Below are 44,649 nucleotides of genomic sequence, written 5' to 3'. Positions count from 1 at the left end.
AACATCACCACCACACCTCAAACCCCTACCTGTTTGGGGTTCAATTTTCATATGTCTTGTCCTCTCCCCTGGGGGGGGCGGCCGCGGCCGCCGCGCCCCCCACCCCCGTCGGCGCGAGGTCAGCGCTGGCGCGCCGCCAGGAACTCCTCGAAGTCCAGGTACCCCTGGTGACGGGTGTCCATCGAGTGGACCAGCGCCTCGGCCATCGCGAGCGTGACACCGTGGTCGCCCATCTCGTTGGCAGCCAGCGCGTATTCGGCCGGGGTGATCTTGCCGTCACCGTTCTTGTCGAAGCGGTCGAACATCGCCTTGATGTCCTCGATGGTCTCCATCGGGTCCTCCTGGTACTGCGGGTGGTGCACGTTTTCGGACGGCCGTACCCTACCCGCCGTGGTGTGCGCCACGGCGTCCGGGAGTGGACGGGCGCGGGGGTCGGTGTCGTAGTCTGCGGATCTGATGCGGGCCCGGGCACCTCCCGGGCGGTCGTTCGTCCAGGGAGGGAACATGCTCGATCTCGCCACCAGGCTGGTGCTGAAACCCGTTTCGCGCGGGATCTGGCGCCCGGTCATCGAGGGTGTCGAGAACGTGCCGCGCAAGGGCGGGGTGATCCTGGCCAGCAACCACCTGTCCTTCATCGACAGCGTGGTGATCCCGCTGACCGCCCCGCGCCGCGTCCACTTCCTCGCCAAGGCCGAGTACTTCACCGGCACGGGCCTCAAGGGCCGCCTGTCCAAGGGCTTCTTCGAGTCGATCGGTGCGGTGCCCGTCGAACGCGGCACCTACCGTTCCGCCCAGGCCTCGCTGGAGTCGGCGCTGGAGATCCTCGAGGCGGGCAAGGCCTTCGGCATCTACCCGGAGGGCACCCGGTCGCTGGACGGCCGCCTCTACCGGGGCAAGACGGGCGTCGCCTGGCTGGCCCTGACGGCGGGCGTGCCGGTGGTTCCGGTGGCCCTGGAGGGCCCGGAGCAGATCCTGCCGGTGGGCAAGCGGGTGCCGCGGATCAAGAAGGTGACGGTCCGCTTCGGCGAGCCGCTGCACTTCGACGAGCTGCACGGGCAGGCCCGCTCGCTGAAGGCCCGCCGGCACGTGACCGACGAGGTGATGGCGGCGATCCAGCGGCTCTCCGGCCAGGAGGTCGTGGAGAGCTACAACGAGGTGCCGAAGGCGGCTTGACCGCCCCGCTCATCCTGGTCCGCCGCGCGTGCCGGGCCGTACGGGTCCGCCCCCGCGTGCACGGCCACGCGTGCACGGTCACGCGGGCCCGGCCGTACGGAGCCGCCCGGGCCGGGAGGTACGGGTCCGCCCCCACCTGCCCGGTCACGCGTGCCCGAGGGCCGCGTCCGACAGGGCGGCCGCCGCCGGAGCCTCCCGGCGCAGCAGCGCCGCGTACCGGCCGTCCAGCTCCACCAGCTCCTCGTGGGTGCCGAGTTCGACCACTTCGCCGCGGTCCAGCACCGCGATCTGGTCCGCGGAGCGCACCGTGGAGAGCCGGTGCGCGATGGTGATGGTGGTGCGGCCGGCGGCCAGCGTGTCGACGGCCTGCTGGACGGCGCGCTCGGTGCGGTTGTCCAGGGCGCTGGTCGCCTCGTCCAGGATCAGCACCGGCGGGTTGCGCAGGATGGTGCGGGCCAGCGCGAGGCGCTGCTTCTCACCGCCGGAGAAGCGGTAGCCGCGTTCGCCGACCAGGGTGTCGTAGCCCTCCGGGAGGGCGGCGATGGTCTCGTGGATCTGCGCGGCCCGGGCGGCCTCGACCAGTTCGGCGTCGCTGGCGCCCGGTTTGGCGAAGCGCAGGTTCTCGGCGACCGAGGCGTGGAAGAGGTAGGTCTCCTGGGAGACCACCCCGACCGCGCGGGCCAGGGTGTCGAAGGACAGTTCGCGCACGTCCACGCCGTCCAGGGTGACCCGGCCGCCGGTGACGTCGTACAGCCGGGGGACGAGGTAGCTGAGGGTGGTCTTGCCCGAGCCGGTCTCGCCGACCACGGCCAGTGAACTCCCGGCGGGGACCGCGAGGTCGACGCCGGCCAGGGTCGGGCGCTGCTGCTCGGGGTCGTAGCGGAAGTCGACGGCCTCGAAGCGGACCTCGCCGCGGATGTCGTCGAGGGTGACGGGGCGGGCGGGCTCGGCGATCTCCACCGGCAGGTCGAGGTACTCGAAGATGCGCTGGAACAGCGCGAGCGAGGTCTGGACGTCGACGCCGGTGGACAGCAGGCTCACGGTGGGGCGGAACAGGCCCTGCTGGAGGGTGACGAAGGCGACCAGGGTGCCGACCGAGACGATCGGCGCACCGGCGGCGGAGGTCAGCCCGGCCGCCCAGTAGATCAGCGCGGGCATCGCGGCCATCACGATCTGGATGGTGTTCATCCGCCAGCGCCCGGCCATGCTGGCCCGCACCTCGAGGTCCGCCAGCTGGTCGGACTGCCCGGTGAACTCCCGGGCGAGCGAGTCGGAGCGGCCCATCGTGCGGCCGAGCAGGATGCCGCTGACGGAGAGCGACTCCTGCACCGCCGAGCTCATGGCGGCCAGCTGCTTCTGCCGCTCGGTGGTGATCTTCTTGCGCTCCCGCCCGACCCGTCGGCTGATCCACACGAACAGCGGGAGCAGCAGCAGCGAGACGACGGTCAGCCGCCAGTCCAGCGCGACCATGGCGACGATCGAGGCGATCACCGCGGTGAGGTTGGAGACCAGGCTGGTGGCGGTGGAGGTCACCGTGGACTGCATGCCGCCGATGTCGTTGGCGATCCGGGACTGCACCTCACCGGTGCGGGTGCGGGTGAAGAAGGCCAGCGACTGCCGCTGGAGGTGGCCGTAGACGGCGGTGCGCAGGTCGTGCATGACCCGCTGGCCGACGGTGGTGGAGATCAGCGTCTGCAGCACGTTGAAGATGCTGTTCACCACGGCGGTGAGGATCATCCCGAGCGCGAGCAGGCTCAGCAGGCCGGTGCGGCCCTGCGGGATGGCGGTGTCCAGGACGGCCCTCAGCAGGAACGGCGAGACGACGGAGACCACCGCGGAGGCGGCCACCAGCAGCCCGACGGCGGCCAGGCGGCCCCGGTACGGGCGGAACAGCGCGAGGATCCGCCGCCACTGCGCGGGCGGGCGGGGCTCGCCCGCAGCGCGGTCGGGCGGGGTCCAGTCGATGGCGGCGGGCCTCAAGGACGGGCCTCCCTGGGTCGGACGCGCGACGGCGGCGCGGCGGCGGGCGGGGCGGTCGGGTGGGTGCCAGCATAGCGGGGGTAGCTCATAGTTAGGCAAACTAATAGTGAGCGCCGCTCTATTCCGCTCCACATCCTCCGCCCCGCCCGCCCGCCGCGGGCGTCAGTCCGTCCGGTAGGTGCGCGCCGCCTTCGAGGAGAGGCCGCCGAGCTTGCCGGAGGGCAGCACCCGGGCGACGGCCACCGCCGCCTTGTAGCGCTTGCCCGGCACCGACAACGACTTGCCGCGCGCCAGGTCGCGCATCGCCTCCGCCACCACCCGCTCGGCCGAGAGCCAGGACCAGGACGGGATGTTCCCGGTGCCCATGCCGGCCCGCTCGTGGAACTCGGTCCGGGTGAACCCCGGGCACAGCGCCATCATCCGCACCCCGGTGCCACCGAGGTCGCGCAGCACGCCCTGGGTGAAGCTGACCACCCACGCCTTGCTCGCCCCGTACGTGCCGCGCGGCAGGAAGGCCGCCACCGAGGCGACGTTGACGATCGCCCCTCGCCCGCGCTCGCGCATCCCCGGCAGGGCCGCCGTGGTCAGCCGCAGCACCGCCTCGATGTGCACCTTCACCATGTCCAGCTCGGCCTGGAGCGGGACGGCGCCGAAGGCGCCCTTGTTGCCGAACCCGGCGTTGTTGATCAGCAGGTCCACCGGGCGTTCGGAGTCGGCGAGCCGGGCCTCCACGGCGGCGATGCCCTCCTCCGTCGCGAGGTCCGCGCGCAGCACCTCCGCCTCGACGCCGTACTGCGCGTTCAGGTCGGCGCTCGCGCGCTCCAGGCGTTCGGCGTCGCGGGCCACCAGGACGAGCCGGTAGCCGCTGCGGGCGAGCCGGCGGGCGAACGCGGCTCCGATGCCGGCGGTCGCGCCGGTGATCAAGGCTGTGGTCATGCCCCCGACCGTACCGACTCCCCGCGGCCGGGCCCACACCGCGCGTCGACGCAGCTGCTCGACCAGGGGGATTGCGGGTAATCAGTCGCACACGTAGTGTCGAACAGGGGCATCACCCGACCGGGTGATGACACCATGTGAGGAGGCAGATCTGATGCTTACTCAGTTCCGTACGGAATCCGCTTCGGCGTCACAGAGCGCGACGCTCGCCGAAGCCGAGACACTCGCGAGCCTGATGGTGGAGGACGAGGCCGTCGTGTCCGACGCGCCCACGTACCTGCCCGAGGCCGCTGGGGCGTCGCTGCTGGCCGGCCTGCTGCTGACCTCTCCGAAGCCCCCCAAGGAGAAGCCGACCCGGTGAGCCGGGACGACCTCGTCGACTGATGACCGGGCCGGTCCGACGACCCGGCCGGCCCTCCTCAGCAAGGAGGCACACCACTGATGCCATTCGCCGAGACGTCACTGCGTGAACAGTACGCCGCGGCCGTCGAGCGGGTGGCCGGCCGGACCCTCGACGCCCTCCGGGGCGGCGGGGATCCGGCCGCACTCGTGGAGCCGGACGCCGCCGTACCCCGCCCGCTGCTGGCCGCCGTGCGGCTGCTCGGTGCGGACCTCCTCGCCCCGTCCCTGTTCGGCGGCGGCGAGCCCGACCCGGCCACCGCCGCCCTGCTGGCCGAGGCGCGACGCGTGGTCCCCGCACCGGCACCCCCCTCCGAACAGGCCGCGCTGGTCATCGCCTGGCAGGACTGGGCAGCCGGGCGGCTGCTCGTCCGCGCCGGCCACGCGGAGGCCGCGCCGCGGCCGGCCCCGCTGCCCGGCCCGGAGGACCTCGGCTGGCAGGCCTGGTCGGTGCGGATGTCCCAGCTGTCCGTGCTCGCCCTGCCCACCCTGGACGGCCCGGTCCACGACGCCGCCCTCGCGCACGCCCTGGCGCTGGCCCGGGGCACCGTCCGCTCGATGCTGCGGCGCGACCTCACCACCGCCGCCCGGCTCGCCCGCTGGCTCGCCTGGACGGAGGCCGAGGGCCGGCGGTCGCGGCTCGACCTCGAACCGGTGCTGGACCGGATCGCCCTGGCCGGTGACGGCAGCGCCCGGACCGGGCTGGAGCTGGCCCTCGCCCGCCGGCTGCTCGACCGCGCCCGGCCGTCGGACGCCGAAGGGGGCCGAGCGGCATGATCGACACCCACGTCCTCGCCACCGCGCAGCGGTTCGGCTCCCGCGCACTGACCTGGCTGCACGCCGCCCACCGCGACGGCCTCGGCCGGATCCCCGACAACACCGTCGTCGACCTCGCCACCCCCAACGACGCCTACAAACCGCTCGGCGAGCTCGCCCTGGCCGCCTCGGTGGTCCTGCGCGACGGCGTCGCCGGTCCGGCCGGCACACGAGCCGCCCGGGAACTCCTCGACTACGCGTGGGAGCAGCTGCGCGAGGGGGACCTGCTGTACGAGCGGCAGCTGCGCCACGTCACGATGAGCGACCCGCTGGAGCTCTACGGCCACTTCGCCCGGGCCGGCTACCGCCACCCCGCCCTGGACGACCTCCTCGAGTCGATCGGTCGGCTGCGGGCCGCGCACGCCATCGAGATCCAGGGCAACCGGCGGCTCGCCATCGCCAACGCCCGGCGGCTGATCGGACTCAGCCACCAGCCGGACTGGGCCGCCCTGACGGCCGGCACCTGGCTCGGTGCCCTGCCCGAGCCCTGGGCCGTCGAGTGGGAGATCGCCTACCAGAACACCCACACCGTCTTCCACCTCACCGACTGGGGAGCGCACCCGGAGGGCCTCCCCGAACCGATCCGCGACTACCTGCACGACTGGCTCCCGGCCTGGCTGGACATCTGGCTGGAGATCGGGCAGTGGGACCTGGCCGTCGAACTCCTCATGGTGGACGCGTGCATCGGCGAACCGATCACCGGGCGCCAGGGCTGGGACGCCCTGGCCGCCGTCCAGCGCGCGGACGGACTGGTGCCCCGCGACGCCAACGATCCGGTGAGCGACGACCGGGAGGAGGCGTTCCGGGAGAACCAGCACACGGCGGTGGTCGCCGTCCTGGCGGGCGACATCACCCTGGCCCGGGCACTGGGCGCCGACGCGGCGGCCGCGTGAGCGAGCTGGACGCCGCGGTGTCAGCGGCGGTGCGGGCGGCCGAACCGTACGCCACCGCCGTCACGGTGGCCCTCGCGCGCGGGGCGCGGGAGGAGGTCCGCTGCCACGGTCGGACCGGCCGCGGGGCGCACGCGGGGGCGTGCACACCGGAGACGGTCTTCGAACTCGGCTCGGTCAGCAAGACGTTCACCGCGCTGCTGCTGGCCGACCTGACGGTACGGGGCGAACTCGCGCCGGAGGATCCGCTGGAGAGCCGGCTGCCGCCCGACTGGCCACCCCCCGCCACGCGTTCCTCCGAACCGATCCGCCTGCTGCACCTGGCCACCCACACCTCCGGCCTGCCCCGGCTGCCGCCCGGGCTGCTGGCGGCGGCCCTGCCGAGGTGGCGCAGCAACCCCTACGCGACCTTCGACGCGGCGCGGTTGAGGGCCTCGCTGGCCGGAACCACCGTGCGCAGCAGGCCGGGTAGCCGCTACCGGTACTCCAACTACGGGGTCGCCCTGCTCGGGCACGTGCTCGCCGCGCGGAGCGGCCTGCCGTACGAGGCCCTGCTCGCCGAGCGCGTCTGCGCACCGCTGGGCCTGCGCGCCACCAGCTGCGCGCCGGACGCACCGGGGCAGGCCGTCGGGCACCTGCGCGGGCGGGAGTTGCCGCCGTGGCACGCCCCCGGACTGCCGGGTGCGGCGGCGGTGCGGGCGAGCGGAGCGGATGCCCTGCGCTACCTCCGGGCCCATGTCGACGGCGGCGGCGGGGAGTTGGGAGCGGCCCTGCACGAGGTGCAGCGGCCCCGGCTGCGGCTGCCGCGCTCGGGCGACGAGGTGTGCCTGGTGTGGAACCACCGCGGCTCGGGCGGCCGCGACCTGTACTTCCACGCGGGGGCGACCCGCGGGTTCACCGCCCTGGTCGGGTTCTGCCCGCAGTCGGCCACCGCGGTGGCGGTGCTGGCCAACACCGGGACGACGCTCGGCGCCCGCTTCGTGCAGGCGGGCTACGAGGTGCTGCGGGCGGCCGCCCGGGAGGGGTAGCGACCGGGCTCGCAGGTCCTCCGACCGGCCGGGCCGGGCGGGCGGGTGCGCGCATCCGGGCGCGTACGGGCAGGTGCAGGTGGGTGCCGGGTCGGTGCGGGCAGGTACGGGTGGGTGCCGGGTGGGCGCGGGCTACGCCGCGACCGCCTTGGCCCGGTCCGCGGCGATGTGCACGGCGAGGCCGCCGAGGACGGTGCCCATCGCGTAGCGCTGGACGCGCAGCCAGGCCGGGCGGCGGTTGAGGAACGTGGCGATGGTGCCCGCGCTCAGCGCGATCAGGCCGTTGACGGTGACCGCGATCGCGATCTGGACCAGCCCGAGCACCAGGCTCTGCACCGCGACGTGGCCGCGTTCGGGCGCCACGAACTGGGGCAGCAGCGAGATGTACATGATGGCGATCTTCGGGTTGAGCAGGCAGGTGAGGAAGCCCATCGCGAACAGGCGGCGCGGCGGGTCCGGGGGCAGCTGCTGCGGGGCGAAGACCGCGGCGCCACCCGGCTTGACCGCCTTCCAGGCCAGCCAGAGCAGGTAGCCCGCACCGGCCAGCTTGAGAGCGGTGTAGAGCACGGGCACCACGGAGAAGACGGCGGCCACCCCGGCCGTCACCGCGACCAGGTAGACCAGGAAGCCGGTCGCGACGCCCGTCAACGAGACCAGCCCGGCGCGCCGCCCCTGGGCGATCGAGCGGGAGACCAGGTAGATCATGTTCGGGCCGGGCGACAGCACCATGCCCAGCGCCACGGCGGCGATCCCCAGGACGGCGTGGCCGTCCACGGCGTCCAGGCCCCTCACGGCGGATGTCAACGCGTCCATGCAAGGAGGCTAGAGCGCCCGGCGATCTCGATGCAATGATGACTTTGCGCTCGGTGCAATCCCCTGCGACCCGGGACGGAACGCTGGAAGGGCTGGACACCGGTGGACGACTACCGCCTGATCGCCGACGGCCTCGCCGCCGAGATCGCCGACGGACGGCTGCGGCCCGGCCAGCAGCTGCCCACCCAGCGCGCGTTCGCCCGCAGCCGCGGCATCGCCGCCTCGACGGCGGCCCGGGTCTACCGGGAGCTGGCCCGGCGCGGGCTGACCGTCGGCGAGGTCGGACGGGGCACCTTCGTCCGGGCCGGGCAGGGGACGGAGGGCGGGCTGGTCGCGCTCGCCGAACCCGCGACCGCACCCGTCGACCTGGAACTCAACTACCCGACCCCACCCGGGCAGGCCGAGCTGCTGGCCCCGGGGCTGGCGCCGTTGCTGCGGCCGGACGCACTGGCCGAGACGCTGCGACCGGTGGGCGCGGCCGGGACGGCCGCGGCGCGGCGGGCCTTCGCGGGCCTGGTGTCGACCGGCGCCTGGCAGGCCGGCCCGGAGCACCTGCTGTTCGGCGGGAACGGACGGCAGGTCGTCGCCGGCGCGCTGTCCGCGCTGGTCGGGCCGGGTGAGCGGCTGGGGGTGGAGGCGCTGACGTATCCGGTGGTCAAGGCGGTGGCGCAGCGGCTCGGCATCCGGCTGGTACCGCTGGCGATGGACGGGGACGGGCTGCTGCCCGGCGCCGTGGCCACCGCCCACCGTGCGGCGCCGCTGCGCGCGGTGTACCTCCAGCCGCGGTTGCAGAACCCGACCGGGGCGAACCTGCCGGCCGAGCGGGCGGCCGCACTGGCCGAGGAGCTGCGCCGAGCGGACCTGCCGGTGGTGGAGGACGCGATCTGGTCCTTCCTCCGGCCCGGGTCGACGCCGCTCGCCGCCCTGGCACCGGAGCGGACCGTCCTGGTCGACAGCCTGTCCAAGCGGCTCGCCCCCGGACTGACCACCGGCTTCGCGGTCGTCCCGGACGGGCTGCGGGAGCGGGTGGCGGGCGCGCTGCGGTCCGGCGGGTGGGCGCCGAGCGGATTCGCGCTGGAGGCGGCGGTGCGCTGGATCGGGGACGGGACCCTGGCGGCGGTCGAGGCGGCGAAGCGTGCCGACGCGGCGGCCCGGCAGGAGGTGGCCCGGCGGGTGCTGCGGGGCGCACGCCTGCGGGCCGACCCGTGCTCGTACTACGTCTGGTGGGAGCTGCCGGCGGCCTGGCGGGCGGAGACCTTCGTCGCGGCGGCGGCGAGGGCGGGGATCTCGGTGACTCCCGCGGCGGCGTTCGCGGTCGACCCGCGGAGCACACCGTCGGCGGTGCGGGTGGGGCTGGCCTCGCCGCCGCTGCCGGTGCTGGAGCGGGCGCTGGCAGCGCTGGGACGGATCGCCGGGGGTGACGGCTGACGGATGCCGGACCGCGGCCGACAGGTCCCGAAGGCTGCCATCCGCCCCCGGCGAGCCCCATCAGCCACCCGCCCCCGGCGCCCGCCCCGTCAGCCGTCCGCCCCCGACACCCGCCCCGTCAGCCGTCCGCCCCCGTCCGGCTCCCCCGCGCCGCCGTGTCCGCGGCGCCACCGGCCCCGACGGCGCGCAGCCGGGAGGCGGCGGTGGCGGCGAGCTGCGGGGCGAGCCGGGCCACGTCGCGGGAGCCGACCACCGCGATCAGGCTCGGCAGCACCCAGCGCACGGGCTGCATGCCGCGCAGCCACGCCTGGGCGTACACATGGGCGGAGCGGCGGGCGATCCCGGCGACGATCCGGTCCACCGCGGGCTCCAGCGGGTAGGTCTTGTTGGCCGGCCACGGCAGCCGGCTGCGCATCTGCCTCAGCACGGCGTCCTGGTCGGCTCCGCGCACCATGTCGGTGTCGGTCCAGCTCAGGTAGCCGACTCCGACCTTGACGCCCTGGTGGGCGACCTCGGCGCGGATCGAGTGGGCGAAGGCCTCCACCCCGGCCTTGCTGGCGCAGTACGCGCTCATCAGCGGCGCGGGGGTCAGTGCGGCGAGCGAGGCGATCTGCAGCAGGTAGCCGCGGCTCTCGATGAGCGCCGGCAGGAAGGCACGGGCGGTGGCGACGCTGCCGAGCAGGTTGACCTCGATGACCCGGCTGAACGCCCGGTGGTCGCTGTCGGTCAGCGGTCCGCCGATGGCGATGCCCGCGTTGGCGACCACGGTGTCGATCCGCCCGTGGTGTTCCTTGATCCGCCGGGCGGCCTCGCCGAGCGCCTCCAGGTCGGTGACGTCCACCTCCCAGGAGGTGGCGGCCGCGCCGCACTGCGCCGCGACGGCCTTCAGTTCTTCCGGCTCCAGGCCGAGCAGGGCGACCTCGGCCCCCCGCCGGGCGAGCTTGCGGGCCAGCGAGGCCCCGACTCCGCGGGCGGCCCCGGTGACGACCACGACCTGTCCGGACAACGACGGGACGGCGTTCATGCGGCGGTGGTCCTCTCGGTGGTGGTGGCGGCGGGAGCGGCGGGGCGGGCATCGGGGGCCAGGTGGGCGGCGGCCATCCGGTGGATCTCGGCGGCGACCTCCACCGGGCGCTCCAACGGCGCCATGTGGCCGACCCCGGGCAGCAGCAACAGGCCCTGCGCGTCGGCGAGTTCCTCGACGATCCGGTGGGCGTGCGCGGGCGGGGTCAGCCGGTCCGCGGTGCCGACGACGACGGCCGTGGGCGCGGTGATCCGGCCCAGTCCGGCGCGTACGTCCAGTCGGCCGAGCACTCCGGCCCAGTTGGCGCGCACGGCGGTCGGGCAGGCGTGCACGATCCGGGCCGTCGCCTCGACCTGTCCGGCACTCGAACCCGGCCCCATGGTGGCGTACTTGAGCGCGGCGCGGCTGACCGGCGTGACCGGTCCGAGCGGCAGCCGGGACAGCAGCAGCCGCCGGTGCAGGAAGCGCCGCACCGCGGGGGCGCGCAGGGCCGGCGGCAGGACGGTGAGTTCGGCGACCAGCCCGGCCGGCCCGGTGGAGATCAGCACGTTGGCGGCGGTGCGCTCGGCGACCTCGGGGCGGCCGCCGGCGGCCATGATGGTCATCCCGCCCATGCTGTGCCCGGCCAGCACGGCCCGCTCCCCCGCCGGTACGGTCCGCAGCAGCACGGCGGTGAGGTCCTCGGCGAGCGCCCGGGTGGAGTAGCGGGCGCGGCTCGGCGGGATCTCGCTGTGCCCGTGGCCGCGCTGGTCGTAGACCACCACCCGGTAGCGGTCGGCGAGTTCGCGGATCACCGGAGCCCAGAAGGCCGTCGAGCAGGTCCAGCCGTGGGAGAGCACCACGGTGGGCGCGCCCGGCTGGCCGTGCACCTCGACGTGCAGCCGGATGCCGTCGGCCGAGCGCACGCTCAGCTCCTCGGCGGGCTCGGGCGGCTCGTACCCGGCGGGCAGCGCGACCGGACTCATGCGGAAACCTCCTGGGCGGTGCGGGTGTTGGCGGGCGCGGTGCGCATGATCAGCTCGTACTCGCCGAGGTCGACCTTGCGGGTGGCGCGCCGGAAGGACGTCGTGGAGCCGGGCCAGAGCACGGTGTTCCGGCCGCTCGGGTCCAGGTACCAGCTGCGGCAGCCTCCGGTGGTCCAGACGGTGCGGTCCATCCGGTGCTGGAGTTCGAGGTTCCACTGCCGCTGGGCCCGGGCGGTGGGTTGCATCGCGGTGGCGCCGATCGTGTCGAGCATGGTCAACGCGTCGACGAGGTAGTTGAGTTGGGACTCGATCATGAGGATCATCGAGCTGTTGCCGAGGCCGGTGTTCGGGCCGATCACGAAGAACAGGTTGGGGAAGCCCCGTACGGTGGAACCGCGCAGCGCCTCCATGCCGCCCTTCCACTCCTCGGCGAGGCTGGTCCCGTTCGCGCCGAACACCCGGGAGCCGATGGGCATGTCGGTCACGTGGAAGCCGGTGCCGAAGACGATCGCGTCCACCTCGTGCTCGCTGCCGTCGGCGGCGACCAGGGTGGAGCCGCGCAGTTCGCGCAGGCCGGAGGCGACGACCTCGGTGTTGGCGGCGGCGAGCGCCGGGTAGTAGGTGTTGCTCAGCAGGATGCGCTTGCAGCCGATCCGGTAGTCCGGGGTGAGCTTGGCCCGCAGCGCCGGGTCGGCGACGCCCTGGGCGAGGTGGCGTTCGGCGAGCTGCTGGACCACGCGCAGCAGCCCGGGCCGGCGCACGAAGGCGTCCACCTGGAGCTCGCGCAGCGCGAAGAGGGTGCCGCGGCGGATCTTGGCGGTCACCGGGAGGCGGCCGTGCAGCCACCGCTCCAGCCGGCTGATCTCGCGGTCACGGCGCGGCAGCACCCAGGCCGGGGTGCGCTGGAACACCGTGAGCCTGCCGACCTTCGGCTGGATGGACGGGATGATCTGGGCGGCCGAGGCTCCGGTGCCGACCACCGCGACGCGCTTGCCGGTCAGGTCGTAGTCGTGGTCCCAGCGGGAGGAGTGGAAGACCTTGCCGGGGAAGTCCCTGAGGCCGGGCAGGTCGGGGATCTGGGGGTCGGCGAGCGGTCCGGCGGCGGACACGACGGCGTCGGCGGTCCACTGGCCGGCCGAGGTGGTGATCCGCCAGCGGGTCCGGTCCTCCTCCCAACGCGCCTCCAGCACTTCGGTGTTGAAGCGCAGGTGCGGGCGCAGGCCGAAGACGGTGGCGACCTTCTCCAGGTAGGCGCGGATGTCCGGCTGGCCGGAGAAGCTGCGCGGCCAGTCGGGATTGGGCGCGAAGGAGAAGGAGTAGAGGTGCGAGGGCACGTCGCAGGCGCAGCCGGGGTAGCTGTTGTCGCGCCAGGTGCCGCCGACGGAGTCCGCGCGTTCGAGGACCACGAAGTCGGTGATCCCGGCACGGCGCAGCCGGACGGCGGCACCGAGGCCGGCGAAGCCGGAGCCGATCACCGCCACCCGCACGTGCGGGACGGTCTCCCGCGCAGCGGTGGTGTCGGTCGCTGCGGACGCGCCGGAGCGGGGGCGCTTGCTGCTGGATGCCATGCGGCAACCTCCTGGGGGTGGGGCGGTGATCGTCGCGCTCTTCCGGGGCGGCCCGCCCCGGAACCTCCCGGCGGCTCGCCTCCGGGACCCTGCCAATTGCGCCAGTAATCACTGGCATGGTTGGCAGGGTAGCCCTTGCTGACACCGGATGGAAGAAGCCCGACCGCCCGGATTCGCCCGAGTTCCCGGAGGCTCCCGACCGGCGCCACGGACCTATGCTGATCGCCGTGGACAAGGTCAGAGCTGCTGCGGACGACAAAAAGCGCGAGTACCGGGTGGAGGAACTGGCCGAGGCGGCCGGGATCACCACCCGCACCCTGCGCTTCTACCGCGAGCGCAAACTGCTCCAGCCGCCCCGCCGGGAGGGCCGGATCGCCTGGTACGGCGAGGAGCACCTGGCCCGGCTGCGGATGATCGGCGAACTGCTCGACCGCGGCCACACCCTGGGCGGGATCGCGGAACTGATCGGCGCCGGCGAGAGCGGGCAGGACGTCGCGGAGCTGATCGGACTGGAGGCGGCGATCGTCGCGCCCTGGTCCGACGAGACCCCGGTACGCCTGCAGTGGGACGAACTGAAGGCCGCCTTCGGGGACCAGCTCACCGAGGAGAACACCGCCGAGTCCATCGCCCAGGGCTACATCACCGTCGAGGAGGACGGGATCACCCACGTCAGCCGGCGGCTGATGGACGCCACCACCGCACTGGTCGCGGAGGGGGTGCCGCTGTCAGCGGTGCTGGCCGCCAGCCGGCGCACCCAGGAGCACATCGACGCCATCGCCGAGATCTTCATCGAGGTGGTCAGCGAGCACGTGCTCAGCGCGCTGTCCGGCGACACACCGCTGGCACCCGGCGAGGCGGCCCGGCTCACCGAGCGCATCCTGCGGGTCCGACCGCTCGCCCGCACCGTCGCCGACGCCCAGTTCACGCTCGCCATGGACCGCCGGGTGCGCGCCGAGTACGCCGAACTGCTGCGCCAGCGGCGGGAGTACGGCTCCGAGGCGTAGCGGGGCCGCCGGGCGGGCAGGGATCCCGGCGGCCCGTCCGGCCGTCGGACGCCGGCCGCCCCACGGGAGGAGCCCGCCCTGGGGAGCAACCAGCCCGGTGCAGGAGCCGCCGATGACCCGTTCCCTCACCCGCCGCGCCGCGCTCGGTCTCGCCGCCGGACTCGCACCGGGCCTGGCGCTCGCCGCCTGCGGCGCCGGCTCCCCCGCGCCGGGCGGTGGTTCGCCCGGGGCCGGCGGGACCAGGGCCGTCCGGCACGCGCGCGGCGAGAGCGCCGTACCGGCCAGGGCGGGCCGGGTGGTGGTCCTGGACACCGACGCGCTGGACTCGGTGGTGACCCTCGGGATCACTCCGGTCGGCGCCACCACGGTCGGCGGGGGCGCGCCCTTCCCCGCGTACCTGCCGGCCGAGCGGCTGGCCGGCACCAAACCGGTCGGCGTGATCGGCCAGCCGAACCTGGAGGCGATCGCCGCGCTGCGGCCGGACCTCATCCTGAGCAACCAGGTCCGCGACGACAAGCGCTACGAGCAGCTGTCCAGGATCGCGCCGACCGTGCTGTCCAGGACCACCGGGCCGAGTTGGAAGGAGAACGTCCGGCTGCACGCCGAGGCGACGGGCCGCCAGGCCGAGGCGCAGGCCGCGGACACCGCGTACCGCGCGAAGCTGCGGGAGCTCGTCACCGCGATCGGCGGACCGGCCAGGGCCGCGGCCACCCGGGTCGAGATGGCCCGCTTCCTGGCCGGTGCGCCCACCCGGCTCTACCTCAACGACACCTTCGTCGGCTCGCTGTTCAAGGACCTCGGGCTGGGGCGCCCGGCCAACCAGGACAAGCCCGGCTTCTCGCTGGAGATCAGCCCCGAGCAGGTGGACCAGGCGGCGGCCGACGTCATCTTCTACTCGGTGTACGGGGACGCGGCCGAGTCCGACCAGGCGAAGATCACCGAGGGCGCGCTGTGGAAGGACCTGGACGCCGTGCGCAACGGCCGGGTGTACCGGGTGGACGACAACCTCTGGATGCTCGGCATCGGGTACACCGGGGCCGGGCTGGTCCTGGACCAGATGCGGGCGGACCTGGCGGCACCGGCGAGCGGATGAGCGAGGACGGGCGCCGGATGACGGACGGTGCGGTCCGCCGTCCGCCGGTCCTCCGCCGTCACTGGAACCGCCACTGCTGGGACGGATTGCCGGGCGTGCAGGTCACCATGGTGACCGGGTTGCCGGGGCCGTTGCTGGTCATGCAGGACTGGTTCTGGTAGTCGGCGAGCGTGTACGTGCCGGAGGAACTGCCGTTGCGGACGGACCAGTTCGTGAGGAAGCTGAACCCGCCGTTCAAGGTGACCTTGCCGTCCATGGTCTGGACCAGCGACGGACCGCCGTTGTTGCAGGCGTGGAACTCGATCCAGCTGCCGGGGTTGGTGGAGCGCACCCAGCCGTACTGCGTGGCGCCGCCGAGCACGATCGGGTTGTCACCGCTCAGGGTGTCGTCGCGCAGGCCGATCGCGCGGCCGTCCTTGGCGCTGACGATGGTGCTCCAGCTGTCGCCGCCGCAGGACGCGGGCCGGGCGGGGGTCTGCGGAGCGGGCGGGTTCCCGCCGTTGTTGGTCTGCCCCGGCTGCTGCGGGTTGGCGGCCGGCGGGTTGACCGAACCGCCGCCGCCACCACCCGAGCCGGTCGGCTGGTTGGCCTGGCCGGCCGACGACCCGCTGGAAGAACCGGCGTTCCCCGAACCGGGGTTGGCTCCCCCACCGCCCCGGCCGGGCTGAGCGGCGCCACCACCTGCGCCCCCACCCGCGCCACCACCCGGCGCACCCCCGCCCTGCGCCGGTGCCGGGGCCGCGGCGTTCGGCTGCCCGCCGGCGGGTGGCTGGTCGGCGGCCGGGGCGGCCGACGGGGTGTCGGTCGGCTGCGAGGTGGCGGGCGTGGCGGTGCCCGCCGCGGTGGTGGCGCTCTGCACCGCCGGGACGGTCACCACCACGGTCGGCTGGGCGGCGGGCGGCGCCGCATCGGCGGTACCGGGGCCCCGGTCGATCAGCAGGGCCGTCGCCGTGCCCAGCGAGATGACGACCGGGATGACGATCGGCACGAGCAGGGTGCGCCGGGAACGGCGCCCGCCCGGTTCGGTCCTCGCATCCGGGTCGACCTTCACCACCTGGTCCCGCCCGGCCCCGCCGGCGTCCTCCGCCCCGGACGCCCCCTTCCCCGCGGCCCGCAGGTCGATCGTCCCGGTGTCGGCCGGCCGCCACGGTGCCGCGGGCGCGCCGATCGCCGCCCTGGCCGCGGCCGCCATCTCGGCGGCGCTGGCGTACCGGTCGTCGGGGTTCTTGGCCAGCGCGGTGGCGACCAGCGCCCGTACCGCGGCCGGGAAGGTCTCCGGCAGCTCGGGCACCGGCTGGTTGACGTGCTTGAGCGCCACCTGCAGCGGCCCCTCGCCCAGGTACGGCACCTGACCGACGAGCAGTTCGTAGCAGACCACGCCGATCGAGTAGAGGTCCGAGGCCGGCCCGGTGCTCGCGGACGCGGCCTGCTCGGGGGACATGTAGGCCGCGGTGCCGATGATCGCGTACGGGGCGGTGAGCTTGGTGCTGGCGATCGCGCGGGCGATGCCGAAGTCCGTGACGACCACCCGGTCGTCGTCGCGCACCATCAGATTGGAGGGCTTGAGGTCGCGGTGCACGATGCCGCGCCGGTGCGCGGCGTGCAGCGCGTCCAGGGCTTCGGCGAGCAGGCCGAGGGCGCGCTCGGCGCTCATCGGCCCGCCGTCCTTGAGCACCTGGTTGAGCGGGCGGCCCTCGATCAGGTCCATCACGATGTAGGCGCAGCGCTCCGCGCCGTCCCCGCCGCTCTCGCCGTAGTCGTGCACGTCGACGATCCCCGGGTGGTCGATCGCGGCGACCAGTTGGGCCTCCCGGCGGAAGCGCTGGACGGCGGTGCCGTCCTCGAACAGCTCCGCCCGCAGGATCTTGATCGCGACCTGCCGCGCCAGCACCTCGTCGTCGGCCCGCCAGACCGCGCCCATGCCACCGCCGCCGATCTTCTCGACCAGCGTGTACCGCCCGCCCAGCACGGTGCCCGCGCTACTCATCGACCTGTCCCCCCAGGTGTCATGGACCCGCCCCGACGGGTCGTCGGCACACAGTGTGCCAGAGCGTGCCCCGGGCCCAGCAGCCCCTGGCAGCAGGAGGATCGGCGCCGCCGGTCAGTCCTTCCGGACGTACCGGGCGTGGTCGGACACCTCCAGGACGGCCGCGATCACGGCGCGCGGCCGGTCCGCGTGGATGGCGTGCCCGGCGCCGCGCACCACGCTGTGGGTGCCGCGGGCGGTGCTCGCCGCGATCCGGGACTGCAGGGCCGTCCAGCGGGAGCGCAGCGCCCGGGGCAGTCCGTCGCTCGCGCTCAGCACGGCGACGGGCACGTCGGGCAGCCGCCCGGCGGCGCGCCGTCGGCGCAGTTCGGGGACGGCGAGGGCGGTCAGCCGGTTCTCCGCGAGCACGGTGCGCCGCTGGTGCGGGCGGGCGAGGACGGCCGCCTCGGCCAGGCCGAGCGCGTCACCGCTGTGCTGCTCCCCGGCGGGCGCCAGGGCCGTCCGGAGCAGGTGGAGCCGGGTGAGCACCGCCTCGGCGGCGCTGACGCTCTGCGGCCTGAACTCCTCGTGGGCCGGGTCCACCAGCACCAGGCCTGCCACCAGCTCCGGGCTGCGCCAGGCCAGGAGTTGGGCCAGCTGGCCGCCCCAGCTGTGCCCGACCAGCACGGCCGGTCCGGCGTCCAGGTGCCGTACCAGTGCGGCCAGGTCCCCGACCTGCTGGTCCAGGGTCGGGGGCGCCAGGGCCGCCGGCGGGACGCGGCCGGGTTCGCTGGCACCGAGCCCGGCCCGGTCGTACGCCACGACCCGGGCGCGCTCCGCCAGGACCGGCAGCACCGGGGCCCAGCTGAGCGAGGACTCGCCGCACCCGGCGATCAGCACCACCGGCGGACCGTCGCCCGCGCCGGCCTCCACCCAGCGCAAGGCCCGTCCGCCGCGGTCGAGTTCGCCCGGCCGCAACTCGACCGGGGTTCGTTCGGCGAAGGCCCGGACGATGGCTTCCTGGACGCCCCGCAGGCCCCCGGGACTGTTCTGCGCTTCCCGCACCGTCGACATGTTCGGTTCCCCCCTGGATCCGTCGGCGTCTCCCTTCTACCTGATTCCACCCGGTGGCTGCCAGCGATCACCGGCCGCCGGACACCCGGGTCGCCCCCGGGCCGGCCGCCCCGGCCGGCGAGCGGAGAACGGCGGTCGGCCGGGCGGCGAACAACCGATGACGGCTACGGATGACAGATGGTGAAAGCTGTCACCCGTCATCCGTCATCCGTCATCCGCCGGCCGTCGGTCGCTCCCCCGTCCGCCGCACCCCCCTTCGCCCACTCGTGCGACAGTGGTAGACAGCGAAGGGAGCACGAACGTGCTGATGGACAAGGTGGCGGAGATCCTCGCCGAGGCTTCGGCCGAGGCGGTGGAACCACGCTTCCGCGCGCTGGCCGCCGGCGACGTGATGGAGAAGGCGCCCGGCGAGGTCGTCACGATCGCCGACCGCGAGGCCGAGGCGATCATCGCCCGCCGGCTGAGCGAGCTGCTCCCCGTCCCCGTGGTCGGCGAGGAGGCCGTCGCCGCCGATCCCGCCCTTGCCCGCGCCATCCACGACGAGCCGGCGGTCTGGCTGGTCGACCCGGTGGACGGCACCTCCAACTTCGTGGCCGGCCGGCCCGACTACGCGGTGATGTGCTCCCTGGTCCGCTCCGGCCGGACGGTCGCCGCGTGGATCTGGCAACCCGCCGCCGGCACCGGCTACCGCGCCGAACTCGGCGCCGGCGCCTGGCGCGACGGGGAGCGCCTCACCCGCAGACCGGCACCGGCCGACCCGGCCGAGCTGACCGGCGTCCTGAAGAGCCGCTTCCTCGACCCCGGCCGGCGCCGCCACCTGGAAGCGAACTCCTCGGCCTTCGGCGAGATCGGCCCCGGCCGCAGCGCCGCCGGGATCGAGTACCCGGACGTGGCCGAGGGCCGGTTCGACTTCATCCTCTACTGGCGCACCCTCCCCTGGGACCACGCCCCCGGCTCGCTGCTGCTCTCCGAGGCCGGCGGGGTCGCGGCCCGCCTGGACGGCAGCCCCTACCGCCCCGAGGCCCCGGGCTGCGAGGACGGACTGCTGGTCGCCGCCGACCCCCACACCTGGGAGATCAGCCGCGACATCCTGCTGGGCACCTGACGGCGCCCCTCGAGCGCCCCGCCCCTCGAGCGCCCCGCCCCTCGAGCGCCTCGCCCCGCCCGAACGCCACCACCCGGGAGCCGCACCACCGCAGGCCTCCGCAGGGCCGCGCCACCACAGGGCCGCCGCCCGTGAGCTACCCCGCCCGCTCCCCGGCGACCTCGTGCCCCGCGCCGACCACCTCCCGCAGCAGCGCCCCCACCTCCTCCACCGTGGTGTGGGGATTGAGCAGCGTGAGCTTCAGCCGTACCCGCCCGGGCCCCTCCCCCGGTAGTTCGGTGCGCCCGACCACCGCCCGCCCGGTGCGCAGCAGCAGCCGGCGCAGCCGCCCGTTCAGCTCGTCGACGGCGGCCTCGTCCGTGAGCCCGGGCGGCCGGTAGCGGAACAGCAGGGCGGTCAGCACCGGCTCGGCGTGCAGTTCGAGCGCGGGTTCGGCGCGGACGGCCGAGGCGGCGGCCAGCGCCAGTTCGTGGCAGGCGTCGACCAGCCGGCCGAGCCCGTCGCGCCCGAGGGTGCGCAGCGTGACGGCCAGCTTGAAGGCGTCGGCCCGGCGGGTGGTGCGCAGCGAGCGGCCCAGCAGGCTGGGGTAGCCGGCCCGCTCGTCGTCCACCGGGTTGAGGTACTCGGCGCGCCGGGCGAGCGAGACGTACGTCTCCGCCCGCCGGACCAGGAAGACCCCGGCGGCGGCCGGCTGCCAGCCGAGCTTGTGCCAGTCGAGGGAGACGGAGTCGGCGCGGGCGATGCCGTCGAGCAGCGGGGCCAGCCGGTCGGAGAGCAGCGCCCCGCCCCCGTACGCGGCGTCGACGTGCAGCCAGGCGCCGTAGCGGCCGGCCAGTTCGGCGGCGGTGTCCAGCGGGTCGATCGCGCCGGTGTCGGTCGTACCGGCGGTGGCGACGACGGCGATCGGGGTGCGGCCGGCCCAACTGGCCTCGGCGAGGGCGCGTTCCAACTCGTCGGGCAGCATCCGCAGTCCGCGGTCGACGGGGACGGCGACCACGGCCCGTTCGCCGAGTCCGAGCAGGGCGGCGGAGCGCTGGACGGAGAAGTGGGCGACCTCGGAGGCCAGGATGCACGGCCGGAGTCCGGCCGGGATCCCGTCCAACTCGACGATGCCGTCGAGCTTCTGGTCCCGGGCCAGCATGAGCCCCATCAGGTTGGACTCGGTGCCGCCGGAGGTGAGCACGCCCGCGGCGCGCGCCGGGTCGTAGCCGACCAGCGCGGCGAGTTCGGCGAGCAGTGCGGTTTCCAGGGCCGTCGCGGCGGGGGCCTGGTCCCAGGAGTCCTGCGAGGGGTTGAGCGCGCTGACCGCGAGGTCGGCGGCGGCGGCCACGGCGAGCGGGGGGCAGTGCAGGTGGGCCGCGCAGGCGGGGTCGGCCGGGTCGGCGGCGCCGTGGGCGAGCAGTTCGGTGAGCCGGGCCAGCGCGTCGCGTCCACCGGCGGCGGCCAGCGCGTCGGTGACCAGGGCGGCGATCTCGGCGGGGCTTCCGGCGGGCAGCGGGCCGGCGCGCCGCGTGGTGCCGGTGTCGAGCGCGTCGAGGACGGCGGCCAGCAGCGGTCGGAGTGCCGCGGGCCCGCCGGCCCCGCCCGCGAGCGCGTCCAGGGCAGCGGGCCCGCCCGGCGGTTCGGCCGCGGGGCCGGACGGGGCGGTCACGCCCGCCCTCGCGCGGCCGCCCCCGTGGCCGCCCCGGGAGCCGCGCCCACCGCCACCGCCGAGGGCGCCGAGGCCGCCGCGATGGCGTCCGCCAGCCGGTCGAGCACCGCGGCCACCTGCTCGTCGGTGATGGTGAGCGGCGGCAGCAGCCGCAGCACCGCGTCGTGCCGTCCACCGAGTTCGACGATCAGGCCGCGCGCCAGGCACGCCTCCCGCACCCGCACGGCGAGCGCCGGGTCCGCCGGGCGGGCCCCGCAGGCGTCGGCCTCGGCGGCGGCGTCGACGAGTTCGACGCCGAGCATCAGTCCGCGCCCCCGCACGTCGCCGATCACCGGCAGTTCGGCGGAGAGCTCCCGCAGCCGGGCTGCCATCCGGGCGCCGACCACCCCGGCCCGCTCGGCCAGCCCGTGCGAGACGACGTGACGCAGTGTGGCGGCCCCGGCGGCCATCGCGAGGGTGTTGCCGCGGAAGGTGCCGGTGTGGGCGCCCGGCCGCCAGCCGTCGTAGTCCTCCCGGTAGACGACGACGGCGAGCGGCAGACTGCCCCCGATGGCCTTGGACAGCACCATGGCGTCCGGGACGACGCCGCTGTGCTCCACCGCCCACATGGCGCCGGTGCGCCCGACGCCGGTCTGCACCTCGTCCACGATCAGCGGGATGGCGCGTTCGGCGGTGATCCGGCGCATCTCGCGCAGCCAGCCGTCGGGCGCGGGCACGACTCCGCCCTCCCCCTGGACGGCCTCCAGGATCATCGCGGCGGGCGGCACCACCCCGCCCGAGGGGTCGTCCAGCAGCCTTTCCACGTACGTCGCGGCGAGGTCGGTGCCCGCCTGTCCGCCGACGCCGAACGGGCAGCGGTAGCCGTACGGGTAGGGCAGCCGGACGACCTCGCCGCCGCCGGGCAGCGGTTCCTTGACGGCGACGTTGCCGGTCAGGGCGAGGGCCCCGGCGGTCATGCCGTGGTAGGCGCCGGTGAAGGCGAGCGCGCCGGCGCGGCCGGTGGCGGTCTGCATCAGTTTGAGCGCGGCCTCGACGGCGTCCGTCCCGGCCGGTCCGCAGAAGTGCACCCGGGCGCGGGCGGCGAACTCCGCGGGCAGGCTCTCGAACAGCGCGCTGGTGAAGTCGTCCTTCTCGGCGGTGGCGAGGTCGAGCAGGTGCAGCGGGGCGCCGCTGTCGAGGGTCCGGCGGATCGCCTCCAGCACCACGGGGTGGTTGTGGCCGAGGGCGAGGGTGCCGGCGCCGGAGAGGCAGTCGAGGTAGCGCCGCCCGTCGGCGCCCTCGACGGTCATGCCGTTGGCGCGCACCGGGACGATCGGGAAGGAGCGGGCGTACGTCCGGGCGGCGGACTCGCGGACGCGCTGGCGGCGCAGGATGGCCTCACCGGCGGGCAGTGCCCCGGTGGCGGCCCCGCAGGCGTCCTGGGCGGGTACGGCGGCGAGCGACAAGGCGAACCCCCAGAAGAAGTTAGGTAAGCCTGACCTTACCGACCTTGACCTGGCGGAAAGCCGGTGGGCCGCCAGATCCACCCGAGAGGGTGAACCTCACCTCGGTGCCGGCGACACCACCCCGACCCGGTCAACGAGCCGAGCGCCGCGAGGTCACGCCCCGCGCCCGGACCGCTCGGCGCCGACGCGCTCGGGCCCCGCCCACCCGTCCCGTACGGTCAGGGCCGCCCCGTCCAGCGGTAGCAGAGCTCCGGCCGCCCGACGCTCCCGTACTGCGGCTCCCGCACCGCCCGCCCGGTGTCCACCAGGTGCTCCAGGTAGCGCCGCGCGGTGATCCGGGAGACCCCGGCGGCCGCCCCCGCGGCCGCCGCCGACAGCCCGGTCGCGGCCTCGCGCAGCACGGAGGCGACGGTGTCCAGCGTGGGCGCGCTCAGCCCCTTGGGCAGGGTGCTGCGCTCGGGCGTGCGCAGCAGCGCGAACGCCTGGTCGACCTCCTCCTGCCCGGTCGCCTCCCCGGCCCGGCCCAGGCTGTCCCGGTAGCGGGCGTACCGCTCCAGCCGGTCGTGCAGCGCGGCCGCGCTGAACGGTTTCAGCAGGTACTGGACGACCCCTGCCGACACGGCCTGCCGGACCATGGCGAGGTCGCGGGCCGAGGTGACGGCGATGACGTCGGTGCCGTGTCCGGCCGCGCGCAGCGTGCGGCACAGCTGCAGGCCGTGACCGTCCGGCAGGTAGAGGTCGAGCAGGGTGAGGTCGACGGACGTGCCCGCGGCGCGCGCCCGCTCCAGGAAGCGCAGGGCGTCGGCGCAGCTGTGCACCGTCCCGGCGACGTGGAAGCCTGGCTCGCGCTCGACGTAGAGGGTGTGCGCGGCGGCGGCCACCGGGTCGTCCTCGACGACCAGGACGGAGATCCCCGCCCGGGCGCCGTCGGCCGCCGTCACGCCGGGGCTCCTTCCGGTTCCCGGGCGCGGCCGGCCAGCGGCAGCCGTACGGTGAGCACCGCGCCGCGCTCCCGTCCGACCTCGACGGTGCCGCCGTTGCGCCGGGCCGCCTGGGCGACCAGCGCCAGCCCGAGGCCGTGTCCGCGGCCGTCCTGCTTGGTGCTCCAGCCGCGCCGGAACACGTCCCGGACGGCGGAGGGGTCGATGCCGGCCCCGGTGTCGGCGACCCGCAGCAGCAGGCAGGCGGACGACGGGTCCTCGCCGTCGATCCGCGCGGTGACGGTGACCTCCGGCGGGACGGGGCTCTGCCCGGCTCCGGCGATCGCGGCGTCCACCGCGTTGTCGATCAGGTTGCCCAGCACGGTGACCAGGTCCCGGGCGGGGAGGCCGGGCGGCAGCACGCCGTCGTCGATCCGGCTGTCCTCGGTGAGGGTCAACTCCACGCCGCGCTCGGCCGCTTGCGCGGCCTTGCCGAGCAGCAGCGCGGCCAGCACCGGCTCGCTGACCGCCGCGACCACCCGGTCGGTGAGCTGCTGGGCGAGTTCGAGTTCGGCGGTCGCGAACTCCACCGCCTGTTCGTGGCGGCCGAGTTCGATCAGCGAGACCACGGCGTGCAGCCGGTTGGCGGCCTCGTGCGCCTGCGCCCCGAGGGCTTCGGTGAATCCCCGGACGGAGTCCAACTCGCCGCTCAGCGACTGGAGTTCGGTGTGGTCGCGGAGGGTCACCACCCGGCCGAGGCCGGTGCCGATGGTGGAGGTGTTGAGCACCACGACCCGCTCGGCGGTCAGGTGCACCTCGTCCCGCACCGGCGCCTCGCCGAGCACGGCCGCCACCAGGGCCTCGGGCAGGCCCAGTTCCGCGGCCGGCCGCCCGTCCAGGCCGTCCGGCAGGCCGAGCAGTTCGCGGGCGGCGTCGTTGCACAGCACCACCCGGTTCGAGCGGTCGAGCAGGATCAGCCCCTCCCGCACGGAGTGCAGGGTGGCCTGGTGGTACTCGTAGAGGTGGCTGAGCTCGTCCGGCCCCATGCCGTGGGTGTGCCGCCGCAGCCGGGAGTTGGCGAGGTAGGTGCCCGCCCCGCCGAGCGCCAGGGCGGCCAGTGCGACACCCACCAGGGCCAGCAGCGGACCGCTCAACTGTGCGGAGATCGACTCCAGGGTCAGCCCGACGCTGACCAGCGCGACCACCCGGTGCCGGTCGTCCCAGACCGGGGTGACCACCCGCACCGACGGGCCGAGCGTGCCGGTGTAGGTCTCGCTGCGGGTCTGCCCGGCGAGCGCCCAGTCGATGTGCCCGAGGTAGCGCTTGCCGATCTGCTCGGGCAGCGGGTGGGTCCAGCGCACCCCGTCGGTGTCCATGACGGTGATGAAGGAGACCCCGGTGTCCTGGCGCACCCGCTCGACGTACGGCTGGAGCAGCCCGGTCGGGTCGGGCCCGGCCACGGCGGACCGGACGGACGGCGAGTCGGCGACGGCATGGGCGACCGAGGTGACCTCGCGGCGGGCCGCGTCCTCGGTGCGTTCGGCGGTGAACAGGTACGCGAGCACCGCGCCGCCCGCGACCACGGCGGCCACGATGACCACCTGGACGACGAACAGCTGCCCGGCCAGACTGCGGACCAGCCGGCGCGGCAGCCGCGGCAGGGGTGGCGGGAGCGGCCACCGGCGGCGAGGGCGGTGGGAGGCGGCGGGCACGGACATGCCTGCCAGTGTGCACCACGCCCTCCGGGGCTCCCAGGGGTCGTGGCACCCCCGCCCGCCGTGAACTCTATGAACGCAAACGTGACCCGCGTCACGCCCGCGCCCATAGTCGGAGCGGCCCACCACCCGGGGCCGCCAGGACTGCAGGGCGAAGGAGCCGCAGATGTCGATCGCTGGAGCCGCAACGGCGGGGGGACCCAGACGCCAGGACCGGACCCACTACCTCTACCTCGCCGTGATCGCCGCCGTGGTCGCGGGCGTGGTGGTCGGACTGGCCGCCCCCGGCTTCGCCGTCGAGCTGAAGCCGGTCGGCACCGGGTTCGTGAACCTGATCAAGATGATGATCAGCCCCGTGATCTTCTGCACGATCGTGCTGGGCATCGGCTCGGTCACCAAGGCGGCGCAGGTCGGCAAGGTCGGCGGACTGGCCGTCGGCTACTTCCTCACCATGTCCACCGTGGCGCTGGCCATCGGCATGGCGGTCGGCAACCTGCTGGAGCCCGGCGGCGGCCTGCACCTGACCGCCGCGCTCGCCAAGTCCGGCCACGCCCAGGCGGCCGCCGGCGGCGCCCAGTCGACGACCGACTTCCTGCTCGGGATGATCCCCGACACCCTGTTCTCCGCCCTCACCCAGGGCAAGGTGCTGCAGACCCTGCTGGTCGCGCTGCTGGCCGGCTTCGCGCTGCAGGCGATGGGCCCGGTCGGCGCCCCGGTCCTGCGCGGGATCGAGCACCTGCAGCGGCTGGTCTTCCGCATCATGTCGATGATCATGTGGGTCGCGCCGATCGGCGCCTTCGGCGCCATGGCGGCGGTGGTCGGTGCCACCGGCACGGCCGCCCTGAAGAGCCTCGCCGTGATCATGGTGGGCTTCTACGTCACCTGCGCGCTCTTCGTCGTCGTGGTGCTCGGCGCGCTGCTGCGCCTGGTCGCCGGGATCAACGTGTTCGCACTGCTCAAGTACCTCGGCCGGGAGTTCCTGCTGATCCTCTCGACCTCCTCCTCGGAGAGCGCGCTCCCCCGCCTGATCGCCAAGATGGAGCACCTGGGCGTCAGCCGCCCCGTCGTCGGCATCACCGTGCCGACCGGCTACAGCTTCAACCTGGACGGCACCGCGATCTATCTCACCATGGCCTCGATCTTCATCTCCGAGGCGATGGACAAGCCGATGTCGATCGGCGAGCAGGTGTCGCTGCTGGTGTTCATGGTGATCGCCAGCAAGGGCGCGGCCGGGGTCACCGGCGCCGGGCTGGCCACCCTCGCGGGCGGGCTGCAGTCGCACAAGCCGGCGCTGGTGGACGGCGTCGGCCTGATCGTCGGCATCGACCGCTTCATGTCCGAGGCGCGTGCGCTCACCAACTTCGCGGGCAACGCCGTCGCCACCGTGCTGATCGGGCAGTGGACCGGGGAGCTGGACACCGAGCGCGCCCGCCGGGTGCTGGGCGGCGAACTGCCCTTCGACGAACGGACCCTGGTCGACGCGCACGACGCCCACCCCGGCCCCGACGCCGACCCCGCACCCGACGGCCACCCGGCCCCCGACGCCCCGGGCAGCGGCGCGCCCTCCCCGGAGGCGGCTCCCGCGGCGGCCCCGGCGCCGGCCGCGTCCACCGCGTCCACCACATCCACCGCGTCCACCGCGTCCACCGGCGCCTGAGCGGCCCGGCCCCACCCCGCTTCCCCGGCTCGGCGCCGCACCAACCCCGGAAACGGCGCCGGGCCGGGGATTTCCCACGGGGGATTCCCACGGTGGTCCGCCACCGGGCGGGGAGCCTCAGAAGTCCTGCGAGCCGCTGACCGCCCAGGCCACCCCGCTCGCCGGGTCCTCCAGCGCGAGGTGCAGGTGGCGCAGCCCGGCCGCCGGCTCCTGCCAGGTGAAGCAGCGCATCCGCGCGACCAGGGCGTTCACCTCCGCCCGGTCCGGACCGTCCGAGCCGGCCATCGCGCCCAGGGCCCGCCACAGCCCCAGGCGCCCGTGCGCGCCGCCCTGGGTGCGGCCCACCGCGGCGGCCTGCACCAGGGCCGGGTACGCGAGCGCGAACGGCAGGTACCCGCCGACCACCCGCCGACCCCGGGCCAGCACCGCGGCCGCCGAGGGTGCCTGGCCGCGTACGCAGACCACCTCCGCCCAGGGCGCCAGCGCGGACAGCTCGGCCAGCGCCCGGGTGACCCGCTGGCCGCCGAGCCGGGCGCCCGGGCCCGGCCCCGGCAGCTCGACCTCGCCCAACCCCTCCCGGCTGGAGGGCAGCGTCAGGACCGCGCTGCGCGCGCCCCCGCCCGGCAGGTACTCGCGCACCCGGGAGGCCTCGTCCCAGCCCGCCGCCTCCCACGGCTCCAGCCGCAGCGGTACGCCCTCCGGGTCGGGCTCGGCCCCGTACGACAGGTCCTCGCCGAGCAGCACCCGGGTGTGCGCGACCAGGCGGCGCACCGGGGCCGGGCCGAGCAGCGGGGACAGCCGCAGCCAGGAGTGCCGGGTCGCCAGCACCTCCCAGATCGGACCGGCGTCGTGGTCGGCCACGCCCGCGGCCGTCCCCTCACCACCGTCCGCGTCGAACAACCGGACGGCCAGTTCGGGCGGCGCCGCGTAGGCGATCAGGTGGCCGAGCGGCGCGGTCAGGGCCGCGGCGGCCCGCTCCCCGGCCTGTGCGACGGCCGCCGCCCGGCCCTGCCGGTAGGCGGCGAGCAGCTCGGGCCAGCGGCCGTCCTCGGCCAGGGCGCGCAGGCGGTGGTCGTCGTCCGTGATCACGATTTTCAGCGTACGGGCCGGGGTGGCGCATCGGCCGACTTGCCGTCAGTTCGGTGCGTCGGGACGTCAGGGACGGGTCGGATGCTTCCTCGGGTGTCGCGGCCGGCGCCCGGTCCTGGTTCCGTCCGGACGCCGTCCGCCCGGCGCTCAGGCACCGGGTCGGCGCTCAGGAACCGCGCCGGCGCTCAGGAACCGGGCCGACGCTCAGGAACCGCGCCGGCGCTCCTGCTCCAGGACGGCGCGCAGCCGGCGGTGGGCGCGGCGGCGGGTCACGGCCAGCGTGCTGCGGTGCAGGCCGAGGAGGTCGGCGGCCTCGTCGACGGAGTAGCCGTCGAGGTCCACCAGCACCACCGCCCTGGCCTGCTTGGCGGTCAGGAAGCCGAGCAGCCGGACCACCTCCCACCGCGCCTGGAGCTCGGCCAGCCCGCCGGACTGCGGATCCGGCGCGGAGCGGCCGGCCTCCGCCGGCTCGGCCTGCTCGGGCACCTCCGGCAGCGGCACCCGGCGGCGCTCGCGACGCCACTGGTCGCGCAGGATGTTGGTCATCGTGGTGAACACGTACGCGTAGGGCTGGGGATGGCCGAGGAACCGCTCCGGGCGGCGGGCGATCCGCAGATAGGCGTCATGGACGACGTCGCCGGCCGCGAGCGGGCTGCCGGTGAGCGTCGCGGCCGCGTGGTGGAGCCGCGGCAGGAGGTCGGTGAAGACTCGGTTGAAGTCCTCCGCGTACTGGCGTTCGGCGGGAGCCGGCCCGAACTCGTCGCCGCGCCCCGCCGGGCACCGTCCGCTGTGATCCGCCATGCCGCTCTCCCCGGAAATCGGCACTCCGAACGCCCGGTCGGAGCCGGTCCCGGCCCAACCGAAGCGGTTGTGACACGGATCGCATCCTAGTTCGCCGCCTCACTCTTCGCAGTCATTCATGCACAATTGGTCACTGGCCAAGCCGGGGACGGGAGTTCGCCTCGCCCGTCCGGCGCCGGCCGGGGGCGTCCTTCCGACGGGCCCCCGGCCGAGGGGCCGGCGTCGGCGCACCGCCGTCAGCCGACCGCCGTCACCCGCACCCGCATCGGACTCGCCGCCCGCAGGGTGATGCCCATGGTGAGCGCCACCCGCCGGTCCACCACCTCCACCTCGAAGTCCCGCAGCAGCACCCCGAGCGCCAGCACCGCCTCCAGCATCGAGAAGTGCTGCCCGATGCACGCCCGCGGACCTCCGCCGAAGGGGAACCAGGCGTACCGGTGCCGCGCCTTCTCCTCCTCCGGCAGGAAGCGGTCGGGGTCGAAGCGCTCCGGCTCCTCCCAGTGGTCCGGGTGCCGGTGGGTGACCAGCGGCGCGACCATGACCTGGGCCCCCGCCGGGATGACGTACCCGTCGATGACCGTCTCCTCCACCGCCCGCCGCCCGACCAGTGCCGCCGCCGGGAAGAGCCGCATCGCCTCCTTCAGCACCCGGGTCACGTACGGCAGCCGCTCCAGGTCCGCCGCCGTCGGCGCCCGCCCGGCGAGGACGGTCCGCGCCTCCTCCTGTGCGAGCTTGCGCTGCTCCGGGTGCTTGGCCAGCAGGTGCAGCGCGAAGGCCAGCGACGTGGCGGTCGTCTCGTGCCCGGCGAGCAGGAACACCAGCACCTGGTCCCGGAGTTCGGACGGATCCAGCCGTTCCCCGCCCTCGCCGCGGGCCCGCCCGAGCAGCGTCAGCAGGTCGTCCGCGTCCTCGTCGCCGCCCCCGCGCGCGGCCCGCTCGGCGATGATCCGGTCGCAGATCCCGTACAGCGCCCGCTGCGCCTCGGCGCCGCGCCGGTTGCCGGGCGTCGGCCAGCCGCGCGGCAGCCGGACGGGCGCGAAGCCGCGGTCCTTCACATACTCGCCGAGCACCGGGAAGCTGCGGTTCACGACCTCCACCGCCTCCTCCACGTCGGCGCCGAAGAGGATCCGCGCCACCGCGCGCAGCGCGAACCGCGACATCTCCTCCGCCGCGTCCACCACCCCGCCCGGCACGGCCCGCCACCGCTCGGTGAGCGCCTGCGCCTCCTCCGCGAGGGCGTCGGCGTAGCCGTCGACCCGGCGCCGGGTGAACAGCGGTTGGATCAACCGGCGCTGGCGCTGGTACTCGCCGTCCTGGCTGGTCAGCAGCCCGTTGCCGACGCTGATCCGCAGCTCGTCGTAGAAGTCGTGCTCCTTGCGGAAGTTGGCCGCCTCGCTGCCGAGCACCTGGTGGGCGCCGTCGGGTGAGAACACGCCGTAGAACTCGGCGCGCAGACCGGGCGGGCCGGCCTGGAAGCGCACCACGTCGCCGTGGTCGCGACGGGCCGCGAGGTAGGTGCGCAGCGGACGGCGGGTGAGGTCGAAGAGCGATCCGACCAGCGGGTTCCCGGCCGGTCCGGGTATGGCGGCTGCGGTGGTCATCGGCACTCCTTCTGGGCTGGCGACCCCTCAACCTTACTGACGGGTATTCAGTCGCGGAAGCGCGGCGAGGAGGCCGGAGGGCGGGTGCGCACCACGCGCACCCGCCCTCCCGTCCCTCGCGCTGACTCGGACCGGGTACCGCCCCCGCTCACTCCAACTCGGCGCCGCCCCCGCTCACTCCAACTCGGCGCCCTCCCCGCTCACTCGAACTCGGTGCCGCCCTTGCGCGTCAGGTAGGCGTCGCTGACCACCTTGGCGATCGCCCGCCCGCCCAGCACCGGGCTCCAGCGCTCGGCCACCGGCCGGATCACCACGCCCTCGCGCAGGTGGAGTCCGCGCCCGGAGTGGGTCTCCTCGCCCTGGGCGTGCTCCAGGACGGTGGCGGTGTCGAACGGCCCGCGCCACAGCTCGGGCACCAACGGCAGTTCGCCCCCCAGCAGTTCGGCGGCCGGCAGCCAGGTCAGCTGTCCGTCGATCACGGCCGAGACGTCGAACGCGGCGTACCCGGGCCGCCCGCTGCGCGCGGAGGCCCCGTACGTCAGGTCCTGGACGCCCTCGCCGAACACCTCGCCGAAGATGCCCACCCGCTCGGCGCCCAGTTCCTCGGCCAGCCGGGCCGCCACCGCCGGGATGTCGTACGCGCGCACCGCCCGCCAGTACAGGTTGCGCCCGTCCTCGACCAGGGCCAGCCCCTGGGCGCCGATCCCCTTGGAGGACACCTGCACCTCGCCGGTCGCGGCGGTGTACGTGACCAGGCAGCAACTGCCGTGCAGCTTCTCGGTGAGCACCACGGGCTCACCCGGCTCGAAGACGTCGGGGTGGCGCTTGAGGTTCTCGACGTCCACCCAGGGCAGCAGGTCCGGTGCGCCGACCACCTCGCCGCTCATCGACGTGGGCACCGGCGGCTGCCACTTGACGATGCCGAGCAGCTCGGCGAAGTCCTCGCCCCGCTCCGCGGCCGCGGCCAGATCGGTGTCACCGAGGGCGGCGGGCCGGCAGACGATGCCCTGGGAGAGCTCCCCGCGCAGCCGTACCGCCTTCACCCGGTCCGCCCGCGGGCCGGCCAGCTTGCCGGTCAGCCCGAGCTCGCCGATCAACTCCGCCGGGAGGACGGCCTGTTCGGGGATGTAGAGGGCGTGGTCACCGCTCCGGTAGGCACCCTTGGCGACCACCGCGCGGTAGAGGCCGACCTGCGCCAGCTCCAGCGCGTCGGCGTTCGGGTGCTCGAGGATGACGAGCCTCTCGGCGGTGACTCGAAGTGTGGACATGCGGGCTCCTCCCCCTTGGCTCGCTCACTGGGCCCGCCCGGCACGACCGCGCTACGGCCGTACGGCCGGGCTGCGAACACTCTGTCCCCCTGGCCGGCCCCGACGCGACGGGTTTTCCCGGCCGGGCCGCGACCTGCCACCGCGCCCGACCGCCGCCCGCCGGCGCCGCCGGCCCGAGCCTCCGGCGCCTCCGGCCGAACCGACCGGCCCCCGACGGCCTGCGCCGTTTGAGCCTTCCCACAGCGGCCCCGAGCCCCTCGGCGCAGCCCGTCTGTGCAAAGCGACAGGGGATTTATCACTCGCATTTGCGGCACTATGATCGCCGTAATGGCCGCACCTGCGGCCCGCCCCGCGCCCCTTCCGGCGCGCACCCTGGAGGGGAAGCACCGATGAGCACCCGCACCCACGCCAGCCGCAGACTCGCCGTCGCCGCCGCGGCGGCCCTCGTCCTCGGCCTCGGGGCCACCGCCTGCGGCAGCGGCGGCTCCTCCTCCGCTGCGGGCGGCAGCGCGAACAGCGCCGGCAGCACGGCTGCCACGGGCAGCGCCACCGGCAGCGTCCCGAAGGCCCACGGCTCCGTCACCGTCTTCGCCGCCGCCTCGCTCAAGGAGACCTTCACCGACCTCGGCAAGAAGTTCGAGGCCGCCAACCCGGGCACCAAGGTCACGTTCAACTTCGGCGGCAGCTCCGCCCTCGCCGCCAGCATCAACTCCGGTGCCCCGGCGGACGTGTTCGCCGCCGCGAGCCCGGCCACCATGAAGACCGTCACCGACGCGGGCGGTGCCGGCGGCGAGCCGAGGACCTTCGTGAAGAACGCCCTCACCATCGCCGTGCCCAAGGGCAACCCCAAGCACATCGCGGGCCTGAAGGACCTCACCGCCTCCGGCGTGAAGGTCGCGCTCTGTGCGAAGGAGGTGCCCTGCGGCGCCGCCGCCCAGACCGCGCTGAAGGCCGCGGGCCTCGACCTGACCCCGGTCACCCTGGAGCAGGACGTCAAGGGCGCGCTCACCAAGGTCGAGCTCGGCGAGGTCGACGCCTCGCTGGTGTACCGGACCGATGTGCGCTCTGATGCTGCGAAGATCGACGGCGTGGACTTCCCCGAGGCCGACAAGGCCGTGAACGACTACCCGATCGCCGCGCTCGCCAAGGCCCCGAACAAGGACGGCGCCGCCGCCTTCGTGGCGTACATCCAGTCCCCCGAGGCCAAGCAGGTGCTGACCGCGGCGGGCTTCCAGGCACCGTGAGGGAACGCACCACCGCCCGCGACGGCTCCTCGGGCCTGGACATGCCGGCGACGGCAGGACCCGAACCGGTCCTGCCGCGCCGCCGCCCGGGCGCGCACCGCCTGCCGGTCGCACTGCTGCTCCCGGCACTCGTCGGCCTGGTGTTCCTGATCCTGCCGCTGGCAGGGCTGCTGGTCCGGGCGCCGTGGAGCGGCCTGTCCGAGCAGCTCACCAGCGACGCCGTCTGGGACGCCCTGCGGTTGTCGCTGATCTGCGCGACCGCCGCCACCGCGGTCTCGCTGGTGCTCGGCGTCCCGCTGGCCTGGCTGCTCGCCCGCACCGAGCTGCCCGGTCGGCGGGTCGTCCGGGCGCTGGTGACCCTGCCGCTCGTGCTGCCCCCGGTGGTCGGCGGCGTGGCACTGCTGCTGGTGCTCGGGCGGCGCGGGATCGTCGGCTCCTGGCTGGACTCCGCCTTCGGCATCACCCTGCCCTTCACCACCGCCGGCGTCGTGATCGCCGAGGCCTTCGTGGCGATGCCCTTCCTGGTGATCAGCGTCGAGGGCGCGCTGCGGGCCGCCGACCCGCGCTACGAGGAGGCGGCCGCGACGCTGGGGGCGTCCCGGCTGACGGCGTTCCGCCGGGTCACCCTGCCGATGATCGCGCCGGGGATCGCCGCCGGAGCCGTACTGGCCTGGGCCCGGGCGCTCGGCGAGTTCGGTGCGACGATCACCTTCGCGGGCAACTTCCCCGGCCGCACCCAGACCATGCCGCTGGCCGTGTACCTGGCCATGGAGTCCGACCCGGAGGCCGCGATCGCCCTGTCCCTGGTCCTGCTGGCGGTCTCGGTCGCCGTCCTGGTCGGCCTGCGCGACCGCTGGATGTCCACCCCCTAGCGGTCCGAGCGGCCCCGGCGGCCCCGGCCCGGCGGCGGCCCCCTGGTGGCGCCTCGGCGGCCGCTCCGGAGCCGGCCCCGGAACCAGCCCCTGCCCCCTCCCGCACCGCCAGCGCAGAGCCGAAACCCGGAGTCGATGACGACGATGAGCACGTTCAGCACCTCGAGCACGCAGGACGTCCCGAGTCCCGCCCTGGACACCCGCCTCCGGGTCGACCGCGCCGCGTTCACCCTCGACCTCGCCCTCACCGCCGCCCCCGGTGAGGTGATCGCACTGCTCGGCCCGAACGGCGCCGGCAAGTCGACCGCACTGCGCGCCCTCGCCGGACTGCTCCCGCTCACCGGCGGCCACCTGCGCCTGGACGGCCGGGTGCTGGAGGAGCCGGCCCGGCGCCTGCACACCCCGGCGGAGGAGCGGCCGGTCGGCGTGGTGTTCCAGGACTACCTGCTGTTCCCGCACCTCAGCGCACTCGACAACATCGCCTTCGGGCCGCGCTGCCAGGGCCGCCCCAAGCGCGAGGCAAGGGCCGAGGCGGCGGCCTGGCTGGACCGGATGGGCCTGGCCGAGCACGCCTCGGTCCGCCCGGGCCGGCTCTCCGGCGGGCAGGCCCAGCGGGTGGCACTCGCCCGCGCGCTGGCCGTCCGGCCCCGGCTGCTTCTGCTGGACGAGCCGCTGGCCGCGCTGGACGCCCGCACCCGGCTCGACGTGCGGGCCCGGCTCCGCCGCCACCTGGCCGAGTTCGAGGCGGTGGCGGTGCTCGTCACGCACGACCCGCTGGACGCCATGGTGCTGGCCGACCGGCTGGTGGTGATCGAGGACGGCCGGGAGGTGCAGTCCGGGACCGCGGCCGAGGTCGCCCGGCGGCCGCGCACCGACTACATCGCCCGTCTGGTCGGCCTCAACCTGTACCAGGGCCGGGCCGAGGGCACCCGGGTCACCCTGCCGGAGGGCACGGTCGTGGTGACCACCGAGGAGCTGAGCGGCCCGGCCTTCGTGGCCTTCCCGCCCTCCGCCGTGACGCTGCACCGGGACCGGCCGCAGTCCAGCGCGCGCAACCTGTGGCAGCTCAGGGTCACCGGCCTGGACCTGCACGGCGACCAGGTGCGCGCCGAGCTCGCCGGGAGCCTGCCGATGGCCGCCGACCTCACCCCGGCGGCCGTCGCGGAACTGGGGCTGGCTCCGGGGGCGACGGTCTGGGCCTCGGTCAAGGCCACCCAGGCCCACGCCTACCCGGCCTGATCCCGAGCCGTCACTCCGAGGGCTCGACGAACCCCGACTCGTACGCCGCGATCACCGCCTGGGTGCGGTCCCGCGCGCCGAGCTTCGCCAGCACGCTGCTGACGTGCGTCTTCACCGTCTGCACCCCGAGGAACAGCCGCTCGGCGATCTCCCCGTTGCTGAGCCCCCGCGCCATCAGCCGCAGCACCTCCGCCTCGCGCTCGGTCAGTGCCGCCCGGGTCATGGCAGCCCGGGCGGCGGGGTTGCCGTGCCCGGCCGCCAGGCGGCGGATGGCGGCCGGGAACAGCAGCGACTCGCCCGCGGCCGCGAGCCGCACCGCGTGGGCGATCTCGGCCGGGCGGGAGCGCTTGAGCAGGAACCCGTCTGCGCCCGCGCGCAGCGCCTGGTACACGTAGTCGTCGTTCTCGAAGGTGGTCACCACCAGGATCCGCGGCGGCCGCTGCCCCGACCCGTCGGGTCGCAGCAGCTCCCGGGTGGCCGCCAGGCCGTCCAGGACGGGCATCCGGACGTCCATCAGCACCACCTGCGGTCGCAACGCGCGGGCCAGTGCCACCGCCTGCGCGCCGTCGGCCGCCTCGCCGACCACCCGCAGGTCGCCCTGGGCCTCCAGGACGGCGCGCATCCCGGCCCGGACCAGGTCCTCGTCGTCGGCGAGCAGGATGTCGGTCGGGCTGCTCGCCGCGCTCCCCCGGCCGTTTCCAAGATCGTTCGTCACGAGCCCAAGCGTAGGGGCAGGCGGACGTCGAGCACCCACGCCCCGTCCCCGTCGGCGGAGGGCCCGGCGGTGGCCTCGCCCCCGAGCAGGGTGGCGCGCTCGCGGATGCCGCGCAGCCCCTTGCCGCCCCTGCGCGGCGTGCCCCGCCCCGCCGCCGGCGCCAGGCGGTTGGCGCAGCGCAGTTCCAACCGGCCGTCCCGGACGGCTATCCGGACGTCGACCGGCTCGCCGGGCGCGTACTTGAGCGCGTTGGTGACGCCCTCCTGGACGATCCGGTAGGACTCCCGGGAGAGCACTCCGGGCAGCGCGCCGGTCGGCACCTCGATGCGCGCCTCGACCGGGTTGCCGGCCGCGCGGGCCGTGTCGAACAGCGCGGGGAGCTGCTCGACGCCGGGCTGCTCGGTGGCCGCGCCGCCGGCGGCTCCCGCCGGGGTCTCGCGCAGCAGGACGAGGGTGCGTTCGAGGTCCTCCATGGCCTGCCGCCCGGTCTCCTCGATGACTTCGAGCGCCTTGGCGACGAAGGCCGCGTCCCCGACCTCCCGCGCGGCACCGGCCTGGAGGACCGTCACCGTCAGCGCGTGGCCGATGGAGTCGTGCAGCTCGCGGGCCAACCGGTTGCGCTCCAGCAGCCGTTCGGCCCGCAGCTCCGCCTCCGCCAGCCGCTCCGCCGGTGACGGCCCCAGCAGCCGCGCGGCCATGGCCAGTTGCAGGCGCCCCGCCCAGACCGCCAGCCAGCCGTAGCCGAACGCCAGGAGCGGGGCCAGCGGGAGGTACCGGAGGGCGTCCGGCCCGGTCAGCAGGTCGAAGGCCGGCGCGAGCCCGAGGACGATCGCGAAGCCGACCGCCGAACCGAGGGCCACCCGTGCGACCAACCAGCCCGCGGTGCGCCGCCGGTCGGTCCAGGTGCGGGAGGGCTCCACGCCGATGTCCTCCTCGCGGTCGGGCACCAGCAGCAGCCGCGCCTGAACGCCCTCGGCCCGGCGCGCGGCGGGGACGAGCGCGACCAGCACGAGGAGCACGACGTCCAGGGAGACGGCCTGCACCAGGATCGTGCCGAGGGTCTTGTCGTACGTCCCCGGATAGATCATCAGGATCACGCCGGCGAAGATCCACCCGACCAGCAGGTGCAGCAGCCGGGCGTAGGTGGCACCGGCCACCAGCGGCGCGAGGGCCCTGCGCGGCGTGCCTCCGGGCCGTCCGCCCCGGCGCGGTCGGAGCCGGAACATGGTCTGACGTGGCATCGGGCCATCCTGCCAGCTCGCCGGCGCTGCCGGGTCCCCCGGGGGTTGCCGGGCGCTCCCTCCCCGGAGGGAGTCGCGTCCCCGCCCCGGCGGGATCCGCCCGGCCGCCCGCTCCGGTCGAATGGGACCACCGTCCGGGCCGCGGACGGTGACCACCGCGAGGAGGGAGGCGGCCGTGATCGAGATCCAGGGCCTGACCAAGGAGTACGACGGCCGGCGGGTCGTCGACGACCTGTCGTTCGAGGTCCGGCCCGGCGTGGTGACCGGGTTCCTCGGCCCGAACGGCGCCGGGAAGAGCACCACCATGCGGCTGGTCCTCGGCCTCGACCGCCCCACCGCCGGACGCGCCCTGGTCGGCGGCCGCCCGTACGCCGAACTCGCCACGCCGCTGCGGCAGGTCGGCGCACTGCTGGACGCCCACGCCCTGCACGGCGGCCGGACGGCGCGGGGGCACCTGCGCTGGATCGCCGCGAGCAACGGCCTGCCGCGGCGGCGGGTCGCCGAGGTGCTGGCCCAGGTCGGGCTGACGGAGGCGGCCGAGCGCCGGATCCGGGGCTTCTCGCTCGGGATGCGCCAGCGCCTCGGGGTGGCGGCGGCCCTGCTCGGCGATCCGCCGGTGCTGCTGCTGGACGAACCGGTCAACGGCCTGGACCCGGAGGGCATCCGCTGGATCCGCACCCTGCTGCGCGACCTGGCGGCCGAGGGCCGGGCGGTGCTGGTCTCCTCCCACCTGATGACCGAAATGGCGCTCACCGCCGACCACTTGGTGGTGATCGGTCGCGGCCGGCTGCTCGCGGACGCCGCCACCTCCGAGTTCATCGACCGCCACGGCCGCACCCGGGTCCGGGTCCGCGCCGTGGACGCGGCCAAACTCGCCGCCCTGCTCGGCGGGGGCGGCCACGGCCTCGACGCCGTCGAGGTCGACGGCGGCGCCTGGGAGGTGGCCGGCGCCGAGCCCGAGCGGGTCGCGGCGCTGGCCGCCGCCGCCGGCGTGGTGCTGTACGAGATCGCGGTCCAACAGGACTCCCTGGAGGAGGCGTTCATGCGGATGACCGCCGACAGCGTCGAGTACCGCGCGGGGGCCGCCGCATGAGCGCCCGGCCGTCCGCCGCCGACGCCTTCCGGGCGGAGCGGATCAAGCTCACCACGCTCCGCTCGCTCTGGCTCCCACCGCTGTTCGCCGTGCTGCTCGCCGTCGGCACCACCACGGCCGTCGGCGCGGTCCTCGGCGGCAGGGACCGCTCCATCACCGACGACCCGGGCGTCGGCGTCTTCTACGGTCTCAACTTCGGCCAGGCGGCCCTGGTGGCCTTCGGTGTGCTGCTGCTCGGCCAGGAGTTCAACACCCGGATGCTCGACGTCTCGCTCACCGCCGTCCCCCGGCGGGGCCGGCTCTACGGCGCCAAGCTGGCCGTGGGCGCGCTGGTCGGGCTCGGGGCGGGCGCGCTCGGCACGGCGGGTGCCTTCGCCGGGTACGCGGCGACCGTGCCCGGCGCCTGGCACGGCCCCGCCTTCGCCCGGGCGGCCGTGGCCGGAGTGCTGTACCCGGCGCTGCTGGTGGTGTTCTGCCTCGGGGCGACCGCGCTGCTGGGAAACCTGACCGCCGCCATGGGCCTGCTGGGCCCGACGGTGTTCCTGCTCTCGCCGCTGCTGGCCGGCGTGCCCGGAGTCCGCCGGGTGGTCCAGTTCCTCCCCGACCGGGCCGGCCAGTACGCGCTGCACTACGCCGACGACCCGCAGGTCGCGTACGGGCACGGGACCGGACTGCTGATCATGGCGCTCTGGACGGCGCTGGCGGCGTACGGCGGCCTGCGGGCCGTTCGACGGGCCGGCTGACCGCGGGCGGACGACCGATCGAAGGAGAACGAGAATGAGCCTCGGCAACGCCCTGCGCGCCGAACGGATCAAGTTCACCACCCTGCCCTCCCAGTGGGCGGCGCCGCTGACCTCGGTGGTGGTCACCGTCGGGGTGACCGCGGCCGTCAACGCCGTCTACGGCGCGAAGGACCACACCCCCGGCGAGGACCCGGCCGGGGGGATCTACTACGGACTGCTGTTCGGGCACGTGGCCCTGGCCTGCCTGGGAATCCTGCTGATCGGGCAGGAGTTCAACACCCGGATGATCGGCGGCTCGATCACCGCCGTGCCCCGGCGCGACCGGCTCTACGGCGCCAAGCTCGCGCTCGGCGCGGGACTCGGCCTGCTGGTGGGACTGGTGTCGACGGCCGGATCCTTCCTCGCCGTCCGGGAGACCGCGGGGCTGGACCTGTCCACCCCGGGCCTCGGCCGCAGCTTCCTGGCCGGCGTGCTCTACCACCCGATGATGGTGCTGCTCTGCCTCGGACTGACCGCGATGCTCGGCAACTTCAGCGCGGCGCTCGGCCTGCTCACGCCGATGGTGTTCCTCGGCACGACCTGGCTGACCGCGGTTCCCGGCGTCCGGGAGGCCGCCCAGTTCCTGCCCGACCGCGCCGGACTGTACGCGATGCGCACCGCGACCGAGCCGGGCGTCCACTACGGCCACTGGACCGCGCTGCTGATCATGGCGCTCTGGACCACCGCGGCGGTGTACGGCGGGCTGCGGGCGATGCGGCGCTACGAGGGCCCGGGCGCGTAGCGAACGGGGGGAGACGGGCGCCGGACGGGCGCCGGACGGGCGAACAGGCGACCGTTGCCTGTTCGCCCGTCCGGCTCTCCGGCTCTACGGCTCTACGGGCCGTCCGGTTGCCCGGCGCGATCCGCGATCCCGGTTCGCGGGCCCGCCGGCCGCGAGCCGGCGCCGGTCGTCAGCCGGCCGGCGTCACCGCAGCGCCGGATGGTCCGCGATCACCGTGCAGCTCCCCGGTGCGATCTCCGTGAAGCCGGCGTCCTGGACCACCGGGAGACCGCTGCCCACCAGATCCGCCCACGCCTCGGCCGGGGCCGTCCGGACGGCGAGCGCGAACCCGGACTCCGCCCACTCCTTGCGCTGCGCGTCGTCGAGCCGCCACCAGGCGAGCTGGGCGGCGTGCCCGGTCTGCGCCATCGTCTTGCCGGCGCTCATCTCCAGCTCCGGGTTGAGCCACAGCACCGGCAGCCCCGGCTCGGGCGCCCCGACCTCGGCCGTCTCCTCCAGGTCCGTCCCGGAGACCTGGAGCTTGGCGAGTTCCTTGGGCCAGCCGTCCAGCGGGATCGGCGGGAACACCCGCACCTCCGCCTCCCGTCCCCGCACGGTGACGCCCGGCAGCTCCCCCGCGCGGCGCCACTCGCCGCCGCGGGCCCGCCGGACGACCTTGCGGATCCGGGCGTCCTCCCACGCCGTGACCCGCTCCGCCCACTCGCCGTCCGCCTCGGTCACCCTCGGGTCGGCGAGCAGCGTGAGCACCGCCCGCGCCGAGGTCTCCAGCGCGTCCGTCCGCCCCGGCGGCGTGGCCTTCTCCAACCGGACGACCAGCGGCAGCACGTACTGCGGCCGCGCGTCGCGGCCCTGGGGAGCAGCGGAGTCGGCGGGCGCCGGAACGTCCTCGGCGGCAGCGGGAACGGGGGCCGGGGCGTCGGCCACCGGGGAGTCGAGCGCTGGGGCGTCGTACGGAGAAGTCACCCGTCCAGGATGCCAGCCCCCCGCCGCCCGCCCCGGTCCGCCCCCGGCCGCTCCGGACCGCCCCGGACCGCGCACGAACCACCGCCGAACCACCGCCGAACCGCCGCCGAGGACCACCCGGCCCGGCCGTCCGCCGCGCCCCGGGACCTCAGCGCAGCCGCTGCCGCAGTTCGTCCACCGCTGCCCGGATGCCCGCGCCGTAGGCGTCCGCGGGCAGCGCGTCCAGGCTCCGCACCGCCCGTTCGAGCTGCTCGCGCGCCCGCTCCGGCTCACCGAGCTTGAGGTGGTCCGAGGCCAGGTTGAGGTGCAGCGTCGGGTAGAAGGCGCGCACCTGGTGGGCCGACTCGTAGGTGCGGGCGCACTCGGCGGTCAGCGAGTCGGCAGCCGCGAGCGCCCGCCGGTCCCACTCCAGCTCGGCCCGGGGGTCCTCCTGCAGATCGGCCAGATAGTGCGCCAGGACGCAGCGGTGGAACACGTCCCGTTCTCCCAGCGCGTCCCAGAGCGCCTCGAAACTGGCCCGCGCCTCCGCCGTGCGCCCGCGCTGAGCCGCCTGCACACCGCCCAGTCCGAGGGCGATCCGGGTCAGCGCCGACTCCTCCCCGCCCGGCTCCTGCGAGGACGCGCCCGACGCGCCGGAAGCCTCGGCGGGGCCGGAGGGGCCGGAGGAGGCGGACATGCCGGTCACATGAGACGTATCGGACATGCCCGCAGCCTAACCGCCCGGTCGGTCCGACGCCGCCGCCCGGCCTCCGCTCAGCGCCGGTACCCGCGCTGCGGGTCCCGCTCCTCCGCGTCCTCGTACGTCAGGAACCACCCCTCCGGGTGCGTCGCCGCCAGCAGCAGCTCGGTGCGCTGCTCCGCGCTGAGCTCCGGGTCCCCCTCGTCCGGTCCGTACACGCCGAACAGCTCGTCGTGGCAGCCGTCCCAGTCGTAGTCGTAGAGGTCGGCCGGCAGGTCGCCCATCATGTCGGCCACCGACTCGGGCTGGGAGCCCAGCAGCGCCCGGGCGTCCACCAGCGCCATCCGCAGCGCGATCTCCTCGGCCAGGCAGCGCGGCAGCGGCCACTCGCCGAGCGCGAGGTCGTCGGCCAGGTCGTCGAAGGCCCGGGCCATCGCGCGGCGCCAGCCCCGGTGGAGGTGCCAGGTGCGCTGGGGCAGCCGGGCGAAGACCGTCCAGTCGGCGTCCTCGTCGTCGACCACCGGGTCGTCCCCGTGCTCGTCCAGGTCGTCGTACGCGGCGTCGCCCAGGCCGATCAGCTGGGCGTGCAGCAGGCAGGCGGTGCGCGGGGTGAGCGTCCAGTCGGCGCCCGCGCCGCCGTCCTCGTCCTCGCCGTCGAGCGGGAACAGGTCGGCGAAATCCGGTGTGAAGTCCTCGGTGACGCTGATCTCCAGGGTGCCGCCGATCGCCTCGACGCCCGGGATGACGGCCACCAGCCGGTCGGGGTGCAGCAGCGCACCGAGCGCCGCGTTGGCGTCCTCGGCCACCTCGCGCAGCAGTTCGCGGCGCTGGCCGGCCGGGTCGACGCCCGCGAAGTCCAGGTCCTCGACGGCTCTGATCGCGGCCGCGCGCAGTGCCGGCCAGTCGGTGATCCGCAGGCCCAGCACCACCGTCGCCTCGATCTCCGACGCGCCGGAGTACTCCGCCGCGCCCGGCCCCTGCGGATGATCGTTTCGCTCGCCCATGGGGCTACGGTACGGCTTTTCGGCCGCCCGATCACCGGTCTGATCCAGCTTCTCGAGGCCTTCTCGGCCACCCTTGGCCGTGCCTGCCTCACCCGGACGCAGGACCCCGGCAGGATGGGCGGCATGGCTGACATCAACGAGTACGGCGGCGGGCAGGGCCCGAACGCCGACGTCATGGTCGTGACCACCAACGACATCCCCGGTTTCCGGGTCGACCACGTGATCGGCGAGGTGTTCGGGCTCACCGTGCGCAGCCGCCACCTCGGCAGCCAGATCGGCGCCGGGCTGAAGTCGCTGATCGGCGGTGAGCTGCGCGGGCTGACGAAGACCCTCGTGGAGAGCCGCAACGAGGCGATGCAGCGCCTGGTCGAACAGACCAAGGCGCGTGGCGGCAACGCGGTGCTGATGATGCGGTTCGACGTGACCGAGGCGGCGGACGTCGGCACCGAGGTCTGCGCCTACGGCACGGCCGCGGTCATCTCCCCCATCGCCTGACGCCGGGGAACAGTCCTTGCCGCCGGGATGTTTCACCGGCGTGACTGTTTACGGTGCAACGAACGGTGCCGGGTCCGGCGCCGCCCCCGAACGCGTGGACGTCCTGGTGGTGGGCGCCGGGCAGGCGGGTCTGTCCGCCGCCTACCACCTGCGCCGCCGCGGCTTCGCCCCGCACCGGGAGGGCGTCGACGGCGGCTTCGTCGTGCTCGACGGCAACGCCTCGCCCGGCGGCGCCTGGGCCCACCGCTCGCCGTCCCTGCGGATGGCCACCGTGCACGGTTTCCACGACCTCCCGGACGCCGAACTGCCACCGGTCGACCCGGAGGCACCCGCACGCGAGGTGGTGCCGGGGTACTTCGCGGCGTACGAGGCCCGGCACGCGCTCCCGGTCGTACGCCCGGTCTCGGTGCGCGCGGTGCGCGCGGAGTCGGAGCTGCCCACCTCCCGGCTGCTGGTCGAGACCGACCGGGGCACCTGGTCCACCCGCGCGCTGGTCAACGCCACCGGCACCTGGACCCGCCCCTTCCTGCCGCACTACCCGGGGCACTTCGCGGGCCGCCAGCTGCACTACGCCGACTACCGCGGCCCCGAGGAGTTCACCGGTCGGCGCGTCCTGGTGGTGGGCGGCGGCGCCTCGGCGATCCAGGTGCTGTCCGAGGTCGCGGCGGTCGGCGAGACGGTCTGGGTCACCCGCTCCGAACCCGTGTACCACGACGGCCCGTTCACCCCCGAGTACGGACGCGCGGTGGTCGCCCGGGTCGAGGAGGGGGTCCGCCTGGGCCTGCCGGTGCGCAGCGTGGTGAGCGTCACCGGCCTCGGCCCCTCGGTCGCCTACCGGCGTGCCGAGGAGCTGGGCGCGCTGCACCGCCGACCGATGTTCGACCGGCTCACCGAGCACGGCGTCGCCTGGGGCGACCAGGAGCTGGCGGTGGACGCAATCGTCTGGGCGACCGGATTCCGGCCGGAGGTCGGCCACCTGGCGCCGCTCGGCCTGCGCTCCCCCGGCGGCGGCATCGCGCTCACCGGCACCCGCGCCACCGCCGACCCGCGCGTCCACCTGGTCGGCTACGGTCCGTCCGCCAGCACCATCGGCGCCAACCGGGCCGGGCGCGCCGCCGTCAACGACCTGGTCAAACTGCTCGGGGACCCGGCGAAGGAGCCCGGGACGGCACCGGCCGGGCCCCGGTCGGCACCGGCCGGGCCCGGGAGGGCCGCCGTCGCCGTCTGAGTCCCGGCCGCCCGGCAGCTCCCGTTCGAGGGACCCTGCCGGGCGCCGGCTCCCTCGGCGGACCGGTCAGCGGTCGTAGTCGACCGTCACCCGGTCGGTGACCGGGCGGGCCTGGCAGGTGAGGACGTACCCGGCCGCCAGCTCCTTCTCCTCCAGCGCGAAGTTGCGTCGCATGTCCACCTCGCCCTCGGTGACCAGCGCACGGCAGGTGCCGCAGACGCCGCCCTTGCAGGCGAACGGCAGGTCGGGGCGGGAGCGCTGGGCGCCGTCCAGGATCGAGCGGTCGCGCGGCAGGGTGAGGGTGCTGCCACGGCCGTCGAGGACGACGGTGACCTCGCTGCGCTCTCCGCTGCCGCCCAGGGCGTCGCCGTCCGCGCCTTCCCCGTCCTCGTCGCGCTCGGCGAGCGGCTCGTCCTCGGCGTGGAACAGCTCCTGGTGCACCCGCTCACCGGGCACGCCCAGGTCGGCGAGGAGTTCCTTCGCGTCCGCGACCATGCCGAACGGGCCGCACAGCCACCAGTGCCCGACACCGCCCACGTCCACCAGCGCCGCGAGCAGCGCCCGCACCCGCTCTCCGTCCAGTCGGCCGCTGAGCAGTTCGGCGTCCCTGGTCTCCCGGGAGAGCACGTGGACCAGCTGGAACCGGTCGAGGTAGCGGTCCTTCAGGTCGGCCAGCTCGTCCGCGAACATCACGGTGTCGCTGCGCCGGTTGCCGTAGAGCAGGGTGACGGTGGAGCGCCGGTCGGCGGCCAGGACGGAGGCGGCGATCGACAGCATCGGGGTGATGCCGGAGCCGGCCGCGAGCAGCACGTGGTCGGCGGGGACGCCGAGCTCGGGCGTGAAGAGGCCGGACGGGGTGAGGACCTCCACCTCCTCGCCGGGCCGGGCCTCGCGCACCAGCCAGCGGGAGAACAGCCCGCCGGGCACCTCCCGGACGGCGATC

41 protein-coding genes (1 of these 41 only partly in view) are annotated in these 44,649 nt (G+C 75.1%); 18 read left to right on the top strand and 23 right to left on the bottom strand.

The genetic code is table 11. The annotated features are described in order from the left end of the window. Positions 1-119: 119 nt before the first annotated feature. A complete protein-coding gene (locus ABT247_RS02175) occupies positions 120-332 on the bottom strand; it encodes an EF-hand domain-containing protein (RefSeq protein WP_350736539.1) in 213 nt (70 codons plus the stop codon). Positions 333-504: 172 nt separating this feature from the next. Here ABT247_RS02175 and ABT247_RS02170 point away from each other — a divergent pair, with 172 nt between their 5' ends. Beyond that, positions 505-1,173, top strand: a complete 669-nt coding sequence (locus ABT247_RS02170) for a lysophospholipid acyltransferase family protein (RefSeq protein WP_350736536.1) — start codon at positions 505-507, stop codon at positions 1,171-1,173. Between the two features lie 144 nt (positions 1,174-1,317). Here the strand turns inward: ABT247_RS02170 and ABT247_RS02165 are convergent, their stop codons facing one another. Together ABT247_RS02165 and ABT247_RS02160 are read right to left on the bottom strand one after the other, a co-directional pair. Continuing rightward, positions 1,318-3,153 carry an ABC transporter ATP-binding protein gene (locus tag ABT247_RS02165; protein ID WP_350736534.1) on the bottom strand — a complete coding sequence of 612 codons (1,836 nt, stop codon included), beginning with the start codon at positions 3,151-3,153 and terminating at the stop codon, positions 1,318-1,320. A gap of 162 nt (positions 3,154-3,315) precedes the next feature. Next, on the bottom strand, positions 3,316-4,089 hold the full coding sequence (locus ABT247_RS02160) for an SDR family NAD(P)-dependent oxidoreductase (RefSeq protein ID WP_350736531.1): 774 nt from the start codon (positions 4,087-4,089) through the stop codon (positions 3,316-3,318). A gap of 154 nt (positions 4,090-4,243) precedes the next feature. Here ABT247_RS02160 and ABT247_RS02155 point away from each other — a divergent pair, with 154 nt between their 5' ends. The 4 genes from ABT247_RS02155 to ABT247_RS02140 all read left to right on the top strand — a co-directional run bounded on the left by ABT247_RS02155 (position 4,244) and on the right by ABT247_RS02140 (position 7,222). Next, entirely contained in the window at positions 4,244-4,450 is a 207-nt protein-coding gene (locus ABT247_RS02155; protein WP_350736528.1) for a hypothetical protein, read from the top strand. Between the two features lie 80 nt (positions 4,451-4,530). After that, complete coding sequence (locus ABT247_RS02150; RefSeq protein WP_350736525.1) at positions 4,531-5,265, top strand: hypothetical protein; 735 nt, start codon at positions 4,531-4,533, stop codon at positions 5,263-5,265. Further along, positions 5,262-6,197 (top strand): DUF6895 family protein, encoded by a 936-nt coding sequence (locus ABT247_RS02145; RefSeq protein ID WP_350736522.1) that lies wholly within the window; start codon positions 5,262-5,264, stop codon positions 6,195-6,197. Before ABT247_RS02150 ends, ABT247_RS02145 begins: the two co-directional genes overlap by 4 nt. Then, on the top strand, positions 6,194-7,222 hold the full coding sequence (locus ABT247_RS02140) for a serine hydrolase domain-containing protein (RefSeq protein ID WP_350736520.1): 1,029 nt from the start codon (positions 6,194-6,196) through the stop codon (positions 7,220-7,222). The genes ABT247_RS02145 and ABT247_RS02140 overlap by 4 nt, the downstream gene beginning before the upstream one ends. 132 nt (positions 7,223-7,354) lie before the next feature. Here ABT247_RS02140 and ABT247_RS02135 read toward each other — a convergent pair whose 3' ends face one another. Beyond that, positions 7,355-8,035, bottom strand: coding sequence for a LysE family translocator (locus ABT247_RS02135; RefSeq protein WP_350736517.1), 681 nt, complete (start codon positions 8,033-8,035; stop codon positions 7,355-7,357). Between the two features lie 102 nt (positions 8,036-8,137). Here ABT247_RS02135 and ABT247_RS02130 point away from each other — a divergent pair, with 102 nt between their 5' ends. Continuing rightward, positions 8,138-9,463 (top strand): aminotransferase-like domain-containing protein, encoded by a 1,326-nt coding sequence (locus tag ABT247_RS02130; protein WP_350736514.1) that lies wholly within the window; start codon positions 8,138-8,140, stop codon positions 9,461-9,463. A gap of 118 nt (positions 9,464-9,581) precedes the next feature. Here ABT247_RS02130 and ABT247_RS02125 read toward each other — a convergent pair whose 3' ends face one another. From ABT247_RS02125 to ABT247_RS02115, 3 genes are read right to left on the bottom strand one after another with little or no spacing between them, the layout of a single operon-like run. Next, the gene (locus ABT247_RS02125) at positions 9,582-10,487 is read right to left on the bottom strand and encodes an SDR family oxidoreductase (RefSeq protein ID WP_350736511.1); all 906 of its coding nucleotides are present in this window, start codon (positions 10,485-10,487) and stop codon (positions 9,582-9,584) included. After that, entirely contained in the window at positions 10,484-11,452 is a 969-nt protein-coding gene (locus ABT247_RS02120) for an alpha/beta fold hydrolase (protein ID WP_350736508.1), read from the bottom strand. The genes ABT247_RS02125 and ABT247_RS02120 overlap by 4 nt, the downstream gene beginning before the upstream one ends. Continuing rightward, the gene (locus tag ABT247_RS02115; RefSeq protein ID WP_350736505.1) at positions 11,449-13,020 is read right to left on the bottom strand and encodes a flavin-containing monooxygenase; all 1,572 of its coding nucleotides are present in this window, start codon (positions 13,018-13,020) and stop codon (positions 11,449-11,451) included. Before ABT247_RS02115 ends, ABT247_RS02120 begins: the two co-directional genes overlap by 4 nt. Before the next feature lie 227 nt (positions 13,021-13,247). Here ABT247_RS02115 and ABT247_RS02110 point away from each other — a divergent pair, with 227 nt between their 5' ends. Continuing rightward, complete coding sequence (locus ABT247_RS02110) at positions 13,248-14,024, top strand: MerR family transcriptional regulator (RefSeq protein WP_350736502.1); 777 nt, start codon at positions 13,248-13,250, stop codon at positions 14,022-14,024. A gap of 112 nt (positions 14,025-14,136) precedes the next feature. Next, positions 14,137-15,117, top strand: a complete 981-nt coding sequence (locus tag ABT247_RS02105; protein WP_350736499.1) for an ABC transporter substrate-binding protein — start codon at positions 14,137-14,139, stop codon at positions 15,115-15,117. Positions 15,118-15,175: 58 nt separating this feature from the next. Here the strand turns inward: ABT247_RS02105 and ABT247_RS02100 are convergent, their stop codons facing one another. Both ABT247_RS02100 and ABT247_RS02095 read right to left on the bottom strand, forming a co-directional pair. Continuing rightward, positions 15,176-17,104, bottom strand: a complete 1,929-nt coding sequence (locus ABT247_RS02100) for a serine/threonine-protein kinase (protein WP_350736497.1) — start codon at positions 17,102-17,104, stop codon at positions 15,176-15,178. Between the two features lie 114 nt (positions 17,105-17,218). After that, complete coding sequence (locus ABT247_RS02095; protein WP_350736494.1) at positions 17,219-18,157, bottom strand: alpha/beta fold hydrolase; 939 nt, start codon at positions 18,155-18,157, stop codon at positions 17,219-17,221. A 307-nt stretch (positions 18,158-18,464) separates the two neighbouring features. On the opposite strand from ABT247_RS02095, the gene ABT247_RS02090 reads away from it, so the two are divergent. Then, entirely contained in the window at positions 18,465-19,262 is a 798-nt protein-coding gene (locus ABT247_RS02090; RefSeq protein WP_350736551.1) for an inositol monophosphatase family protein, read from the top strand. A gap of 136 nt (positions 19,263-19,398) precedes the next feature. On the opposite strand, the gene ABT247_RS02085 is transcribed toward ABT247_RS02090, so the two are convergent. The 4 genes from ABT247_RS02085 to ABT247_RS02070 form a co-directional block, all read right to left on the bottom strand. Beyond that, positions 19,399-20,913 (bottom strand): pyridoxal phosphate-dependent decarboxylase family protein, encoded by a 1,515-nt coding sequence (locus ABT247_RS02085; RefSeq protein WP_350736491.1) that lies wholly within the window; start codon positions 20,911-20,913, stop codon positions 19,399-19,401. After that, entirely contained in the window at positions 20,910-22,358 is a 1,449-nt protein-coding gene (locus ABT247_RS02080; protein ID WP_502892363.1) for a diaminobutyrate--2-oxoglutarate transaminase family protein, read from the bottom strand. The genes ABT247_RS02085 and ABT247_RS02080 overlap by 4 nt, the downstream gene beginning before the upstream one ends. A 218-nt stretch (positions 22,359-22,576) precedes the next feature. Then, on the bottom strand, positions 22,577-23,299 hold the full coding sequence (locus ABT247_RS02075) for a response regulator (RefSeq protein WP_350736488.1): 723 nt from the start codon (positions 23,297-23,299) through the stop codon (positions 22,577-22,579). Then, complete coding sequence (locus tag ABT247_RS02070; protein WP_350736485.1) at positions 23,296-24,996, bottom strand: sensor histidine kinase; 1,701 nt, start codon at positions 24,994-24,996, stop codon at positions 23,296-23,298. The genes ABT247_RS02075 and ABT247_RS02070 overlap by 4 nt, the downstream gene beginning before the upstream one ends. 163 nt (positions 24,997-25,159) lie before the next feature. On the opposite strand from ABT247_RS02070, the gene ABT247_RS02065 reads away from it, so the two are divergent. Next, positions 25,160-26,650: a cation:dicarboxylate symporter family transporter gene (locus tag ABT247_RS02065; protein ID WP_350736482.1), complete on the top strand. Its 1,491-nt coding sequence runs from the start codon at positions 25,160-25,162 to the stop codon at positions 26,648-26,650. 117 nt (positions 26,651-26,767) lie between these two features. Here the strand turns inward: ABT247_RS02065 and ABT247_RS02060 are convergent, their stop codons facing one another. The 4 genes from ABT247_RS02060 to ABT247_RS02045 form a co-directional block, all read right to left on the bottom strand. Further along, positions 26,768-27,739 carry a hypothetical protein gene (locus ABT247_RS02060; RefSeq protein WP_350736480.1) on the bottom strand — a complete coding sequence of 324 codons (972 nt, stop codon included), beginning with the start codon at positions 27,737-27,739 and terminating at the stop codon, positions 26,768-26,770. 204 nt (positions 27,740-27,943) lie between these two features. Beyond that, positions 27,944-28,540 (bottom strand): RNA polymerase sigma factor, encoded by a 597-nt coding sequence (locus ABT247_RS02055; RefSeq protein WP_350736477.1) that lies wholly within the window; start codon positions 28,538-28,540, stop codon positions 27,944-27,946. A 236-nt stretch (positions 28,541-28,776) separates the two neighbouring features. Continuing rightward, the gene (locus ABT247_RS02050) at positions 28,777-30,141 is read right to left on the bottom strand and encodes a cytochrome P450 (protein WP_350736474.1); all 1,365 of its coding nucleotides are present in this window, start codon (positions 30,139-30,141) and stop codon (positions 28,777-28,779) included. 200 nt (positions 30,142-30,341) lie between these two features. After that, the gene (locus tag ABT247_RS02045) at positions 30,342-31,409 is read right to left on the bottom strand and encodes an RNA ligase (ATP) (RefSeq protein ID WP_350736472.1); all 1,068 of its coding nucleotides are present in this window, start codon (positions 31,407-31,409) and stop codon (positions 30,342-30,344) included. 389 nt (positions 31,410-31,798) lie between these two features. On the opposite strand from ABT247_RS02045, the gene modA reads away from it, so the two are divergent. From modA to ABT247_RS02030, 3 genes are all read left to right on the top strand, one after another. Then, positions 31,799-32,653: a molybdate ABC transporter substrate-binding protein gene (gene modA, locus ABT247_RS02040; protein WP_350736469.1), complete on the top strand. Its 855-nt coding sequence runs from the start codon at positions 31,799-31,801 to the stop codon at positions 32,651-32,653. Positions 32,654-32,694: 41 nt separating this feature from the next. After that, positions 32,695-33,525 (top strand): ABC transporter permease, encoded by an 831-nt coding sequence (locus ABT247_RS02035; protein WP_350736545.1) that lies wholly within the window; start codon positions 32,695-32,697, stop codon positions 33,523-33,525. 144 nt (positions 33,526-33,669) lie between these two features. Further along, the gene (locus ABT247_RS02030; RefSeq protein ID WP_350736466.1) at positions 33,670-34,764 is read left to right on the top strand and encodes an ABC transporter ATP-binding protein; all 1,095 of its coding nucleotides are present in this window, start codon (positions 33,670-33,672) and stop codon (positions 34,762-34,764) included. A 10-nt stretch (positions 34,765-34,774) separates the two neighbouring features. On the opposite strand, the gene ABT247_RS02025 is transcribed toward ABT247_RS02030, so the two are convergent. Together ABT247_RS02025 and ABT247_RS02020 are read right to left on the bottom strand one after the other, a co-directional pair. Continuing rightward, positions 34,775-35,386, bottom strand: a complete 612-nt coding sequence (locus ABT247_RS02025) for a response regulator (RefSeq protein ID WP_502892365.1) — start codon at positions 35,384-35,386, stop codon at positions 34,775-34,777. 89 nt (positions 35,387-35,475) lie between these two features. Continuing rightward, positions 35,476-36,720, bottom strand: a complete 1,245-nt coding sequence (locus tag ABT247_RS02020; protein ID WP_350736460.1) for a sensor histidine kinase — start codon at positions 36,718-36,720, stop codon at positions 35,476-35,478. A gap of 175 nt (positions 36,721-36,895) precedes the next feature. Between ABT247_RS02020 and ABT247_RS02015 the strand changes: the two genes are divergently transcribed. Genes ABT247_RS02015 through ABT247_RS02005 form a run of 3 tightly spaced genes read left to right on the top strand, consistent with a single transcriptional unit; the run spans position 36,896 to position 39,337 of the window. Further along, a complete protein-coding gene (locus tag ABT247_RS02015) occupies positions 36,896-37,813 on the top strand; it encodes an ABC transporter ATP-binding protein (protein ID WP_350736457.1) in 918 nt (305 codons plus the stop codon). Then, entirely contained in the window at positions 37,810-38,556 is a 747-nt protein-coding gene (locus tag ABT247_RS02010; protein WP_350736454.1) for a hypothetical protein, read from the top strand. Before ABT247_RS02015 ends, ABT247_RS02010 begins: the two co-directional genes overlap by 4 nt. A 34-nt stretch (positions 38,557-38,590) precedes the next feature. Further along, positions 38,591-39,337: a hypothetical protein gene (locus ABT247_RS02005; protein ID WP_350736451.1), complete on the top strand. Its 747-nt coding sequence runs from the start codon at positions 38,591-38,593 to the stop codon at positions 39,335-39,337. Between the two features lie 183 nt (positions 39,338-39,520). On the opposite strand, the gene ABT247_RS02000 is transcribed toward ABT247_RS02005, so the two are convergent. The 3 genes from ABT247_RS02000 to ABT247_RS01990 form a co-directional block, all read right to left on the bottom strand. Beyond that, positions 39,521-40,300 carry an aminoacyl-tRNA hydrolase gene (locus ABT247_RS02000; protein WP_350736448.1) on the bottom strand — a complete coding sequence of 260 codons (780 nt, stop codon included), beginning with the start codon at positions 40,298-40,300 and terminating at the stop codon, positions 39,521-39,523. A gap of 148 nt (positions 40,301-40,448) precedes the next feature. After that, the gene (locus ABT247_RS01995) at positions 40,449-41,003 is read right to left on the bottom strand and encodes a hypothetical protein (protein ID WP_350736445.1); all 555 of its coding nucleotides are present in this window, start codon (positions 41,001-41,003) and stop codon (positions 40,449-40,451) included. 50 nt (positions 41,004-41,053) lie between these two features. Continuing rightward, positions 41,054-41,983 carry a hypothetical protein gene (locus ABT247_RS01990; protein WP_350736442.1) on the bottom strand — a complete coding sequence of 310 codons (930 nt, stop codon included), beginning with the start codon at positions 41,981-41,983 and terminating at the stop codon, positions 41,054-41,056. Positions 41,984-42,106: 123 nt separating this feature from the next. On the opposite strand from ABT247_RS01990, the gene ABT247_RS01985 reads away from it, so the two are divergent. Both ABT247_RS01985 and ABT247_RS01980 read left to right on the top strand, forming a co-directional pair. Next, complete coding sequence (locus tag ABT247_RS01985; RefSeq protein WP_350736439.1) at positions 42,107-42,478, top strand: YbjQ family protein; 372 nt, start codon at positions 42,107-42,109, stop codon at positions 42,476-42,478. Positions 42,479-42,518: 40 nt separating this feature from the next. Next, entirely contained in the window at positions 42,519-43,706 is a 1,188-nt protein-coding gene (locus tag ABT247_RS01980) for an NAD(P)-binding domain-containing protein (RefSeq protein ID WP_350736437.1), read from the top strand. A gap of 66 nt (positions 43,707-43,772) precedes the next feature. Here ABT247_RS01980 and paaE read toward each other — a convergent pair whose 3' ends face one another. After that, a protein-coding gene (paaE, locus tag ABT247_RS01975; RefSeq protein ID WP_350736435.1) for a 1,2-phenylacetyl-CoA epoxidase subunit PaaE crosses the window boundary here: on the bottom strand, positions 43,773-44,649 show its 3' portion. It continues 335 nt past the right edge of the window; the window shows 877 of its 1,212 coding nt (coding positions 336-1,212); the start codon falls outside the window, past its right edge; the stop codon is at positions 43,773-43,775.

Origin of the sequence: Kitasatospora sp. NPDC001539, assembly GCF_040298565.1 — a bacterium.
In the GTDB taxonomy this organism is placed as follows: Bacteria; Actinomycetota; Actinomycetes; order Streptomycetales; family Streptomycetaceae; genus Kitasatospora.
Note: the sequence above shows the minus strand (reverse complement) of the source record. Positions and strands in the feature narration are given on the sequence as shown.

Excerpts from the sequence above, each read along its gene's own strand:
- modA (WP_350736469.1), top strand. The coding sequence starts at position 31,799 with ATGAGCACCCGCACCCACGCCAGCCGCAGACTCGCCGTCGCCGCCGCG.
- ABT247_RS02100 (WP_350736497.1), bottom strand. The coding sequence starts at position 17,104 with ATGAGTAGCGCGGGCACCGTGCTGGGCGGGCGGTACACGCTGGTCGAG.
- ABT247_RS02120 (WP_350736508.1), bottom strand. The coding sequence starts at position 11,452 with ATGAGTCCGGTCGCGCTGCCCGCCGGGTACGAGCCGCCCGAGCCCGCC.
- ABT247_RS01990 (WP_350736442.1), bottom strand. The coding sequence starts at position 41,983 with ATGGGCGAGCGAAACGATCATCCGCAGGGGCCGGGCGCGGCGGAGTAC.
- ABT247_RS02135 (WP_350736517.1), bottom strand. The coding sequence starts at position 8,035 with ATGGACGCGTTGACATCCGCCGTGAGGGGCCTGGACGCCGTGGACGGC.
- ABT247_RS01985 (WP_350736439.1), top strand. The coding sequence starts at position 42,107 with ATGGCTGACATCAACGAGTACGGCGGCGGGCAGGGCCCGAACGCCGAC.
- ABT247_RS02155 (WP_350736528.1), top strand. The coding sequence starts at position 4,244 with ATGCTTACTCAGTTCCGTACGGAATCCGCTTCGGCGTCACAGAGCGCG.
- ABT247_RS02090 (WP_350736551.1), top strand. The coding sequence starts at position 18,465 with ATGGACAAGGTGGCGGAGATCCTCGCCGAGGCTTCGGCCGAGGCGGTG.
- ABT247_RS02010 (WP_350736454.1), top strand. The coding sequence starts at position 37,810 with ATGAGCGCCCGGCCGTCCGCCGCCGACGCCTTCCGGGCGGAGCGGATC.
- ABT247_RS02065 (WP_350736482.1), top strand. The coding sequence starts at position 25,160 with ATGTCGATCGCTGGAGCCGCAACGGCGGGGGGACCCAGACGCCAGGAC.
- ABT247_RS02005 (WP_350736451.1), top strand. The coding sequence starts at position 38,591 with ATGAGCCTCGGCAACGCCCTGCGCGCCGAACGGATCAAGTTCACCACC.
- ABT247_RS02070 (WP_350736485.1), bottom strand. The coding sequence starts at position 24,996 with ATGTCCGTGCCCGCCGCCTCCCACCGCCCTCGCCGCCGGTGGCCGCTC.
- ABT247_RS02035 (WP_350736545.1), top strand. The coding sequence starts at position 32,695 with ATGCCGGCGACGGCAGGACCCGAACCGGTCCTGCCGCGCCGCCGCCCG.
- ABT247_RS01995 (WP_350736445.1), bottom strand. The coding sequence starts at position 41,003 with ATGTCCGATACGTCTCATGTGACCGGCATGTCCGCCTCCTCCGGCCCC.
- ABT247_RS02030 (WP_350736466.1), top strand. The coding sequence starts at position 33,670 with ATGAGCACGTTCAGCACCTCGAGCACGCAGGACGTCCCGAGTCCCGCC.
- ABT247_RS02055 (WP_350736477.1), bottom strand. The coding sequence starts at position 28,540 with ATGGCGGATCACAGCGGACGGTGCCCGGCGGGGCGCGGCGACGAGTTC.
- ABT247_RS02170 (WP_350736536.1), top strand. The coding sequence starts at position 505 with ATGCTCGATCTCGCCACCAGGCTGGTGCTGAAACCCGTTTCGCGCGGG.
- ABT247_RS02175 (WP_350736539.1), bottom strand. The coding sequence starts at position 332 with ATGGAGACCATCGAGGACATCAAGGCGATGTTCGACCGCTTCGACAAG.
- ABT247_RS02150 (WP_350736525.1), top strand. The coding sequence starts at position 4,531 with ATGCCATTCGCCGAGACGTCACTGCGTGAACAGTACGCCGCGGCCGTC.
- ABT247_RS02125 (WP_350736511.1), bottom strand. The coding sequence starts at position 10,487 with ATGAACGCCGTCCCGTCGTTGTCCGGACAGGTCGTGGTCGTCACCGGG.
- ABT247_RS02020 (WP_350736460.1), bottom strand. The coding sequence starts at position 36,720 with ATGCCACGTCAGACCATGTTCCGGCTCCGACCGCGCCGGGGCGGACGG.
- ABT247_RS02050 (WP_350736474.1), bottom strand. The coding sequence starts at position 30,141 with ATGACCACCGCAGCCGCCATACCCGGACCGGCCGGGAACCCGCTGGTC.
- ABT247_RS02160 (WP_350736531.1), bottom strand. The coding sequence starts at position 4,089 with ATGACCACAGCCTTGATCACCGGCGCGACCGCCGGCATCGGAGCCGCG.
- ABT247_RS02145 (WP_350736522.1), top strand. The coding sequence starts at position 5,262 with ATGATCGACACCCACGTCCTCGCCACCGCGCAGCGGTTCGGCTCCCGC.
- ABT247_RS02045 (WP_350736472.1), bottom strand. The coding sequence starts at position 31,409 with ATGTCCACACTTCGAGTCACCGCCGAGAGGCTCGTCATCCTCGAGCAC.
- ABT247_RS02115 (WP_350736505.1), bottom strand. The coding sequence starts at position 13,020 with ATGGCATCCAGCAGCAAGCGCCCCCGCTCCGGCGCGTCCGCAGCGACC.
- ABT247_RS02105 (WP_350736499.1), top strand. The coding sequence starts at position 14,137 with ATGACCCGTTCCCTCACCCGCCGCGCCGCGCTCGGTCTCGCCGCCGGA.
- ABT247_RS02095 (WP_350736494.1), bottom strand. The coding sequence starts at position 18,157 with ATGTCGACGGTGCGGGAAGCGCAGAACAGTCCCGGGGGCCTGCGGGGC.
- ABT247_RS02025 (WP_502892365.1), bottom strand. The coding sequence starts at position 35,386 with ATGCGCGCCGTCCTGGAGGCCCAGGGCGACCTGCGGGTGGTCGGCGAG.